Origin of the sequence: Hydrogenophaga sp. (assembly GCF_030656115.1) — a bacterium.
Taxonomy (GTDB): Bacteria; Pseudomonadota; Gammaproteobacteria; order Burkholderiales; family Burkholderiaceae_C; genus Hydrogenophaga.
Window position 1 is genome coordinate 1 of record NZ_JAUSOO010000013.1, and the last position, 56,754, is coordinate 56,754.

Genomic DNA, 56,754 nt, shown 5'->3' on the forward strand with positions numbered 1-56,754 from the left:
CCCACAATCAGGCCATCCACGTTCTTGGCCAGCGCTTGCAGAATGGTCAGTTTGGTGCTGACCTTGCTGCCGGCCACGATGGCGATGAGTGGGCGTTTGGGCGCGGCCAGGGCTTTGCCAATGGCGTCCATCTCTGCGGCCAGCAGCGGGCCCGCGCAGGCTATTGGGGCGGTTTCGGCGATGCCGTAGGTGCTGCCTTCGGCGCGGTGCGCGGTGCCAAAGGCGTCGTGCACGAAGATGTCGCAAAGCTGGCCGAGTTTGGCGGCCAGCTCGGGTTTGTTCTTTTTCTCGCCCACGTTCAGGCGGCAGTTTTCCAGCATGACGAGCTGGCCGGGTTCCACGCTCACGCCGTCCACCCAGTTGGCCACCACGGGGATGTTGCGGCCCATGAGCTCACCCATGCGCGCGGCCACGGGGGCCAGCGAGTCTTCGGGCTTGAATTCGCCCTCGGTGGGGCGGCCCAGGTGGCTGGTCACCATGACGGCGGCTCCGGCGTCCAGCGCCATTTGAATGGCGGGGATGCTGGCGCGGATGCGGGTGTCTTCGGTGATCTCGCCCGCGTCGTTTTGCGGCACGTTGAGGTCGGCGCGGATGAACACGCGTTGGCCAGTGGCTTGGCCGTTGGCGCAGAGGTCGGAGAAGCGGATGAATTGCATGGTGGGTACCAGAGCGTTGAGATGGGGGGCCTGCGGGCACGGGGCTGCACAGGGCTTTCAGGACGGAAACCACCCATTGTAGAAAACGGCTCACAGCCGCCCCATGGTTGACCCCGCGCTGGGTTCAAGGCAGCCGGCGCCCATGCCAGCGCCCATTGCGCTGCGCGGTGAGGCTGGCCCACGACAGCGCCAGAACCGCTGAAGCCACACCGATCACCGCGCCCGCCAAAATGTCGATCGGGAAATGCATGCCCAGCGCCACCCGGCTCCACGCGACCAGCAAGGCCAGGCACACCACAGGCCAGCGTGCCAGGGGGTGGGGTGCCAAATGCCACGCGACGGCGGCCAGTGCACAGGCCACGCTGGCATGGCTGCTGGGGAAACTGGGTGTGGCTTTGTGCGCCAGCCCCAGATGACCCAGCCCCAGCGCAAAGGGGCGCGGGCTCGGGAACAGGTCGGCGAGACCGCTGGTGATCAACCAGGCCAGGACCATGGCCCACAGCATGTGCAGCGCCATGCGGCGCCATGGCGTTGGCCCAACCACCAGGAGCAACAGCACGAACAGCAACAAGCCGACCGGTAGCGCGGTGGAGCATAGGCGCGCCAAACCCATGAGCCAGGTGGGCGACGCGGGGGTGAGATTGATCCAGAAAAAAACCAGGTGGTGCAGCGCTGTCATGGGGGCCTGTCATGGAAATTCAGCCCCAAGGCCTTGGCCCTGATGCGCTGCTGCGGGCGGTATGCCGCTTCCCTGCCCGTTGTACAAACCGCTGATTAAGGTGGCCTTACCGCGCTCCCGGCGCAGGTTCGCGTCGGGTCTGGTCTTGAGAGGCTGAGATAAGCATGGCTTAACGGTGGAGCGCTTCAATGCCTCTCACCGCAACCCCCACCAGGACCTCTTCATGCCACCTCGTATCCATCTTCGTGCCGCCGTGATCGGCGGCCTTGCAGGGGCGCTGTCCCTGTTCACCGTGGGCGCCCATGCCCAGGTTGGCGCGCCGGGTCGGCTGCTGGCGTCCAACTGTTTTCAGTGCCACGGCACGAACGGCAAAGGCCCGGGCTTTGACCGGCTGGCGGGCCAGTCGGCCAACAGCATTTACAGCGATCTGAAGGAGTTTCAGTCGGGCAAAGAGGGCAACGGAATCATGGCACGGCACGCCCTGGGCTACACCGACGCGCAGCTGCGCGAGCTGGCGAACTGGCTCGCCACACAACGCTGACCCTTCACATTTTTTTGAAAGACCGACATGGACCGACGTTATTTTCTGCAAGGCATGGGCGCCACCCTGGCCACCGGACTCGTGGTGGCTTGCGGTGGCGGCGAGAGCGACAGCAGCGACAGCGACAACAGCAACGACAGCAGCAGCAACAACAGCGATGCCTTCCAAGCCGACCCCAACCTGGGTACGGCGCCCGGCGTGAGCGCCAAGAGCCGCGTCATCGTGGTGGGCGCGGGCATGGGCGGGGCGGCGGTGGCCAAATACCTGCGCCTGTGGGGCGACGCCATCGATGTGACCCTGGTGGAGCGCTTGCCGACCTACACATCCAACATCATGAGCAGCCTGGTGCTCACCGGCCAACGCACGCTGGGCAGCCTGACCTACACCCACGACCGGCTGCGCAGCGGCTACGGCATTCGCGTGGTGTACGGCGAGGTGGTGGCCATCGACCCGGTGGGCGTGAGCGTGACGCTGGCCGACAAAACGGTGTTGAAGGCCGACCGCATCGTGTTGGCCCCTGGCATCGCATTTGACGATGTGCCCGGGCTGAGCGACCCCGACCGCATGCCGCACGCCTGGAAGGCCGGTGCGCAGACCACGCTGCTCGCCAACCAGTTCAATGCCATGCCAGCCAACGGCACCGCCATTTTGACCATTCCGAAAGTGCCGTACCGCTGCCCGCCCGGGCCTTACGAGCGCGCCTGCCTGCTGGCCGACTGGATGAAAGTGCACAAGCCCCAGGCCAGGCTGCTGGTGTTGGACGCCAACGCCGACTACGTGGCCGAGCGGGACAACTTCGCCAGCGCCTTCACCGGGCTGCATGCGGGCGTGATCCAGTACATCCCGAACGCCGAGGTGAGCGAAGCCGACCCGGCCACCCTGACGCTCAAGACCCTGGCGGGCAATTTCAAGGGCGACGTGATCAACCTCATTCCGCGCCAGCGCGCCGGTGCGCTGATCACCAGCCAGGGGCTGGCCAACGCGACCGGTGGCCGCTTTGCGGGGGTGAACGTGCTGAGCTACGCCAGCACCGTGGCCGGGGCCGACAAGGTGCACATCATTGGCGACAGCAGCGCGACCACGCAGCCCAAGGCGGGCCACATCGCCAACCAGGAGGCCAAGGTCTGCGCCGACGCCATCAGCCGCTTGCTCAGCGGACTGTCGCCCGACCCGGCACCGGTGACCAACTCGGCCTGTTACTCCACCATCACGCAGACCCAGGCTTCGTGGCTGACCGCCGTGTTTCAGTACGACGCGGCCACGGCCAGCATGCAAGCGGTGGCCGCGTCTTCGGGGGCTTCGGCGGGCTGGGACAGCCGCAATTTCCGCGAGATGGACACCTGGTTCGGTGCCCTGATGGCCGACACGTTTGCCTGAGGCCGTATGGAACACGCACATGGGATAACACCCCACCCCAGGCCCCATGCCGGGCGGGTGGGTCTTGCCGCCGTGTTCCTGACCCTGCTGGCCTGGTCAGCTGGGTCGGCACAGGCCAGCACCCCGGCCGAAAAAGTGGTTTGCACCGACCAACCGCGCAGCCAATGGATGACGGAACAGCAGGCGCGCCAGCGCTTCAAGGCGTCAGACTATCTGCTGGTGAAGTTCAAGGTGTCGCGGGGCAACTGCCACGAGTTCTACGCCATTGAACACGGCGGCAGCATCGTGGAGGCTTACCTGCACCCGGTCACCGGCGAAGCGGTGCGCCTGACCCGCCAGCCACCGCTGGGCACACCGGCTGCGCCAGCGCCACCGCGCTGAAAGCGCGGTGTGGGCCGAGCGTCCAAACCCGAAAAACGTTCAGCCTCGCACAGCACAAACCAGCCCGTTTGAGGCAAGTTGAGGCCGGCGCAGACCCAAGCTACGCCGTGTAGAAAACTGCCGTTGGAACGCGAAAGTTCGGCTTTTTCTGCCGTATACCGATTAAGTGAAACTTAAAAAATCGGGCTGCTGGGGGTAACCGCTGTCATCGGTTTACCGGGTATACGAAACAGGATGTAAGCCTAAGCTTGGCATCTCAGACCCACTGGAGACCACCATGAAGACAAGCTTGCAGCCCACAGGGCACACTTTCCGTTTCTTCCTGACCACCTGTCTGGCCACCGTTCTGGTGCTGGGCTGGTCGGGCAGCGCACAGGCTGACCAGAAAAAACCCCGCACCCTGGCCGAACAACTGATCCATGACGTCAAGGAAGGCAAGATTCAGCCCGACGACGAGGACGAGCAAGCCGTCCAGGAATTGATCATCAAGCGCAACATCCCGATCACCTACCAGTACGTCAATACGCTGATGCACACCCCCAACGCATTCGGCCCAGGTGCGGCCTGCGTGACGTGCCATTCATCGCAGGATGCCACCAAGAGCTACCGGGGCCTCGATCTTTCCACCTGCAAAGGCCTGCTTCAGGGCTCCACCGAAGAACCCAAACGGGCGCTGTTCACACCCGGCACCGACCCCAAGCGCGATCCCCTGATCCGGCGGCTGCGCAACAACCGCATGCCGCTGGGCTCCAAGTTTCACGTTCCGAATGACACGCCCAACTACGTGGCGGTGAAACAATGGATCGTTGACGGCGCGAAGAACGACGACAACTACCGCAAGAACGTTGGGCCCCTGTTCAAGAAGGCCAACGCGTTTGCGCCCAACAGCCCGGCGTGTACCGCTTGCCACATGTCGAACCAGGAGCCACCGAGCTTCCATGAACTGGATCTGACCTCCCACAAGGGCGTCATGCTCGGTGCCGACTCGGTGGCCAAAGGGGTGGACAAGGCCACCAAAGTGGTGATTCCAGGCATGCCCGATCTCAGCGGGCTGTGGCAACACCTGGCGGAGGACCGCATGCCCCCCGGCATCAGCCCGAGTGAAAACCGCGACCACGCAAACACACTGATCCTGATGCAATGGATCAAACAAGGCGCCAACTGCAATTGAGCACCGCCACCCACCCGCTCACCCGGCGGCACCTGCTGTGCGCACTGGCATCGGGTCTGCCCGCCCTGGCGCTGCCCGCTGCCGCGTGGGCCACCCAAGGTGTGCCCGGGCCGCAAGTGGCACGTCGCTGGGACAGCGGCAACACCCTGCTTGCACCGCTGACGGCACACGGCGCCGATGTGCTGTTCGCGGGCGACCACGGGCTGGGCCGCATCGATCCGGCACAGGCCCTCCCGGTCTGGCACACCGCCCACGGCTTGTCGCGGGAAGCGGTCTTCCGCCCGCGGGTGGCGGGCGAGCTGGTCCTGTGCGGTGGTCTCGACGCCATCGGCGCCTGGCATCTCGCGCGAGGCGACCGGCGCTGGATCTACCTGGCGCAGACCCAGTTGGGTGTTCCCTGGGCCACGCCCGAACACACTTACGTGGGTGATGGCCACCACATGCTGTGTCTGGACAACGCCAGCGGCACCGTGCGCTGGCGCTTCGCCGGCACCCCCGACACGCTCACGGCGTATGCGCCCACCCTCAGCCAGAACACCTTGTTGTTCGCGCCGGGCAACGGCCTGCTGTACGCGCTCGACGCCGGCCAGGGCCAACTCAAATGGCAGCTCGACCGCAGCCACGAATGGCAGTACCTGCGGCAGCTTCACGTCAGTGGCGAGGTGCTGGTGGCGGGCAGCTACAAGGAGCTGCTGTACGGCATTTCGGTGCACGATGGCCGGGTCCTGTGGACCTTCAACGCCGGCAACTTCATCAACTCGCACCATGTGGCGGGCGACACCGCCTACCTCTGGTCACCCACGGGTTGGGTCTATGCCATCGACATCCAGAACGGCAGCGTGCGCTGGCGCCACCGCACCACCAACTACCGCTCGGCGCTGGCCAACTGGGGCCCGCTGATGGCCGAGCTGGTGACCGACAAGGCGTACCTCTATGCGCTGGACATGAACCAGGTGCTGCACGTGCTGGATCGCCAGAGTGGCGAAGAGGTGCAGCGTCTGGTCATGCCGCAAAGCATGCGGCCCACGGTGGTGCCCTTCGCGGGCCGTCAGGCCATGCTGGCCAGCGACGCGGGCGAGGTGCTGCTGGTGCGCTGGTGAACGCTTCAGGACCGTGTCGGGCTCACCCCTCGCACAGCACGAAGTCGGCCTTGCCCACGCCGCATTCGGGGCAACGCCAGCCGTCCGGCACGTCGGCCCAGCGCGTGCCGGGCGGAAAGCCTTCTTCGGGCCAGCCCGCGGCTTCGTCGTACAGCCATCCGCAGACGACGCAGAGGTATTGGTTCATGGTGGTTGCTTTCAACATTCGGTTCATCCACTGAGGCCAGGGTTCAGAGCGTGAGCCCGGCGGCGGTCAATCGTCATCACCGTGATCGCGGTCGTTGCCCGATATGAGGCTGTTCAGCGCCTGGGCCGTCACCAGCCCGTTGGGTGACTGCTGCCATTCCCAGGCACCGTAGGCCAGCACCGCGAGCAGCAGCAGCGTTGCCAGCCAGGCGCGGTTCTTCTGCACCAGACTCGGGCCCGGGCCTTCCACGCTGCCGGTCCACATGGGCGATGCCAGGTTCTTGCGGCGCAGCAGGCTCAGCCCCAGGATCAGGGCCAGATGGGCCAGCACCACGAACAGGAAGGCTTCACCCAGAAATTCGTGTATGTCGCCCAGCCAGTCGTCGCCGGGGAACACGCCCCATTCGTTGAAGGTGGCGTAACCGCTCAAGGTGAGTGGTACCACCAGCACCAGCAAGGCCACCACAGCCAGCGCCATGAGCAGGTTCTGCCCCTGGCGCCAGTTGATGGCGGAGAGCGACGGCGCGGTGCGCAGCGACCGCAGCCACGCCGGTGCGCTGCCCAGCTTGCGCCACATCAGGCCCAGGCCTGCCTGGCGCGGGCCGACCAGGCCATACAGCACGCGAAAGCCCAGCAGGCCAGCCATGGAATACCCGAGCGTGACGTGCAGCATGCGCCAGCTCTCGCCGTCGGCCGTCAGGTAGGCGCCCAGAAAACACAGGGCAAACAGCCAGTGAAACATGCGCGTGGGCGCATCGGTGACGCGGCGGCGGGTGGGTCGCGACGGGGACGCCACGGCGGCGGTGGAGGAAGTCATCGGAGTAGCGGCTTGCATGGTGGTTTTCCTGGGGTCAGTCATTCCAGAACCAGCGCTTGCCCAGGTTCACGCCCGCTGGCATGCGGAGGCTGTCGTCATCGAAATCGCCGCGGTCGGCACCGGGGTGGCAGGCCGCGCAGTTGGCCGCACGCTTGATGCTGGCGTGTTTCCAGACCGAAGTGGGTACCTCGCGGTGTTTGCGCTCAAACCAGGCCGAGCGCGTGAGCCGGTCTTCGGGCGGTTCCTCCGCCACGCGTTTGTAGGTGCCGGCGTTGGCCTGCAACCAAGTGCTGAGCTGCCGGACCGTGGCGTCATCGAGCGAAGCATCGGTGCCGTAGTGCTTGTCCAGGCCGGTCATGATGCGCTGCCACGAACGCGCGGGCAGCAGGCCCGGTGCGTAAGCGGTGTGGCAGGCGGCGCACTCGGCCATGTAGGCCTGGGGCATGTTGCGCGGCATCATGCGCCCGCTGTCGGCCTGGGCAGCGCCCAGAGCCGCCAGGCACAGCAGACCGGCCAGGGCGGGGCGGATCAGGCGGATCAGGCGGATCGAAAGGGTGTTCATGGTGTGTCCTTGTGGCGCGGATTCACTGGAGGCTGTTCAGGTAGGCCAGCACGTCGGCTTTCTCGGCGGCGCTGCAGGCGCGGCTGAGCACGTCGTTGCAGTTGCGCTTGAACCACTTGTCCACCTTGGCGGTGTCGGTGAAGGCCTTGGGGTTGAAGGCGGGCGCCAATGGCCCGATCACCTTGCCGGTGTTGGCGTGTTTGCCTTGCGTGGTCGGCGGTGTGCCGTGGCACGAGGCGCACGACCATTCGCCGCCGTGTTTCGCGTTGAAGAAACTCTGGCCTTTGGCCGCGTTGCCGGGGGCGCCGGCCTGGGCGCTCCAGTGTTGCAGTTGGGCGGTGGGCGTGGTGTCGGCGGCGTGGGCGGTGGTGAAGCACAGCGCGGCCAAGAGCAGCACAGGGGCGGTCAACAGGGAGCGGATCGGGGTCATGTCGGTGGCCTTTCAGAAAGCGGAGAAGCGGGGGAGTGGGGTTGGATGCAGTGTGCAAACCGCCGCTTGAACGGCACCTGAAGCCCGCGTTCATCGGCCATTCAGAAAAGCCGGCCGACAATGGCGCCATGTTTTTGCCTCAACGCTTCCCCCGTGTTTCCACCGCTGCGCTGCTGCTGTGCGGTGTGCTGAGCGTCGCGTTGGGGCCCATGGCCCGCGCCGACGACGACCACGAGCAGGCGCACCGGGCGGTGCAGGCGGGCGAGGTGATGCCCCTGCGCAGCGTGCTGGAGCGGCTGGAGCGCGAGCACCCCGGCCATGTGCTGGACGTGGAGCTGGATCGCGAGCACGGTCGCTGGATCTACGAGATCAAGCTGCTGCAGCCCGGCGGCCAGCGCGTCAAGCTCAAGCTGGATGCGCGCAGCGCCGAGCTGATCCAGCGCAAAGACCGCCACCCCAAGCGCTGACAGACGGCTCCCATGCGCATCCTCCTGGTTGAAGACGAACCCCAACTGCGCGCGCCCTTGCGCACCGCGCTGGACGCCGCAGGCTACGCGGTGGACGAGGCCGACAACGGGCGCGACGCGCTGTTTCTGGGCGACACCGAAGCCTTTGACGCGGTGGTGCTCGACCTGGGCCTGCCGGTGCTGGACGGCCTGAGCGTGCTCAAGCGCTGGCGCCACAACGGGCGCAACATGCCGGTGCTGATCCTGACCGCGCGCGACAACTGGAGCGAGAAGGTGGCCGGTATCGACGCCGGTGCCGACGACTACCTGACCAAACCGTTTCACATGGAAGAGCTGCTGGCGCGCTTGCGCGCACTCATCCGCCGCGCCCACGGCCAGGCCTCGCCGGTGTTGCAGTGCGGCGCGCTGGCGCTGGACACGCGCAGCGGCCGCGTCACGCTGGACGGCCTGCCGGTGGCCCTGACCAGCCACGAGCACAAGGTACTGGCCTACCTGATGCACCGGCCCGGTGCCGTGGTGTCGCGCACCGAACTGACCGAACACATTTACGCCCAGGACTTTGACCGCGACTCCAACACCATCGAGGTGTTTGTGGGCCGCCTGCGCAAAAAACTGCCGCCCGAACTGATTGAAACCGTGCGCGGCATGGGCTACCGGCTGGCGCTGCCTGAGCGCGCATGAAGCCGCGCACCGGCACCAACGCCCACCAGGCCACAGACACCGGCGCCGAACGCTGGACCTGGCCGGGCCACCACTCGCTGCGCCTGCGCCTGCTGGTGGCCACGCTGGCGGCGCTGGCGCTGGCGCTGCTGCTGGCGGGCGTGTTGCTCAGCGGCCTGTTTCGCACCCATGTGCTGCGCCAGTTTGAGGCCACGCTGACGCAGCAGCTCGACCAGCTCACCGCGCAACTGGACATCGACCCCGCCGGGCAGCCGGTGATCGATGCGCGCGCCCTGTCCGACCCGCGCTGGCAAAAACCCTATTCGGGCCTGTATTGGCAGCTCGACCGCGTGAGCCCGGACGGCCAAACCCGCAGCGGTGTGCTGCGCTCGCGCTCGCTGTGGGACAGCAGCCTGGCGCTGGGCGCCGACACGCTGGCCGACGGCGCCGTGCACGCGCACGAGGGCACCGGCCCGCAAGGCGCGGCGCTGCTGATGCTGGAGCGCACCGTGGGCCTGGGCGAACCCGCCGAGGCGCGCTGGCGGCTGATTGTGGCCGCCGACACGCAAGACAGCTTGCGGGCGGTGGCCGAATTCCGGGGCGTGCTCACCGCCTCGCTGGCGGTGCTGGGCGCGCTGCTGGTGCTGGCGGCGCTGGCGCAGGTGGCCGTGGGGCTGTCGCCGTTGCGCGCCCTGCAAACCGCACTGGGCCGCGTGCGCGAGGGCCAGGAGGCGCGGCTCAACGGCCAGTTTCCGGCCGAGGTGCAGCCGCTCATTGACGACTTCAACGGCGTGCTCGACCGCAACGCCGAGGTGGTGGCCCGCGCCCGCACCCAGGCGGGCAACCTGGCCCACGCCATCAAAACCCCGCTGGCGGTGCTGGGGCAGGCGGCGGCGCAGTCGCTGCAGCAAGCGCACCCCGACCACACGCTGGCGCTGCTGGTGCAAGAGCAGGTGGCCACCGCGCGCCGCCAGGTGGACTGGCACCTGGCCCGCTCACGCGCTGCGGCCGCGCACCGTCTGCCGGGCCAACGCACGGCGGTGGCGCCGGTGGCCGAGGGACTGGTGCGGGTGATGCAACGGGTGTATGCGGCACGCGCCCTGGACATGGACAGCACCGAGCTGCCTGAAGCGCTGGCGTTTGCAGGCGAAACGCAAGACCTGCAGGACATGCTGGGCAACCTGCTGGACAACGCCTGCAAATGGGCGCGCAGCGCGGTGCGCGTGAGTGCTTCAGACGCAGCCGGCGTGCTGAACTTGTGTGTGGAAGACGATGGACCCGGCATCGACGACACAGCCCGCACCACCGCACTGGCCCGGGGCACACGGCTGGACGAAACCGTGCCCGGTTCGGGTCTGGGGTTGGCCATCGTGGACGAGTTGGCCCAGCTCTACGGCGGGCAGCTGCGCCTGGGCACCTCGGCACTGGGCGGGCTGCGGGCCGAACTCCGCTTGCCCGCAGCCAAGGCTTGATAACCGCTATCTGCCCAACCGCCCCAGTCCCAGCTCGACCAGGCCTTCAGCACGGCGCAGCAGGAACAGCACATCCAGCCTCATGCGTTGCGCCATGGCCAGACCTTCGTCGGGGCCCGCCACCAGCAAGGCGGTGGCCCAGGCGTCAGCGTGCATACAGCTGCGCGCCAGCACGGTGACCGAGGCCACGCTGTTGCGCACCGGTGCGCAGTCGCGCGGGTCCATGGTGTGCGCGAGGCGCGTACCGCCCACCTCCAGATAGCGTCGGTAATCGCCCGAGGTGGCCACAGCCAGATCTTCCAGTTCGATGACGCCGTGCACCGCGCGGCGTTCCACCTCGGGGTGTTCGAGCGCCACCGCCCAAGGCACACCGCTGGCCTGGGTGCCCACGGCGCGCAGTTCACCGTCCAGCGCGGCCAGCGCATGGCGCACACCGTGCTGCTGCAACACGGTGGCCATGCGGTCCACCGCGTAACCCTTGGCAATGCCGCACAGGTCTATCTGCAAAGGCACACGCTTGCGGACACGGCCTGCGCACCTGTCCAGCTCCAGGCCTGCTTCCGCCCGGCGTGGCCAGGGTTGGCGTGCGGCGCGGATCGCTTGCGCGTCGGGGGCATCGCGCACCGCGCCAAATCCCCAGGCATTCACCAGCGCCCCCACGCACGGATCGAATGCACCCGCGCTCAGGCGGTGGACATCGAGCGCACCGTCCAGTACCTCCAGGATTTCAGCGGGCAGGTCCACCCATTCGTCCACGGGCGCGCGGTTAAGGCGCATGAGGTCGCTGCCCGGTTTCCAGGGCGACATCTGCTCGTCCACCTGCTCCACCGCAGCGGCGAGGTCCTGGCGCAAGGCCACCAGGTCCATGGTGTTGTCGGCGTCGACCGTGGCAGACCAGCGTGTGCCCATGGTCGGGCCGTTAACGGTGATGCGCTTGCAGGCCGTAGCGTGCTCATGGGGCTCAGAAGACATCTTCGGCATATCGCTCCTTGGCTTTCAGCGTCGATACGCTCAACTGCAGTGGCGCCAGCACCATGTCCAGCGTCTCGGCCACGCCCTGCGCCATGGCACGGCTGCCGCAGACGCGCACGATGGCGCCCTGTGCCACCAGGCCGCGCACGCGCTCGGCGTCGCGTCGCAGGGCGTCTTGCACATAGCCGCCGCCGTCGGGCACGCGGGAGAAAACCGTCTGCAGCGTTGCCAGGCGCCCTTCGCCGAGCCAGCGCTGAAGGTCGGGGCCGAAGAAAAAGTCCCGCGCCGGGTCGCGCCCACCAAAGTACAGGTGCATCGGGTGGCGTCTGTCGTTGCTGCGGATGAAGCCGGCCAGCGGCGCCACGCCGGTGCCCGCCCCGATCAGCAGCACAGGCCGCCGCGTGCGCGGCAGTGCGAAGCCGGGGTTGGGTCGGATAAAAGCGGTGATGCTGTCGCCCCTCTGCAGGCCCAGCAGGTGCGTCGAACACAGGCCACCCGGCATCTGGCGCACGCAGATTTCCAGAAATCCGTCTTCCCAGCCCGACGCCAGCGAGTAGTAGCGCGGCACAGCCGAACCCGGCGGCACGATGCCGACCAGATCGCCGGCGGCAAACCGCGCCAGACCGTGCCCGTGCAGGCGTGCGCCCAGTGTTTGTGCAGGCCAATAAAAGCGCAGGATCGCCGTGGCCTGTCCGGTGGCACCGGGGTAGTCCTGGCGCGCGATGAGCGTGAGCGCGGCGGTGGGCGGCACGCGTGGCACATGCTCCAACACCAGCGGTTCGCCCAACGCCTGTGCCAGCGCATCGCCCCAGCGCGCGAACTGCTGGCCCGATTGCTGGTGGATACACTCCAGCGGCAGCAACATGGGCCAGCCCTGCGTGCGCAGCGTCTGATCCAGCGCTTTGGCAAAGGCGCAAAAGGCCGGGAACTGCCGGTCGCCAAAACCCAGCACCGTCACAGGCACAGCGCTCGCGCTGAGCCCGGCGATGTGCGCCTGGGCTCCGCTGGCGTGGGCCGGGGCCTGGCCTTCGCCGTAGGTGGCGGCCAGCACAAACACCTGCCGTGTGGCGTCGGTGGTTTGAAAATGCTCCAGCGCGCTGGTGTGAACGCGGTGGCCGCTTTGGCTCAGCGCGTCTTGCAGCGTCTGGGCAAAACCCCAGGTGCTGCCGCCTTCGCTGGCCACGAAGATGAGCACGTCGGCCTGTGCCAGCGGGGTGTTGCCGGTGATGTGTGGCGCCTGGCGGCGCGCTTGCCACCAGATGACCACGCCCGACAGCCAGAACAGCAACACGCTGGCGCCCACAAGCCCGAGCACCACGGCCCAGGGCCAGGCCGCTTCGCCCGTGTGCAGCACCACGGCCCAGTCGTAGACGCGCTGAGCCAGGGTGGCATCCTGCCAAGCCAGCATCTGGCCCGAGTACCGGTCGATCCAGCCCTGCCCCTGGGCGGTGGCGACGTTCCAGGTGTCTTCCGGGTCGGTGGTGCCGGGAAAATTCAGTTTGTGCAGATCCTGCACCGCGAGGCTTTGCAGCGCGGCCAGCTGCGCGCCGGGCACGTCGGGCTGGCCGGTGACCACCGAGAGCACCTCAGGCTCGGTCCGGGAGTCCAGTTCCACCAGGCCCAGGGTCGAGGCGCTCATGGTCAGCGCCGTGAGCGATGTCAGGCAAAGGACAACGAGCACCACACGGCCCGCGACCACGTGGATGCGCTGCGCCAGCGAGCCACGCACCCGCGCCGCCAGCTGCCGCCAGCCGCCCATGCGACGCAGCAAAAGCACCAGGGCAGAGACGCACAACACGCCCATGACCAGCGCAATGGCCGCGGCGCCCCAGCGCCCGGCGTCGCCCAGCAGCAGCGAGCGGTGCAGGTTCTTCACCCAGCGTGGCAGCGCCGAGGCTTGCCAGGCGCCCAGCACCCGGCCATCGGCCGGGTCCACATACGTCGCCTGCGGCTGGTCGCCAGCAAAGCTGAACACCACGATGGCACCCGATGGCAGGCGACGAATCTCTTCCGCGCCTGGAACGGTGCGCGTCACGCGCTCCACCAGCGTGGCCACGGGCAAATCGCCCGGTGCGGCGGGGGCTTGCCACGCCTGCTGCACCGGGTCGATCGCCAAGACAGCGCCGGTGATGCCCAGCACCACAGCCAGGGTGCCCACGGTCAAGCCCAGCCAGCGGTGGATGGCCTTCCAGCTCATGCGAGTCCCTTTACTGAAGTTGAAAAGTCACCGACTGGATGTACTGCTTGCCGGCCTGCGGCTTGCCGACGTTGGCGGTGGACAGCGGGATGCGAACCTCCGACGGGCTGTCCCGCATGTCCTCCACGGCGGCGTCGATGCGGATTTCATAGCCCGCGTCGATCAGTGCATCCGCCAGATCGGCGGTGACCTTGAGCGTGCGCCCCGCGCCCACACTGGCGCCGGTCACACCATCCAGGCGCTTGGCGTCACCCGCCGAGAGGCGGCTCCAGTCAGACAAGTGCTTGTGGTACTTGGCCTTGCCACCGGCCACCCACAGCGTGCGCACATAGGCGCCTTTGGCATCGGTCAGGTACGCTGCCAGGTAGGCGCCGTCGCCGCCGTAGTTCTTGAGCTGGGCGGTGAGCGTGACCGGGCGGCTGTGTGCCAGGGCGGGAAGGGCCAGCGCGCAGGCGGTGGCCAGAATGGTCATGAGAGGTTTGGACATGGTGATGTTCCTGTAGAAGGGTGTTTATTCGGTTTGACCGCGCGGCTCGATGCCAGGGGTCAACAAAGACGGTGGCACGGCGGCACCGTCCGGTTGCATGGGTCGTTCCTGCGCAGAGCCCCTGTCATCGCGATCGCGTTCGCGGGCGCGCGGGTGGTCGTCTTGCTTGAGCTTCAACACCTTCAGGGTTTCCGGGTCGATCTTGGCTTTGAAGCTGCGGCCTTGGGCATCCGTGCCCCGCACTTCGTAGCAGCCGTCGTCGATCTTCAGCCGCTGGATCTGCCAGCCCTGTGCAACTGCCATTTGCCGCACCGCATCGCGTGACTGCCAGCGGTTCAGCGGCGCATCGCAACCGTCGCCAGCCGATGCGGGCAAGGCGGTCAGGCCCACCGACAAAACGAGCAGGCCCTGGCGCAGCGTGGCGGGGTATTTCATGGAAGACTCCTTCAAAACAGACCAGCGAATGAGAAACCGTGCACCGTGCAGGATGCGTACGGCTGCATGCCTGCGCAACCCTTTAAAACGGCGATTGCAGCGTGTTGAATGGCATTGTGAAATAACCATCTTGTACGCACGCTGAATGGCGCGTTCATGCGCTGTTCATCACCTGAGGCAACGCTGCACAAGCCGTCGAACGGGGTATCCCGTCGCGCAATGGATCACAGAAGCGGGCAAGTCGCGCGATGGAGCCGCCTCACGGCATTGCGCACGCCCACGTGGCGTTCTTGAGTTCAAAGAACCGCGCGGAATCGGCGGGTGTGCGGCCCGCCTGCTGCACGCCCACGCGCAAGCTTGACCGTGCTTTGCTTACCCGCGCGGGGTCGCACAAGGTCCAAACAGGTCCAAGGCCGGCTGGTAAGCCTGGGTGCTCACGCCCATCAAGCCCAGCACCGAATGGAACAGGTGGTCGTGCGACAGGGCTTGGTCGGCGCGTGCGCGCAGGCAGTCCGCACGCACCCCGGTGCGCTGCTGCAGCCCCGGCGAGAGCCACGCCACCATGGGCACATGGGTTTGCTGCTGCGGCGCAAACGCGTAGGGCACACCGTGCAGATACAGGCCGTTTTCGCCGAGCGATTCGCCGTGGTCGGACAGGTAGATCAGGCCGGTGTCGTTGGCGCCGGCGGCCGCGCGTTGCTGCAGCCAGGTCAGCGTCTGGTCCAGAAAATGGTCGGTGTAGGCGACGGTGTTGTCGTAGGCGTTGACCAGATCGGCAGCAGCACAGTCCGACAACGTGTTGCTGGTGCATTCGGGCTGGAACGGCTTGCGGCTGGGCGGTGTGCGCTTGAAGTAGGCCGGGCCGTGGCTGCCCATCTGGTGCAACACCAGCACCACGCCGCGCGCGCGGCGCTGCGGGTCGAGCGCGGCGATGCGGTCGTCCAGCCCGTGCAACATGGCCTCGTCAAAGCACTCGCCGCCCTCGCACAAGCCGGGCAGTTGCCGTTCGCGCGTGCTGGCGTTGGGCACGCGCTCGCACACGCCTTTGCAGCCCGACTGGTTGTCCAGCCACAGCACCGCCAGGCCCGCGCGCTGCAGCACGTCCAGCAGGCTCTCGTGCTCGGCGGTTTTGTCGCCGCCTTCTGCCCGCGTGAGCGGCGAAAACAGGCAGGGCACCGACACCTGGGTGTTGGTGCCACACGACTGCACCTGGCTGAAGTTCACCAGATCGCCCTGGGCCTGCCAGCGCGCCAGCGCGGGCGTGGTGGGCCGGGCGTAGCCATCCAGCCCCCAGTTTTGCGCGCGCGCCGTTTCGCCCACCACCAGCACCAGCAGCGGGGGCCGCGCTTGCTGCGCATAGCGGGCGCCGAGATGCGCGTCTTCGCCCACGGGTTGCAGGGTGCGCACCTGTTGGGGCAGCTGGTCGGCCGCCAGGCGGGTGGCGGCGTACACGCTGTTGAGCGGGTTGATCATGTAGCGCAGGCTTTTGTGGTTGCGCATGAGCGAGGCCAGGCTTTGGTAGGTGAGCAGCGTGATCAACACCACCCCCAGCAAGCCCAGCACCGCACCGCCGGCGTTGCGCCCGGTTTGCGCCAGCCAGCGGCGCGTGCGCAGGGGCTGGCGCCAGATCCACCACAGCGGCACCCCGGCCACCAGCAGCACGGTGAACAACAGCGAGAACGACAACAGGTCGCGCACCTCGCGGGCGTCGGTGTGCACCACGTTGGCCAGCATGGTGGGGTCGATCACCGCGCCGTACTGCCACATGAAGTGGGTGTTGAACGCCGCCACCAACACCAGCAACGACGCAACAGGCCGGTACACGCGGGGCCAGGCCAGCAGCGACAGCAGGACCCCGGTGCCACCCCACACCAGCAAACCCAGGCCAGCCAGCAACACCCACAGCTGCCCCTGCGATCCACCCAACGCGGCCACCCGCTGCCACAACGGCACGTTGCCCACCACCGCCAGCCACAGCGCCAGCGGCCACACGGCGCGCCAGGGGCCGCGGCCCAACACCAAGCCCGCGCGCAGACGCCGAGCAAAAACCAACCCAGAAGACAACAACACGCCAGCACCCCGCAGGCCAGAACAGCCTGGCGGGGCCAGCGTAAAAAGCCCAGGTTAACGCGGCCTTAACACGTTCAGAGAACGTGTCTGCGATCTCTCCGGGGGGGTGTTTATGGGGCAGAAGCCTCCGGCGCCAGCGTGGCCAGCACCGTTTCAGAGGCGATCTTCCACTGCCCGTGCTCCAGAACCAGGCGAAGTTGCTTGTGCGACCGGTCCTGGAAGTGCTTGGCCGCGTAGCGCTGAACAAACCGCACATCGGCCTGCGCGTCACCGGCGAGGTCCACCGCCAGGTCGTCCAGATCGATGCGGATTTGCTGCGCCGGCGTCACGCGCTCGCGGCGCGTGCGCTCCCATTGGGGGCGGGCTTGGTTGCCGGCAGGCTTGAACGCCGGGCTGTACATGCTCAGGTACCGATCCGCTTGGCCCGCCGACCAGGCCTTGGCCCAGGCCTGAACGGCGGCCTCCACCGCCGCGCGCGCATCGGCTTGCGGTGTGGCCGTCGCCGACGCAGGAGCTGCCGGGGCCTGCGCGGGCTCGGCTGCGGCGCGTGCGATCGGGGTGGGTGGAGGCGCTGTGGCGGTGGCGGTGTTCGCCACGGCGGCCAACGTGACCGCTTCGGGCGCCGCTGTGCCGCCCGTCAGGTGCATGACCAGCGCGGACACCGCGGCCAAGGCCAGCAAGCCGAGCACCCAGCGGCCAGGGCGCTGCTTGTACCAGCGCGAGCGTCTGCTGCGCCGGGGCGCCTCGTCGGCAAACCTTTTCTGGATGCGGTTCTCGTTCAGTTGCATCAGGACGAGCAACCCAAACAGGGCCAGCAGCGGCAAGGCCACCAAGGTCAGGACCACGTCCTCGAACGGCACACCCATGCTGCTCAGCAGCAGACCCAGCAGCAGCAGCCCCCACAGAAAAAATGCATTGAAAACCACCAGCCATCCTCCAGACAACGGTCGAGCCTATCCCCAGGACGCCCACGCGGGTCCGTTGCACGATCCCCCATTGTTGGGATGCTCCATGGCGCGTGCGTGCGTTGCAGCGGTCAACCACCGTGGTCAGGGTACAGCCACCACGTGACATGGCGGCGGGGAACCGGGACGCGTCGGCCCGGCTGCGCTCAGCGCGGCCAGCGCAGCGTGAAGCGCGTGGTCATGGGCGTGTCGCCTTCATCACGCAAGAACTGGGCCCCCAGCTGTTCGGCGATGCGTTCCACCAGGCGCAACCCCAGCCCCAGACCGGCGGTGTCGGCCGGGGCCACGGTGGTGCCGGTGCCCGCGCTGGCGGGCTGGGGGCAGGCGCCGCGCTGGCCGTCGTCGCTCACCGACAGGCCCACCGCCTGCGGTGTTTGCCACACCTCCACGCACACCTGGGTGCCTGCGGGCGTGTGGCGCAAAGCGTTTTCCAGCAGGTTGCGCAGGGCCAGCTCCAGCAGCATGGGCTGGGCACGCACCCGCACCGGCGCATCGGGCTGCACCAGCGAGAGTTCGTGTCCGGACTCATAAGCCATTTGCGCGTGCCGCGAAATCAGGTCCGTGGCGAGGGCACCCAGTTCCATGGGGGCGGCCACCTCACCCGAGAGCCCGCTCACCCCCGTGCGCTGCGCCCGCGCCAGGTCCAGCAACTGGGCCAGAATGCGCCCCGCGCGCAGCGCCTCGTGCTCCAGTTGTGCCAGGTGCTCGGGCGAAGGCTCGCGCTGCGCGGCACGCGCCTGCAGCGCGATGGCCGACAGTGGCGTGCGCAGCTCGTGGGCCACGTCAGAGGCAAAGGCGCGCTCACGCTGCGCCCGCGTCTGCAGGGTGTCCACCAGCGTGTTGATGGCCTGCACGGTGCTGGAAAATTCGCGAAACCGGTGCTGGTCGCTCAGCCGTTGGCCGGCAAACGCATCGAGTTCGGCCACCTCGCGGGACAGGCGGTCCAGCGGGCGCAGGCCACGCCGCAGGGTCCACCACAAACCCAGCGCCACCAGCGGCAACACCAGCAAGGCCGGGCGCGCCACGTGCTCCGCCACATCGCGCCCCAGGTCCACCCGCTGGGCCATGTTCATGAGCACCGCCACGCGGCGGCTGGGCGCATCGGGCGTGGCGCTGGTGGGCGCGGCCTCGACCACCACCATGCGCCAGGGGCCGCTGCCCATCGGGCCCTCGTAGTGCCGCACCGACGCGCCCACAGCGGGTGGTGTGCCCAGGCCCAGCCCGGCGGCCAGGCGGTGCGTGTCGGCCACCACGCGCTCGCCTTGCCACTCGATCACGGCCACGTCCTGCACGTAGCTGCGCAGCCCCTCGCGCGCCAGCGGTTGCGCCAGCTCGCTCACAGCGCCCGGCGACACGGCCAGCCACAAACGGGCCACACCCTGCATGTGGCCATCGCTCATTTCTTCGGTTTCGTGGTGCCCGGTGTACCAGGCCACCGCCATCAGGGTCAGCCAGACCAGGGTCAGCGCGCTCAGCGTCCAGCCCCAGAGGTGGCGCCACAGCACGTTCTGGCGCGGACGCTGGGTGGTTGTGGTGTTCATGACGCGGTGGCGCTTGGCGGTGTCGGTGTGTCGGCCTCGCGCGGAACGAAGTACCCCACGCCCCGCACCGTTTTGATCAGCGATTCGCCCAGCTTGCGCCGCAGGTGGTGCACATGCACTTCAATGGCGTTGCTGTCCAGCGCCTCGCCAAAGCCGTACAGCGCCGACTCCAGGCGCGATTTGGACAGCACCTGGGGCCGCGCCTGCAGCAGCGTGAGCAGCAGCGCAAATTCTTTGGCGCCCAGCGCCACCGGCACGCCGGCGCGCTGCACCGTGTGCGCGGCCGGGTCGAGCACCAGCTCGCCGTGTTCGATCACCGGTTTGCTGCGCCCACTGGCCCGGCGCAGCATGGCGCGCAGGCGCGCCAGCAGCTCGTTGGCGTCAAACGGCTTGACGATGTAGTCGTCGGCCCCGCCGTCGAGCCCGCTGATGCGGTCGCTCACGCCGTCGCGGGCGGTCATGATCAGCACCGGCATGTCGGTGTGCGGCAGCTGTTCGCGCCCGGCGGGCCGCTCGGTCTGGCGGCGCAGCCGCGCCAGCAGGTCCAGCCCGTCGCCATCGGGCAAGCCCAGGTCGAGCAGCATCACGTCAAACGGCTCCACCAACAACGCGGTCCAGGCCGCCTGCAAGGTGGCACACACATCCACCGCGTAGCCCGCCTGGCGCAGCGACGCGCTCAGGCCACTGGCAATACCGGGATCGTCTTCCACCACTAGTGCGCGCATGTCGGGGGCGGACGCGGGGTCCGAAAAAGCAAAAACTTCATTATCCGGCGTGCACTTAAGCACCGCTTAAAGAAGCCGGCCCACAGTCCACCGGCATGTTTGACACCTTTCACACGGCGCCCACCGGTGGCAGCCCAACCCAGGCCAACCGCCCCACGCGCTGGCTGCTGGCTGCACTGGCGGTGGCGCTGTTGTGGGACGCCAGCGGCGCCGATCTGCCGGTGATGCAGTGGCTGGGCACCGCGCAGGGCTTCCCGCTGCGCAACCACTGGCTGCTGGAGCGCGTGCTGCACGAGGGCTTGCGGCAGGCGTTCACCGGCTTGTTCTGGCTGATGGTGGTGTGGGCGCTGTGGCCCACCCGCTGGGAGCGGCCGGCCCTGCGCTGGCTGCAGCTGCCGCGCCGCGAGCGCCTGGGGCTGGTGCTGCTGGTGCTGTTGTCGCTGCTGGCGGTGAACCTCATTAAAGTGCAAAGCCAGACCAGCTGCCCGTGGGAGCTGCAGGACTTCGGTGGCCGCGCGGCGTATGTGTCGCACTGGAACCTGTGGCACGCCGATGGCGGCGCCGGGCGCTGCTTTCCGGGCGGGCACGCGTCCAGCGCCCTGGCCTTTGTGGCGTTGTGCCTGCCCTGGCTGAGCCCGCCAGAAAACCAGGGGCCACGCCGGCGCACGGTGGGGCTGCGCTGGCTGGTGGCCATGGTGTTCCTGGGGCTGGTGGCCGGTGGCGTGCAAACCCTGCGCGGTGCCCACTACCCCAGCCACACACTGTGGACGCTGGTGGTGTGCGGCTCGGTCTCGGTCATGGGGTGGCGCCTGCTGCACCCCGTCCGCCGCGCACCGCGGCCCAACCCGCAGGCCCCGTGCCTGGACAAGCGCTTTTGACCCGTGGCCGGGCACCGGCCAAAAAATCTGGCACGCAGTGGCATGTTGATCATTTTGTAAAATACAATCATTCTCATTTGTATTAGCCAAGGATCATCATGAAACATCGAATCCTCGCCCTTGCCATCGCCGCCCTGGGTGCCAACACGGCACTGACAGCATGGCCGGCCCATGCCAGCACACCGGCCGCTGCCGCGGCGGCGGGTGTCGAATACAAGACGGTGAGCGCGCACTACGCCGGTCTGGTGCACGCCAACTACAGCGACACCCTGGCCGCGGCCAAAGACATGCAATCCGCCATTGCCGGGTTCGTCAAGGCACCCTCCGCCGAAGGTCTGGAGAAAGCCCGCAAGGCCTGGCTGGAAGCCCGCGAGTTCTACGGCCAGACCGAGGCCTTCCGCTTCTACGGCGGCCCGATCGACGACGCCAACGGACCCGAAGGCCAGATCAACGCCTGGCCGCTGGACGAGTCCTATGTGGACTATGTGGTGGGCAAGCCCAAGACCGGCATGGTCAACAACCCCAAGTTCAAGATCACCAAGGCCGCGCTGATCAAGGCCAACGAGCGCGGCGGTGAAGAAAACATCAGTGCCGGCTGGCACGCCATCGAGTTCCTGCTCTGGGGCCAGGACCTGAGCGAAACCGGGCCGGGCAACCGCTCCTTTGAAGACTACGTCAAAGGCAAGGGCGAAAACGTCGAGCGCCGCGCGCTGTACCTGACCACCGCCACCGAACTGCTCATCGACGACCTGTCGGCCATGGTCAAAGCCTGGGCGCCCAACGCCAGGAACTACCGCGCCAAATTTGAAAAAGGCGGCAAGGAATCGGTGCGCAAAATGATCGTGGGCATGGGCTCGCTCTCGCGCGGCGAGCTGGCCGGCGAACGCATGGAAGTGGCACTGAATTCACAGGACCAGGAAGACGAACACTCCTGCTTCTCCGACAACACGCACCGCGACGTGGTGGCCAACGCCCTGGGCATCCAGAACGTGTGGCTGGGCCAGTACCAGCGCCGCGACGGCAGTCTGCTGCAAGGACCGGGCGTGCGCGATCTGGTGGCCGCCAAGAACGCCGCGCTGGCGGAGAAGACCACCGCGCAAATCGCCGCCTCGGTGCAGGGCGCCGAGGCCATTCCCGCCCCCTTCGACCGCGCCATCGCCAAGGGTTCGGCCGGCCGGCCGGCGATCGAGAAGACCATCGACAGTCTGGTCGAACAGTCCAGGCTGCTGGTGCAGTCGGCCTCCAGCGTGGGCATCACCAAGCTGACGCTGGTCGAGCCTTGATTCCGGCGCTCGCAACGGGCGCCATTCCAACGCTGTAGCCGGTCCATCGCTGCGCCCCACCGGGCGGCAGCGGGGCTTTTTGCCGCACCCTCTTTCTTGAAAGGCATGTTTCATGTCACGGACCCTCTTCTCCATGCCGATCGCCACCGCCGTTCTGGCCGGCTTGCTTGCCGGTTGCGGCGGCGGCGACACCCTCACGCTGGACACCACCGCACCCACACTGAGCAGCGTGCAAGCGGCCCACGAAACGGTGGTGAAGCAAGCGCGCCTCACCGTGACCGGCACCGTCACTGACGACACCGGTGTGCAGTCCGTGCAGATCGCGCTCAATGGCCAAACGGGCACGGCCGCTTTAAGCGGCGGCAGCTTCACGGCCACGGTCGACCTCAAGGCCGGCCGCAACAACTACACCCTGACCGCCCGGGACGCCGCCGGCAACGAGGGCACGCTGCAGGGATCGGTCTACCTGGGCCACCGCGTGGCGGGCGGCAACGCGCACGCCGGTGCCCTCATCGACGGCAAGCTCTACACATGGGGCCGCAACAACTTCGGCCAGACCGGTCTGGGATTCACCTCGACGGTGTCGGCCAACGCCGAAACACACCCGGTGGCGCCCACCCGCGCTGGCGGCATGGCAACCTTTGTGGCCCTGGCTTTCAACCAAAACCACTCCCTCGCCATCGATGCAAACGGTCAAGTCTGGAGTTGGGGCGACGACACCGATGGCCAACTGGGCCGGGGCACCGACGGCCGCAGCCTGTGCGGCAGCGGCACGGTCGCGAACTGCCGTCTGGACATCGCCCAGGTGCCAGGCCTGGACAACACCGTGAGCCTGTCCGCCGGCTACAACCATGTGCTGGCCCTCAAGGCCGACGGCACGGTCTGGGCCATGGGTCTGAACACCTTGGGGCAATTGGGCAACGGCACCACCACCCGCAGCGCCACGCCGGTGCCAGTGGTCTGGAGCCCTGCCGACGCGCCCAACGTCGGACGCATCGTCCAGGTCTCGGCCAGCTCGGCTTCTTCCTACGCACTGGACGACCAGGGCCAGCTCTGGGCCTGGGGCCGCAACCAGTACGCCAACCTGGGACAGGGTGCGCTCAGCACCGGCACCACCGCTCAGGCCACACCGCTCAAGGTGCCCATGCCCGCGGGCGTTCGCATCGCATCGGTGGCCAACGGCCGCGACCATGTGCTGGCCCTGTCCAGCGACGGCAAGGTCTACGCCTGGGGCCTGAACGCCAGCAGCCAGGTGGGCTTCAACGGCTACATCCACAAGGGCACGGCCACCGCCTGGGCGAGTCCGGTGCTCTCGCCCACCAGCCTGCCCTGGATGGAAACCCACCCGGTGGTCGAGGTCTATGGCAACGGCAACACGAGCTACGCGCGCCGCGCCGACGGCAAGGTCTACCCATGGGGCATGTACGGCGCCAGCGAGGGCACCGGCACCGTCTACGCCAACCTGGATGAGCCCGAAGACCGCCTGACGACGCTGGCGTCGATCGTCGACATGTCCCTGGGCGCGCTGCACCAGGTGGCACTGCGCAGCGACGGGCAGGTGTTTACCTGGGGCTGGAGCTTCGAAGGGGCGCTGGGTGGTGGCAGCACCACCATCAACACCTGGATGTACAACGCACCGCTGAACCCGGTGTTCCCATGACGTTCAGCACCTGGAAAACCCCTTCGACATGGGCCCGCCGGACGCTGGCGGTCGCCGCCTCGGTCGGTCTTGTTGGCTGCGGCGGTGGTTCGAGCGGTGGCGGTACCGCCGAGACGCCTTTGAACTGGACGTCACCCGGGGGCAACGCCACGGTCGCGGTGCATGCCACGGCACCCTTCATGCAGTTCGCACCCAGCATCGACGCGGCCCAGATGGTGGGTGTCTCTCAGGGGCGGGAGCTGTTTGTCGCCGAGTGGCAAGCCGCTCCGGGGCCACGGGCGTTGCTCGATGGCCTCGGCCCGCTGTTCAATGCCAACGCCTGCTCGGCCTGTCACGCGGTCGATGGCCGTGTTGCGCCCTACACCGCAGCGGGGGGAACCACGCCCGCGGTGCTGTTCCGGATCGGCAACGCGAGCGGCAACGAGCATCCCGTCTTCGGCGCCCAACTGCAGCACCAGAGCACCGAGGGCCTGGCCGAAGGCTGGGTCACCTGGTCGCGCCAGGCGACGACCGGTGCACTGAACCATGTGGTGACCTTGTTCGACAGCACGAGCGATCTGTCCGGCTACCACTTGGGTGCGCGCATTTCGCCGCAACTGGTGGGAATGGGTCTGCTGGACTTGGTCTCGGAAGCGCAAATTCTCGAATACGCCGACGCCGATGACCGCAACGGCGATGGCGTGTCGGGGCGCCCGCATTGGGTGACCGAAGAGGGTGTAACCCGCATCGGCCGATTCGGCTGGAAAGCCATCAACGCAACCCTGCGAACCCAGAACGCAGGGGCCCTGCACCAAGACATGGGTCTGACGACCCCCGTGAACCCGGTGGAGAACTGCACCCCCGCGCAGACGGTCTGCGCCACAGCCGCCAGCGGGGGCACGCCGGAAGTGTCGGAGGCGTCGTTGATGGCGGTGGTGGACTTCATGACCGTTTTGGCGGTGCCCGACCGGCGCATCGCGGACCAGAAAGCGTTTGACCAAGGCGCCCGCCTGTTCGGCAGCATCGGCTGCGTGGCTTGCCACCGACCGACGCTGACCACCATGACCCACCCCCGATTCCCCAGCCTGAGCAACCAGACCCTCTATGCCTACACCGACTTGCTGCTGCACGACATGGGCGATGGCCTGAGCGACGGCATCCAGGAAAAGGACGCTGCCCCGCGTGAGTGGCGCACACCACCGCTGTGGGGCCTTGGCATCGTTGAGCAAAAAGCAGGCGCCCGCTTCCTGCACGACGGCCGTGCAACGACTTTGCGCGAGGCCATCGAATGGCACGGTGGTGAAGCCCAATCGGCCCGGGATCGCTTCACCGGCCTTGGTGAGGGTGACAAGGCGCTGCTGCTGCAATTCCTGAGGGGCATCTGACGCTCCCATCCCTTCCACCACTGGCCATCACCATGCGAAAGCCCTTCCGCCTCACCCGTGTTGCCTTGACCCTTTCATGCGCCGCAGTGGCTTGCGCCAGCCTTTGGTTGCATGCCGAAACCGACGCCGACCCCCTGGGCGAAAAGACCGGGGGCCAGGGCACGGTGCATGCCACCGGCCGCCAGGCTTTTTCGTTTGCCTTGGCCAATCTGGACGACCGGGAGCAGACGCGCTTCGTCATCGGCAACTCCTTCTTCAAGCGCAACTGGGTCGAGGCCCCCGCCTCGACCACCGCACGCGACGGCCTGGGTCCGCACTTCATCGCGCGCTCCTGTGCGGGCTGCCATGCGATGGACGGGCGCGGCGCCCCGCCGGACTGGAAGAAGACCCTTGGCCCCGAACCCGACAACACCGTGGCGCTGCTGATCCGCCTGTCGGTGCCGGGCACGCCCGAGCCGCATGCCGGCGTGCGGCCCGAGCCCACCTACGGCGACCAGTTCAACAACGCCGCCGTGCAAGGCGTCAAGCCCGAAGGGCATGTGGAAATCCGCAGCACCCCCATCGGTGGCCGCTTTGCCGACGGCACCCGCTACACACTGCACAAGCCCGAATACCGGCTGACGCAGCTGGGTTACGGCCCCATGGCCCCGGACGTGATGATCAGCCCGCGCATCGCGCCGCAGGTCATCGGCCTGGGCCTGATCGAGGCCATTCCCGAGAGCGAAATCCTGCGCAACGCCCGCGAACAGGCGGCCGCGCCCGGCCCGATCAAAGGCATGCCCAACCGCGTGTGGGACGCGTTTGCCCAGCAAGAAGTGATCGGCCGTTTCGGCTGGAAGGCCAACACCGGCAGCGTGGCGCACCAAAGCGCCGGCGCTTTCAACGGCGACATGGGCATCACCAGCAGCGTGTTCTGGCAAGAGGCCTGCACCCCGGCGCAGAAAGACTGCCTGGCCGCACCCCACGGCGGCGGTCAACGCACGGGTCGCGACGGCCTGATGCCGGCGAGCGAAGCCCGCGCGGACCAGCCCGAGATCGACGATGAAACGCTCGGCCACGTGATCTTCTACACCGCCACGCTGGCGCCGCCCGCGCGCCGCAAGCCCAACGACCCCCAGGTGCTGCGCGGCCAGGCGCTGTTCCACCAGGCGCAGTGCGCCACCTGCCACCGGCCCAGCTACACCACCGGCGAGCCGCCGTTCCCACGGTTCACCAGCCGCCAGGTCCGCGGCCAGCGCATCTGGCCCTACACCGACCTGCTGCTGCACGACATGGGCCCGGACCTCGCCGACGGCCGACCCGACTTTCTGGCCAACGGCCGGCAGTGGAAAACGCCGCCGCTGTGGGGTATTGGCCTGCTCAAAGACGTGAACGGTCACCAACGCCTGCTGCACGACGGCCGCGCCAACGGCGTGCTCGACGCCGTGCTGTGGCACGGGGGCGAGGCGCGAGGCGCCCAGGAGCAGGTGCTCAAATTCAGCCCACGCGACCGCGATGCGCTCGTCGCTTTCGTGAACTCGCTCTGATGGACCCCATGCAACCACTGACACGACGCCAACTGCTGACAGCCACGGTGGCTGGCGCGGCGCTGCACGCTGCCCACGCGCAAACGCAGACCCACGGGCCAACGGCCTTTCCGTTTTACAGCGGCGAGCAGGCGCTGCAAGGCCTGTACGGCCAGCACCTGCCGCCGTTGGCCCGCGCGTTCGACGCCCAAGCCCAGGCGCTGCTGGCGGCCGCGCGCCTGCACTGCAACAACCCGTCTGCCCGGCCCGTGTTGCGCGAAGCCTGGCGCCAGGCCTTGCTGGCCTGGGCTGCACTGTCCACACCCGCGCTCGGCCCGGTGGTCGAGCGCCGTTCGCAGCGGCAAATCGACTTCTGGCCGGCGCGTCCGGCCCTGCTGGAGAAGGCGCTGAACCGGGTGCCCCAGTCCCTGGCCGACATGGACCGGATCGGCACCCCCGCCAAGGGTTTCCCGGCCCTGGAGCACCTGCTGGCCGGCCCGCCAACACCGGCGCATGGCCCTTACCTGGTGCTCATTGCCGAAGGCATCGCCGCCGAAGCCGCCGCACTGCGCTCCCGGTTTGACGCACGCGCTGCGCAGGACTGGGCACAAGACGAGACGGCCGCACGCAGCGCCTTCGCCGAATGGATCAACCAATGGCTCGGCGGCCTGGAACGTCTGCGCTGGATGCAGATGGAACAGCCGGTGCAAAAGGCCCGCACCGCCAGCCAGCGCCACAAACCCGCCTTCGCCCGGCTGGCCGCCGCCGACAACCAGGCCGAATGGCGTGCCCAGTGGCACGCCTTGCGCACACAAGCGCGCCTGACACCCGAACAAGCCGCACAGCCACCTCAACCGGACCGGGAACTGATCCCCATTGAAGCCCTGCTCATGGGCAAGGGCCACATCGCCTTGGCGCAGCGCTGGGCGCAGGCACTGGACGCGGCCGACACGGCCATGAACCGCCTGCCCGCCCAGGCCCGCGACACGGACCTGATGGCCCTGTCCAAAACACTCAAGGGCGTGACCACGCTGTACCAAACCGAGGTGGCTGCGGCGCTGGATGTGCCGCTGGGTTTTTCCGATGCCGATGGCGATTGATTCCCCCCGCGCCGAGGAGCGACACCAGCGGCCCGGCACCACCGGTTCGGCGGTGTTTCTGGACAAGGGCATTTCGCGCCGGCAGCTGGTGCTCTGGGCCGGCGGCATGTCTTGCCCGCCGGTCTGGGCGGCTCCCGCCCAGGGCACCACCTTGCTGGCCGCCTGGCAGCAGCAGGACGAGCAGCGCATCGGCCTGCTTGCGGTGAGCGGGGCCCACTGGTCGGTGCAGCGCTCGCTGGCGGTGCCCACGCGGGCGCACGGTCTGTGGTCTGAGCCCGGCGGTGGCCTGCTGGCCGTGGCGCGGCGACCGGGCGACTGGCTGTTGCGCTGGCACCCGCGCACGGGCAAAACGCAGTGGCACTGGATCGACGGCGACCGGCGCTTCAACGGCCACGTGATCGCCGGCGCCGGCGGCGCCACGCTGTGGACCACCGAGACCGACCTCGACAGCGCCCAAGGCATGCTGGGCGTGCGCGAGGCCCAAAGCCTGGAGAAAACCGACGAATGGGCCACGCACGGCATGGACCCGCACCAGCTGCTGGCCCTGCCGCAGCCCGCGGGCGATCTGCCCGCGGGCACGCTCATGGTGGCCAACGGCGGCATTCCCACCCTGCCCGAAACCGGCCGCAGCAAACGCGCGCTCAACCGCATGGATTCATCGCTGGTGGCGCTCGATCCGGCGAACGGTGCGTTGCGCGGCCAGTGGCGGCTGAACGATCCCCACCTCAGCATCCGCCACCTGGCCTGGAACCCGGTCTCGGGCACGCTGGGCATCGCCTTGCAGGCCGAACACCCCGACAAGACCGTCCAGCACGCGGCGCCCGTGCTCGCGGTGTGGGATGGCCGCACCCTGCGCACCGCCGAGCCCCCGCCCGCGCTGGCCGGCTACGGCGGCGACGTCTGCGCCTTGCCCGGTGGCGGCTTCGCCGTCAGTTGCCCACGCGCCCACCGGCTGGCGCTGTTCAACGCCACGGGCCACTGCACAGGCACCATCGAACACACCGAAGCCTACGCGCTGGCCGCCAACCGCCAGCAATGGTGGCTGGCCAGCAGCCGCAGCAAGGCCGGTCTGCTGCACAGCGGGGTGTCGGCCAACACGCCGCCCCGGCGGCAGGCCCAGCGCCCCGGCGGGGGGGCTCTGCAGATCGACAACCATTGGGTCTTGCCAGCGGTCTGAGAACGTGTTCACGGCCTCGGCGCAGGCTGAGAGGCTGAGAGGCTTTCGTTCATGCCCGCTCGCCACCCCAAAACGCACCCGCTGGTCTCTGCAAACGCGCGCCATAGCCTTGCTATGGCTGTGCTTTGCGCCTTGATCGGGCACGTTTTGAGGCGTCGCTCGGACACGCCCGAAAAACGCTCAGCCTCTGAGCGCGTGCACCCAGTGGCCGCCCGTGACGCGGAAGGGGTTGCGCCCATCGGCACCGCTGCTGCGGGTGGTCGCGTCGCCGCCGCGTGCCGTGCCGGAGGTCGGGTTTTGGTTCCGCCGGGGACAGTTTTTGCCGGATTCGCAGGTCCATAGCCCCGCCATGGGTCCAGAAGACGGTCAACAGTGGACCGCTGCGGTCGATTTGCCGCCGGCGACTTCCAAGTCCGACAGGCGGCTAATGTGCAAGCCCGACTTGGGACAGCCGTTGCGGCAAGGCTTGGGTCAACAGCTGCGCACAGCCGTCGGCATCGACCACCGGTTGGGCATGCACCTGCCAGACCCGGTGCAGCAGCTCGGGCGTCAGCACCTGGGCAGGCGCCCCGCTGGCCTGCAAGCGTCCCTGGTCAAGCACCCAGACCCGGTCGGCGTAGCGCAGGGCGAGGTTCAGGTCGTGCAGCACCGCGAGCACGCCGACGCCCTGCTCGCGCGCCCAGCGGCGCACTGTGGCCAGCGTTTCGTGCTGGTGGCGCAGGTCGAGCGCGGCGGTGGGTTCGTCCAGCAGCAGCCAGCGGCTGGCGCCGTCGGGCCGGGCTTCCCACACCTGCGCCAGCGCCCGGGCCAACTGCACCCGCGCGCGCTCGCCGCCGCTGAGGCTTTGCACGCTGCGGTGGGCAAGGTGACCCACGTCGGCTGCGGCCATGGCGCGCAGGGCAATCCCGGCTTCGTCCGCCGAGGGCTGCAAACGGTGCGGGTAGCGGCCCATGCCCACCAGCTCGCACGCCAGAAAGTCGAAAGCCACGCTGCTGTCTTGCGCCAGCAGTGCCCGGCAGCGGGCCTGTGCGCCCATGTCCACGAGGGCCATGGGCTGGCCGTCCAGCCAAACCTGGCCCGCGTCGGGCATCCGCAAACCGGCCAGCACCGACAGCAGGGTGGACTTGCCAGCGCCGTTGGGGCCCAGCAGCACCCCCACCTCGCCAGCGGGCAGGTGAAGCGAAATGCCGTGCAACAGCACCGTGCGGGCAGCGCGCACGGTGATGCCCCGCGCGCTCAGGCCGCGACCCGATGCCGCCTCGGCTTGCGCCATGGGCAAGGTGTGCATCACAACCGCCTCCCGTGCGCGCTGCGCAGCAAAACCAGAAAGAAAGGCACGCCCACCAGCGCGGTGAGCACACCCAGCGGCAGCTCTGCGGGCTGCGCCACCGTGCGGGCCACCGCGTCAGCGGCCAACACCAGGCTGGCGCCCAGCAAAGCAGAGCCCGGCAGCACCCAGCGGTGGTCGGGTCCGGCGATCAGGCGCACCATGTGCGGCGCCACCAGGCCAATGAACCCGATGATGCCGGTGGTGGCGGTGACCGCGCCCACGGCCAGCGCGGTCAGCACCACCACCTGGCGCTGCACCCGCTGCACCGGCACACCCAGCAGCACCGCCTGCGCCTCGCCCAGGGCCAGTGCATTGAGCGGTCCCGCCAGGCGCAGCCCCAGCACCAGCGCCACACCGCACAGGCCACCGACCAGCAGCACCGCGCTCCAGCGCGCGCCGCCCAGGCTGCCCAACAGCCAAAACTGCAGGCTGCGCAACTGCTCGTCGTTGGCCAGAAAGCTCAACAGCCCCAGACCCGCGCCAGCCAGTGCATTGATGCCGATACCGGCCAGCAGCATCAGCCCGACGCGGGTACCGCCGTCGCCGCGCGAGAGCAGGTAGATCAGCACCGTCACAGCCAGGCCGCCGCCAAAGGCCATGAGCACCAAGGTCCAGCTGCCCAGCGCACGCGGCAGATCGGGAAACCACACGGCACCCAGCACGATGGTGACGCCTGCGGCCAGCGCTGCGCCGCTGCTCACCCCGATCAGCCCCGGGTCGGCCAGCGGGTTGCGAAACAGCCCCTGCATGAGGGCGCCGGCCATGCCCAGCCCGGCGCCGGCTGCCAAGCCCAGCAACAGGCGGGGCAGGCGGATGCTGAAGAACACCCGTTCAGCTCCGCTGCGCTCGGTGCTGCGGTCGAAGGCGCCGACGATCACGCCGGGCAATTCGCTCAGCGGCAAACCGTAGGCGCCCTGCCCGGCTGCAAACAGCACCACCGCCAGCAGCAGAACGCCCAGGGCCAGCAACACACCGCTGCCCGAGCGTGGCCCGCTGGCCTGCCACGACCGCACGCACCAGCGAGCACCCGCAGCCACGGCGTCAGCCATGGGGCGCTCCGCCCTGCGGGTCGTCCCGCCACGTCCGGGGCGGCGTGGCATCGGACCCGGGACGCTGGCGCCCATGAGCCGCCGGCGCAGGCAGCCCCACACCCCAGTCCACGCAGTGAATGGTGTGACCGTCCACATCGGTGAAGGCAAATTCCCAGGCGCCCCAAGGCTGCAAGCTGGGGGCACTGGCCGGCAGGCGGTGGGCATGCAGCGCCTGGGTACCGCTCAGAGTGGTGCGCACCGGTTTCATGATGGCGCTTTGAAGGCTGGCGTACAACGCCTGGATGTCGCACACCACCGCTCGGTGGTGGCCTGGCGCCCAAGCCCGCTGGTGCGGGTCGGGCTTTTCCCAGCGACCCGCGGGGGCGCTGCAGGCCCAGAGCTGCACGCACAGCGATCCGTGTTCCAGCAGGGCGAGCACGCCAGGAATGTGCTGCCGGCATTCGAAGCCCAGCACGCCGGTGTAGTCGGCCACCGCGCGCGGCAGGTTGGGGGTGCGCAACATGGTTGCCATCAAACCACCCACTGGTGCAGTTTTTCGACCACACCGGGCAAGCGCGGGCCAAAGCCCAGCAGCTCCAGCGCGTCCATGTGCAGCAACGACCGAGCGCCCTGGCGCTGCCGGTAAGCGGGGGTGAGCGCCAGTTCGGGCCGCTGCCAGAACTGCTGCGCGCCGCCCACGGCCTCCAGGCCTTGTGTGGTCATGAGGATCAGGTCGGGCGCCGCAGCGGCCATGGCCTCGGCGGTCATGGGGCGGTAACCCTTGAACCCGCCCATCGCGTTCCTGGCACCCATGAAACCGATCACGGCATGGGCTGCCGTGCCTTCACCAGAGACCAAAGGACTGCCGGTGTGCGACAGCACGAACAACACCTTGGGCGGGTGGGCGCACCTGCCCTGCCGCACACGGGCGGTGACGGTTTCCCAGCGCGCGTCCAGCTGCTGTTGCAAGGCGCGGGCGTCGGCCTCACGACCCGTTGCGCGGCCCACCGCAGCCACCTTGCGGCGCACCTCGTCCCAGCTGTGGTCGGACTCGATCAGCTCGACCTGGACACCCGCGCTGCGGATCTGGTCCAGCACCACCGGTGGCCCGGCGTCGGTGCCGGCCACCAGAGCGTCCGGCCGCAGTGCCAGCAGTCCTTCGGCGGAGAGCTGGCGCATGTAGCCGACCTTGGGCGTCGCCTGCGCTGCGTCAGGAAAGAGGCTGGTGGTGTCGGTGCCCACCAGCTGACGTTGTGCGCCCAGCGCGTAAACCACCTCGGTGATGCCGCCGCCCACCGTGACCAGGCGCGGCCCGCGCGCGCGCTCAGCGCCGGAGCTGAAGGGCCGGGGACGGGCAGCAGGGGCAGGCTGGCTCCACGAAGGCTTGCCAGCGGCGGCCAGCACCGAGCCAGCCAGGGCTGCGAGCCAGCGCCTTCTGGGCGCGCTGGCGGGCGAGGCGTTGGCGGGTGCTTTCGCGGGTGTGAGGGACATCTTGACGGGTTTCATGCGGGGGTTTCATGCGGGGGTTCGGGGGGAGACATGGCGTTCACGGCATCAAACCCACCGGGGCAAAGCCAGCGGTGTTCTGACCGATGTGCCAGCAAACGCCACAGGGATCCGTGACGGCAAATTCGGTGATGCCCCAGGGCTGCTCAGCCAAGAGCGTGACGCGCACGCCGTACCGGTGGGCGATGTTCTGCCTCAGCACATGCGCGTACCAGGCGTGTACGTCGGGCACCAGCAGGTGCATGCTCAGGTTCTTGGCCAGCGCCGGAGCGTCCACGTCTTGCAGCAAAAAAGCGCAGCCATCGACGTGGAAATACACCACGCCAGCGCTTTCAGAGCGCCGCTCAAAGCCCAGATCGGCGTAGAAGCGCTGGGACAGGGCAAAGTCCTTCGCGGGCACGAAAGCCTTGATCTCGGTGGCGTGCAGCGCGCTCATGCGACCACGGCCTGTTGGCCTGCCTCGCGCAGTGGCGCCAGCAAGTCGCGCCAGCCCTGCCGCTCGGGCTGGCCGGGTTTGCGGGCGCCGAAGAACATGGCCATCAGCTCCCCTCGCGCGTCAAACGCTTCCAGCGAGGTCACGTTGCCGTGGTCACCGGGTTTCTCCACCACCCAGACGCTGGCGATCAGGTCTTCGCGCAGGTGCAGGTTGAAGCCGGGGTCCAGCACGTTGAGCCACAGCCTGCCGCGCATCTCCAGGGGCTCGACGCGCTGCACCGGCCCCGTGTGGATTTGGATGCAACCCGGACTGCCAACGAAGACCATGATGGGTGTGCCGTCGATCGCCGCCCCCTGCAGCAGCTGACGCACGGCCGAGCGCGCCACCGGATGCGTGAAACGGCCCTGAGCCAGCGCAAAGGCCTGTTGGCGCTGCAGGCCATGGCGGCCCAACAGCCCAAAAAACTGGTGCGTATCGGTCATTGCCGACCACTCGCGGAGGAAGCTGGCCACGTCCACCGAGACGACGGGGTCGGGGTCGTCCTGGAGCGCTGGCGATGAACACCCAAAAACCGCTTCCCGTGCCGGCTCGATCCAGGTGTTGAGCAAGCGCTCCCACGCCATCGGCTCGGTGCGCGAGCGCGGAAAAATCTTGTGCACCGCCGTGCCGCTGCGGTCGTAGAACTGCAGGCTGGCCTGCATCGGGCCGTGCGCGCCTTCGTGGGCCTCGCTCACCACGAAACCGGCGTGCCAACGGTTGAAGAACAGGCGCAGATCAATGTCTTCGCCCAGGGCCAGTCCAACACGCCCCTGAGCCGACACGTTGGTGTAAACGCCGGTTTTTTCATGCACCGTGCCCTCGTTGCGTGTGAGGGCCATCAGCGGACCGCAGGCTTGCAGCGACTGCAGCAGCGCCAGCCAGTCGCTCTTGAGCGGCACCGCGCGCAGGGCGTGTTCGTGCAAGCCCACATGCGCTGCCATGACCGCACCTTCGCTCAAGCCGATCGCGTGCGCCGCCTCACGGGCGCGCAAACCGCGTTGGCGCGCCTGGGCAAACGCGGCGCGGACAGCCACCGCGTCGCGGACCCCGGCGCTCATTGCACCGCCTCAGAGGCTGGGCGTTCTGGCCTGCCGGGCAGGGCCCGCGTGCCGGCCATGAGCCCGTCAACCGTGGGTAGGGGGGGTGCCTCGTCGAGGCCGGGTACGGTGTGCATATCAGCTTCCTATGGGTGGGTGGTCGGATCGATGGTCGGTATGCCCATCCGTCACGGCGGCACAGACGCATTCACGCGGCGCTGCGGCACGGCGTCGGGCGCCCGATGGCCCTGTTCGTTGCGGTGGCGGATGAGGTCCAGGTCGGTGCCGTCGAGCGAGTAAGCGCGTGCAAAACCCGCCACATACGCGCCCGACAACGGCTGCAACTCGAACAAGCGGAAATCCTGCAAAGGCCGGATGACTTGCATGAACGTGCCAAAACGCCGGTCAAACACGTCCATCACGGCCTCGAACCGCGGCGTACCCCGCAGACACTCGGCGGCCTGGCAGGCCAGCGTGAGCCGCTCGCGCGCAAACAGGTGCCGGGCCTGCTCCTCGCTCTCAATGAACAGCACACTGGCCCGTGCGGTCGCCCGCAGGTTGGCGGTGTGACGCGCCAAGTCGCTGAGGTAGACGCAGTAACGCCCTTCATGCGCCACATACGGTGCATGGCTGGCCTGCGGCTGCCCATGCGCATCGACGGTACCGAGGTAGAGACTTTGAAAGCGCGACGGAAAGGCCCGGCAAGCCTCCCGCACGTTCAGCAAATCGGCGTCTTCAGACACGGTTTTCTCCTGTTGTGTGGGTCAAAAATCGGCCACCAACGCCACCGAGAGGCTGCGGCCCGGTGCGGTGTAGGCGTCCAGCACGGGCGAGCTGGCGGCAATGCCGCGCACATTGGTCCACTCCCAGTATTTGCGGTCGGTCAGGTTGCGAATGGCACCGCTGAGCCGCAGGCCGGGACGCAGCTGCCAGCTGGCGCGGAGGTCCAGCGTGGTGTGTGCCGGGGTGGCAAACTGGTTGGCTGTGGTGCTGTCGTCGATATCCTCGGCCGATTTCCTGGCCACGTGGTTGAGCGTGGCGCCCAGCGTCCAGACCCCCATCTGGTGGTCCACACCGAAAACCAACTGGGCTGGGTTGACCGAGTTGAGGGGGCGGCCCGAATCGCTGTCGGTGCCGGTGGTCTGGCCGTAAGCCGCCTTGAGCACGGTGGACCGGCCCAGCGGCAACTGGCCTTTGAACTCGAAGCCGCGGAGCGTGACCCGGCCGCGGTTGACCGCCTGGTAGCGCAGGGGGTCGGCCGGGGTTGAGGTGCTGCCGCCAACCGCCACCAGCTCTTCGATGAAGTCCTTGTAGCGCCCGTTGAAGGCGGCCACCTCCCAGTGGGTGCGGTCCTGGCCGCCACGCACACCCAGCTCCACCGTCCGGCTGGTTTCGGGCTTCAGATCCGGGTTGGGGATGGTCTTGTAGTTGCCAAAAGGATTTTCAAAATAGTTGTTGACCTGCAGCGGGCTCGGCGCCTTGAAGCCTGCGGCCAGGTTGCCAAACACGCTCCAGCTGTCCGCCGGGCGGAAGATCACACCGAGTTTGGGCGACAGGGCCGAATCGTCCAGCCTGGTGGCCGCCAGCGGGTAGAGCGCGTCTGCCTGTGGCTTGAGGGCGTAGTGGTCGTAGCGCAGCGCCGGAATGAGGCTCCAATGCTCGCTGGCAAACTCACTCTGCACAAACAGTGCGGCGGTGGTCTCCCGTGTTTTCGGGAAGCGTTTGAGTGGGTAGACCTCGTAAGACGGGGGCACGGTGCCGGTGACCAGGTTGTCCAGTGTCGCCACGGAAACGTCCATGCCATAAACCAGTTTCTGACTCCAGTCGGCGCCGACAGGCCGGGTTTTTTCCGCCTGCAACACGCCCTGCCAGAGTTGTTCGGCGTAGGTCACATCGCGCGAGCGCTGGCGGGGCTGGCCGCTGGACAGCACCTCATCCGACCGCGTCACCTCTTGCGACTTGGCGTCCTGAATGCCCAGCGAAACGCGCAGGCTGTCCGCCCAGGGCGTGCCGACAGCGAAGCGGCCGTCCCAACTCAAGCGGCTGCGCACCATGTCGGTGGTGCCGTCCAGATTCAGCGTCTGCACCCCCATTGACGTGCCACGGGCGGTGTAGGCGGCGACCTCGCTGGATTTGTCCACATGCTCCAAGGTCAGGGTGTGTTTTTGCTGCGCGCCGGGTGTGAGGACCAGCTTGGCCAGCAGCGACACATCGTTGTCGGCTTGCGGGTTGGGCGTGGTGCGCGTGCTGTTGAGCGCGCCGTTCGTGCCCTGGTTGTCCAGCGCCTTGGCGCGACCCGTCTGCACGCTGCCCAGCCATTGCACCGTGGGGCTCGGTTGGGCGGCCAGGGTCAGGCCCAGGCCGGTGCTGCCGTTTTCGGTGTCGTGGCGCACCCCCACGCGGCCACCGAACGCCTGGTCTTTTTTCAGCATATCGGCAGGTTCGGTGGTGCTCATGGACACCATGCCGGCCAGACCGTCTGAGCCGTACAGCGCGGAGTTGGCGCCGCGCAGGATTTCCACCCGCGAGATCAGACCCAAGTCGTAGTAATCGCGCCCAAACGAGGCCGACCCAAACACGCCGCTGGCGAGCTCGCGCGGCACGCGAATACCGTCCACCGTGAGCAGCACCCGGTTGCCCTCAAGGCCACGGATGTTGAAGCCGGCGTTGCCGTCGCGGCCGGTACCGCCCACCACCGCGCCAAACCGCTGCGGCGCGCGCTTGACACTCACATTGGGCAATTCGCGCACCAGGTCGCGAATGTCTTGCACCTGCGCCGCGTCCAGCGCAGCGCCCTGAATGACGTCCACAACGGCGGGCACTTCGTCCAACACCCGCTCACTGCGGGCACCGCTGACGACCACTTCCTTGAGCGAATCGACGGGCACCTGCGCCACCGCAGGCACCGCACAACCCAAGAAACCCGCACCCGACAAACACGCCACCAACATCTTTGAATCACGCACCAGCCTTCTCCATATGCCCTATGAGTACCCACCATGGCTGGCTGTGAACAGGTCACTGGCTGGCTGACATCGCTATGTTACATGATAATGATTCGCATTAGCAAATTTTGTTAAACTCTGAACCTGCGCGTTTTTCAGCCGCTCAGGAACTGCGACGTCCTGGCGTGCCATTGCTGGCGACCTGTCTGCAACCGAATCGACCACATGACCAACGAAGCCACACCGGACACCCTCTTGCGCAACCACGGCCTGAAGCCCTCGGCGTCGCGCCTGCTGGTGCTGCAAGCCTTGATGCAGTCCGCTGTTCGCCACCTGGACGCCGAAGCCGTGTACCAGTGTCTGGTTGAACAGGGAGCGCCGCTGGGACTGACCACGGTCTACAAAGTGCTGGCGCAGTTTGAACAGGTGGGCCTGGTCGAACGCCGCGAGCTGCGGCCCGGCAAGCGTTTGTACGAGTTGGCATGCGCGAACCACACCGAGCATGGGCACCTGGTCTGCCTGCAGACCCGCCAGGTGTTTGAATTTGACATGGCGCCGCTGTTGGACACGCTGGCGGTGGTCGCTGGCCACCATGGGCTGGCGCTGTCGCGCGTGGTGGTCACGGCTTACGGGGTTCCCCAAAACGGGATCCCCCGCCACCCAAACGACAATACGTCGCGTTAACTTTCAGACCCCAAGCGCATGGTTTCTGCAGAACAACGGGTTCTGACGGTCGGCAAGCCCCAAAATCGCAAGTTTCCAACCCACCAGGAGGCTGCCATGAAAGGCGACCCGCAAGCCATTGCGCATCTTCAGGCCCAACTCAAGAACGAGCTGACCGCCATCAACCAGTATTTTGTGCACTACCGCATGCTCAAGCACTGGGGTTTTGACAAGCTGGCCAAGAAGGAATACGAGGAATCCATTGGCGAAATGAAGCACGCCGACTGGCTCATGGACCGCATCTTCACACTCGACGGTCTGCCCAACCTGCAAGACCTGGGCAAGCTCAACATCGGTGAAAACGTGCCTGAAATGCTGGGCAGCGACCTGGCGCTGGAGCGCGGCGCGCAGGCCACCATCAAAGACGGCGTGGCCCACTGCGAGTCGGTGCGTGACTTTGTCTCGCGCGACCTGCTCATGAAAATCCTCGACGACACCGAGGAACACATCGACTTCCTGGAAACCCAGCTGGAGCTGATCGACAAAGTGGGCCTGCCCAACTACCTGCAAAGCCAGATGAGCGAGCCCAGCTGAGCGTTCAGCCGACCGCTCGTCGGCACAGGGCCACAGGAACACCGGAGATGCGCAAAAAAATGAATGAGATCAATTATCATTCACGAACCCAATCCACCGCGTGTTCAACCCATGATCGTCTGCGTCTGCCGCCGAGTGAACGACAAAACCATTGCCCAGGCCGCACGCTGCGGCATGAGCTTTGATGACATCCAGATCGACATGGGCGTAGCGACCCAATGCGGTCGGTGCGAATCCAGTGCACGCGCGGTCTGGATGCAGTGCCATCCCTCACAACCCACGGCACACCTGCACCTGCAACCGCATTCCACCCCCAACAAGGCCGCGTAAACCGGGTCGGGGGTTCCGTTGGGTGGCCGATTCGTTGGCCCATTCTCAAGCAATGCCTCCCGCAGAGGCCCTCACCAGCCCAAGCCAATTTTCAGTGGCAGGTACACCACCATACCGGCCACGATGGTGCCCAGCACGCCGCGCTGCCAGGCAAACCAGGCCAGCCCGGCCGCCACCGCAAACAGCCGGGCGTCTTGCCAGGTCTGGATCAGCGCGCCTTGCGTCATCACGATCTCGGGCACCACCACCGCCGCCAGCGCGGCAATGGGCGCGTACTGCAGGCCGCGCTGGGCCCAGTTCGGCAGCGTCCAGGGTTTGCTGGACATGAAGAAAAAACCGCGTGTGACCACCGTGACCACGCCCAGCGCCACGATGGTGAGCAGGGTCCAGGGATCGACATCAAACATGGCGGGCTCCCCCCGGCGGCTTGTGCCAGGGCATTTTTTCCAGCACCAGGCAAATGGCCACCGCGCTGGCAATGGCCACCAGAATGTTGAGCTTGAGCGGCAACGCAAACGCCGCCACCGCCGCCGCACCGGCCACGCCCGCAGAAACCATGCGCAGCTGGGAGCTGGCCAGCGAGCTCAGCACACCCAGCAGCGCCAGAATGCCCGCAAACCCCAGACCCCAGGCGGTGGGAATGGCGTTGGCCAGCGCAATGCCCACCAGACTCGCCACCATCCAGGCGATGTAATTCACCGCGCAATTGCCCATCAAATAGGCCTGCTGGCGCGCCAGTTCCTCGGGCGTGTGGCCAGGCTGGTGGTAGCGGCGGGCAAAAAACACGTAGCTCAAATCGCCAGTGACGTAGCCCGACACCATGCGCTGCCAGCGCGGCAGGTGCATCATGTACGGCCGCAAATGGGCCGAAAACACCACAAAACGCAGGTTGACGCAGAACGCCGCCGCCAAAATCACCCACAGCGGCGCGCCCGCCGCGATCATGGGCACGGCGGCCAGTTGCGCGCTGCCGGCGTACACAATCAGCGTCATCAACACCGCCTCCAGCACCGACAAGCCCGACTTGACCATGGCCACCCCGGTCATCAGCCCCCAGGCGCCAATGCCCATGGCCACGGTGACCTGGTCGCGCACACCCTCCCAAAATTCCGCGCGGCGGCGGTGCTCGGCCAAAAAGAACATCAGCGCCCCGCTTTCTGGGCACCCGCACCGTCCAGCACCTGGCCCGGCGCCAGCGCAAAGCCGCGCAGAAAATCGGCTGCGGGCAAGCGCTTGCCACCCGAGCGCTGCAACTCGGTCAGCACCAGCACGCCGTCACCGGTTTGCACCCGAATGCCGTCGGCCGCCACGGTCAGCACCTGGCCGGGCAACGCACCGGCTTGGGCAACGCCAGCGGGTTCAGCGGCGGCCATCCACACCTTCACCGCCTCCCCGGCGAGCGCCGTGGCCGCGCCCGGAAACGGGTTGAATGCGCGCACCCGGCGGGCAATCGCGTCGGCCGGCAACGGCCAGTCGATGGCGGCCTCGGCCTTCTCGATCTTGTGGGCGTAGGTCACACCGTCGGAGGGTTGCGGCACCGGCTTGAGGCCACCGCAGGCGGCCAGCTCCAGCGCCTCCACCATCAGCCGCCCGCCCAGCGTGGCCAGGCGGTCGTGCAGCAGGCCGGTGGTGTCGGTGGCGGCCACGGGCAGGCGCTCCACCAGCAGCATGTCGCCAGTGTCCAGCCCCGCGTCCATCTGCATGATGGTGACACCGGTTTGTGCGTCACCGGCCTCAATGGCGCGGTGAATGGGCGCCGCCCCGCGCCAGCGCGGCAGCAGCGAGGCATGGATGTTGAAGCAACCCAGGCGCGGCGCGTCCAGCACCCATTGCGGCAAGATCAGTCCGTAGGCCGCCACCACCATGGCGTCGGCCTGGGCCGCAGCGATGGCGTCGCGCGCAGCGGCGGCCTCGATGGGGTATTTGCCATCCAGCCGCAGGCTGTGCGGCTGCGCCACGGGCATCTGGTGGTCCAGCGCAAACTGCTTCACGGGCGAGGCTTGCAGCTTCATGCCCCGGCCCGCAGGGCGGTCGGGCTGGGTCAGCACCAGCGACACGTGAAAGCCCGCTGCGTGCAAACGCTCCAGGGCCACGCGGGCGAATTCCGGCGTGCCGGCAAAAATGATGTTCATGGCGTGTGTGGCGAAAAAAGACAAGCGCAACTGCGCAGGCTACCAGGCAGCGGTGCGGTGCGTGAAACAGCACCGCTTCAGCGGGCGGGCGTGCAACCGGTGTGCCGCGCCACCGTCCCGGTCATGAGCGCAGGGCCTCGCGCTGCGCCTTCACCAGCTTGGACTTGATGCGCCCCTGCTTGAGCGGCGACAGGTATTCCACAAACACCTTGCCCATCAGGTGGTCCATCTCGTGCTGAATGCACACCGCCAGCATGCCCTCGGCTTCGATCAACCGGGATTGACCGTCGCGGTCCAGCGCGCGCACCCGCACGGCCACCGAGCGCTCAACGCCGTCGTAAATGCCCGGCACCGACAGGCAACCTTCTTCGCCCTTGCGTTTTTCCGGGCTCGCCCATTCAATCTCCGGGTTGATCAGCACCATCGGCTGGTTGCGCTCTTCGCTCACGTCGATCACCACCAGCCGCTCGTGCACATTCACCTGTGTGGCCGCCAGGCCAATGCCGTTGGCGTCGTACATGGTGGCGAACATGCGGTCGATCAGGCCGCGAAGGCGCTCGTCCACCGCCGCCACCGGGCGGGCCACGGTGTGCAGGCGGGGGTCGGGGTAACAGAGAATACCGAGCAAAGAGGGCGTGTTCATGGTCAGCGGGGCCACAGAAGAAACGGATTGGCAGGTCAATGGAAGGGGGCAGCCGGACAGTCCTGAAGAGGCGTCTTGGTTACACGCCTGCCCGTTTGTCGCTATTTTCGCCACTTTTGTCCACAGCCGCTCGCGCCCTTCCCCGTATACATTGCCTAATCAATGGCTTGGGCGCAGAATCAAATGCAAATTGTCAAGAAAAAGCAGCGCTGCCATCCCGCCTCTGACCTCTGCGGTCTGGGCTCCAAAAACCAGCCACGTCAGCCCCAGGGGCCCCTACATGCCATTGAAGTCCAGCCTGTCAACCGCCACCCCTCTTTTGCGTCCACTGGCCTGTGCCAGCGCCCTGCTGGCCTTGCTGCTGGCCGGCAACGCCAGCGCACAAAACTTCCCCATCACCCCTGAGCAGCGCACCACGGCAGGCCAGGTGGCGCAAGCCGGTGTGGCGCTGTCTGAGCTGGCGCCCAACGCCCCCGACAGCTACACCGTGAAACGCGGCGACACGCTGTGGGCCATCTCCACCCTGTTCCTGAAAAGCCCGTGGCGCTGGCCCGAGCTGTGGGGCATGAATCTGCAAGAGATTCGCAACCCGCACCGCATCTTTCCTGGCCAGGTACTCTACCTGGACAAGTCCGATGGCAGCGCGCGCCTGAGCACGCGCCCTCCCGGCGCCCGGAGCGACGACACCAGCACGGTGCGGGTATCGCCACGCACCCGGTTTGAGAGCCTGGGTGACACCAGCATTCCACCCATTTCCCTGCAAGCCGTTGAAGCGTTTCTGGCCGAACCCATGATCGTGGACGAAGCCACCTTTGCGCGCGCACCGCGCATTGTGGCCACCCAGGAAACCCGCGTGCTGCTCAGCCGCGGTGACCGAGCCTACGCCCGTGGACTGTACAGTTCGGGCGTGCCCGGCGAGGCCCTGACCGAAGGCCCAGGCTTGTCGCGCGAATTGCGTGTGTTCCGCAACGCCGTGCCCCTGAAAGACCCCACCACCGGCGAAATCCTCGGGTTTGAAGCCCAGTACGTGGGCAAAGCCCTGCTGGAGCGCGGCGAAAGCAGCCGCGAAGTGACCGATGCCAGCGGCAAGGTCCAGACCGAACTGGTTCCCGCCACCATCGACATCGTGGTGGCCAAAGAGGAAATGCGCGTGGGCGACCGCCTGTTGCCCGAGCCACCGCGCGAACTGCCCAACTACATACCGAGCGCGCCCAGCAGCGCCCAATCCGGGCAAATCGTCTCGGTGTACGGCAACGCCGTCACCTTTGCGGCGCAAAACCAGGTCGTGGCCATCAACCGCGGTACCGCCCACGGCATGGAGCGCGGTCACGTGCTGGCCCTGCAGCGCGAAAGCCACTTGATCACCGACAAGACCGACGATGCCCGTCCCCAGTTGCGCCTGCCCGGCGAGCGCAACGGCCTGATGATGGTCTTCCGGACCTTCGACAAGTTGTCTTATGCGCTGGTGCTGCAAATCACCGATGGCGTGAAAGTGGGCGACCGCTTCACCAACCCCTGACGCGCGGAAAAGCTGCCACCATGGCCAGCGACGAACTTGCCAGCTGGCTGCGTTTGCTGCTCACGCCCGGTGTGGGCAACGCTTCTGCGCGCAAGCTGCTGGCCACCTTTGGTTTGCCCGAAGCCGTGTTCAGGCAAAGCCCGCCCGCCTTGAGAGCGGTGGTTGGCCCCCAAGCGACACTGGCCCTGCTCACCCCGCCCGACAACCTGGACGCTGCCGTGGCGCGCCTGCAGACCTGGCTGGCCGAGGCCCCCAACCGCCATGTGCTCACCTTGGGCGATGCCCGCTACCCGCCCGAGCTGCTGCAGATGGCCGATCCGCCCCTGGTGCTGTACGTGGTCGGGCAGCTCGATGCCCTGCAGCACCCGCGCCGACTGGCCATTGTGGGCAGCCGCAACCCTACCCCGCAAGGCGAGGCCAATGCACGGCAATTTGCCTGCGCGCTCGGTGAAGCCGGTGTGTGCGTGGTGTCGGGGCTGGCGCTGGGTGTCGACGGCGCGGCCCACGAAGGCGCGCTCGATGCCGATGCGCCCACCATCGCGGTGGTCGGCACGGGGCTGGACCGCGTGTACCCCAAGCGCCACCTGTCGCTGGCCCACCGCATCGTCGCACGCGGCGCCCTGGTGAGCGAATACGCCCTGGGCACACCGCCATTGCCCGCCAACTTTCCCCAACGCAACCGCATCATTGCCGGCTTGTCCCAGGGCACGCTGGTGGTGGAAGCCGCGGTGCAATCCGGCTCGCTGATCACCGCCCGGCTCGCCGCCGAACAAGGCCGCGAGGTGTTTGCCATTCCGGGCTCCATTCACGCGCCACAGGCCCGAGGCTGCCACGCGCTGATACGGCAAGGCGCCAAACTGGTGGAGTCGGCCCAGGACATTCTGGAAGACCTGCGCCTTACCGAGGCGCCAGCGCATACCGGCACAGCGGATGTGTTCACGGACAACGGCACCAACCCGCCCACCGCACCCGACCCGCTGCTGAGCGCCATGGGCTTCGACCCCGTGAGCCTGGACGCCCTGCAAGCGCGCACCGGGCTGTCCACCGCCCACCTGCAAGCCCGTCTGCTGGAACTGGAACTGCAAGGCGATGTGGGCCGGTTGCCCGGCGGCCTGCTGCAACGCATCGGTCGCAGCTGAGCCTGAGAGGCTGGAGCCTCTCAGCCCAGCAAGCGTTCGGGATTCGCGTCCAGCTTGGCCAGTGCGTCGCGCGTGGCGCGCACGGTCAGGGTTTCTTCCTCGCTCGGCACCAGCAACCCCGCCTGCAAATACGAGGCCACCCGGTTGGCCTGAATCAGGAAACACCGCCCGGTGTTGGCCACAAACATGTAGAGCTGGCCACGCTGGCTGCGCCAGGCAAACTGCACGCTGTCGAGTTTGCCGTTGTGGTCCAGACCGAACCAGGACCCAATCTGCAACTCGGCAGCCCAGGCGCGCATGGCCTCATTGGGCTGGCTACCGCCCTGGTTGATCACCTCGATGTTGCTGGCGTCCACGCCCGTGATCATCTCGATGCTGTCTTTGTCCAGATCCAGATCACCCATGCCGCCCTCGGGCAAATACTCCTCCAGGCTGGCCAGCCGCTGGGACAGGCGGTCCAGACTTTCCTGCGAAATCGCTTCGGTGCGCGACATAAAGGCATCGGCCAGCGTGTCGCTGACCGACTTGATGTGCTGGTCTTGCACTGCAAGCGAATACCCCAGGAGACCCATGCCCTGGCGCAACCGCTGCAACAAACCGGGCAACTGCTGAATCACGCGCGCCCGGTCGTTGCGGTTCGGTTTGGCACTGGCGGCCCACAGCAAATCCGAAGCCACCTGCCTTAACGCACGGGTTTCCTCGTGCTTCGCACCATACTTGACGCTGGCCATCGCCAGCACATCGGCCCAAACCTTGAACAGGAAATCGCGCACCTCGTCGCGCACCGACATACCGTCGAGCAACTTGCGCAACTCGATCGTGTACTGCACCGAGAGCGTTTCTTTTTGCTCAACCTGCTGCGCCACCGAGACAAAGCGGCTCGCACCACCCTGCTCGCTGAGGTAGCGCGACAAGAATTTCTGAAACTCATCGAGCACCAGCTGAAACACCCTGCGGCCGGTCTCGGGGTATTGCTCGATCACCTGCACCACACGCCGGATCTCGGCTTCCAGGACCGACGTGCCAATGTTGGACTCAAACCCCATCACACAGGAACCCATGCGGTCGATCAGCTGGCGCGCGGGATGGTGCAAGGTGTTGAAAAAATCGGGCTCGGCCAGTGCCACCCGCAACACCGGTATCTGCAGCCGCGCAAACCACACCCGCATACCCGGTGGAATGCGCTCTTCGGCCAAGATGCTCTGAAACATCAGGGCCACCACCTCGATCGTGGCCCGCTCGGTGGGCGTGGCAGCGGCCTGCTTGAATTCGGCGGTGCGCTCTCGCAGCGCGGTGGAAGCACGTTCCACATGCGAAGCATCGAAATAGGCCGCCTCAGGTTCCAAAGCGCCAGGCAGCGACGCTTCCACACGGGCCGCTGCCATGGACTGCTGCATGACCTGCTGAAGCGCGGGCGACGGCGGCGACACCTGCGTGGCCTCGAAATCACCACCCACCTTGTCCATGAGCATGCGCTTGAGCCGCCCGACCACCCCTTGGGCGCGCATGCGGGCCCGGGCCAGCGGGGTGGAGCTCGTCATGAGCCGGGTCTCGTCGTTCACACCCATGGCCGCAGACCCAGAACCCATGCGGCCCGGCTCAAAGCCGGCACCTGTGCCAGCCCCGGCCCCGGCACCAACGCCGGCTTTGTTGGCAGTCCCCGCGGCGCCGTCTGAGCCCGCTGCACCGGTCTCCAAGCCGGGCTTGGCATCGGCCGAACGTCCGGTTTGAACACCGGGTGTGCGCTTGACCAAGGCCTGCAAATCGATCTCTTGCATGACACCGCTGGACACCAAAAACGCGTTGGCGGCCTTGTAGGCGCTCAACATCGTGTCGGCCAGCACGGGCGACAAGGCATCTTGAACCATCGCCCAGGCGTCGCGCGACATGTGAACGGCCAGCCACTGCTCCACCAGAATGCGCGCGGTCACGTCGGGCAACAGCACATCGCTGCGCAGCAGTTCCTGCCGTTTTTCCAGGTGCTGCACCCGAAAGCGCAAGGCATTGAGTTCGCCAGACGCCACATCCAGCACCCGCATCGCCAACCGGGACGCCATGATTTGATCGTCAATGGCACCCTCGGCCACGAGTTCCAAGCGACTGGGTCGGCTCAATGTGCCGCCGCTTTGGGAAAACGCCGGCAGCAGGGTGCGTTGCAAAGCTTTGCGGCTCTGGTTGAGCCATTGGGTCTGCCCCTTCTGGAATGCAGTCCAGGCATCCCGGCGCGCCTGCATGTCTCGGGGCGGACCCGGTTGGTCCAGGATGCTTGTCAGCCGTGCATCACAGACCTTGACCAAATCGGGAAGCGCGCGCCCCACGTGAACCACGAAGCGTTCACGCGCCTGTTTGGCCAGAGAAGAGACGTGCGGATCGGGTAAAGACACAATGAATTCAGTATGACATGAAAGCGCCGGGGTTCAGGGCCCGCAGCGCTGGCACCTGGCACCCAGCGAGATGGCCAACACGTTCTTGCCTGTGGACATCAGCGACCGGTCCTCCGGTCTCTCAAACCACAGCGCCCGCGTTCGGATCGTCCGGGTCGGCTTCTTCCTTTTTGCCGCCGCCTTTGATCAAATCTTCGCGCTTGATGCCCAGCCACATCGCAATGGCAGCCGCCACAAACACCGACGAATAAATACCAAACAGAATGCCAATCGTGAGGGCCAGCGCAAAGTAGTACAGCGTCGGGCCGCCAAACAACAGCATCGACAACACCATGATCTGGGTGGAGCCGTGGGTGATGATGGTGCGGCTGATGGTCGACGTGATGGCGTTGTCAATGATCTCGGGCGTGGTCTTCTTGCGGTAGCGGCGAAAGCTCTCCCGGATGCGGTCAAAAATCACCACCGATTCGTTCACCGAATAACCCAGCACCGCCAGCACCGCCGCCAGCACCGCCAGCGAAAACTCCCACTGGAAGAAGGCGAAGAAGCCCAGGATGATCACCACGTCGTGCAGGTTGGCGATGATGGCCGAGACGGCGTACTTCCACTCAAACCGTATCGCCAAGTAAATCATGATGCCAACAATCACCATACCCAGCGCTTTCAGGCCGTCTTCCACCAGTTCGCGGCCCACCTGCGGGCCCACAAACTCGGTGCGGCGCAGTTCCACCGCCGGGTTCTGCGCCTTCAGCGCCGCCAGAACAACCTCACTTTGTTGCCCGGACGACTTGCCGACCTGCACCGGCAGACGCAGCAACACGTCGCGCGAAGATCCGAAGTTTTGCACCGGCACCTCGGCGTAGCCCAGCGACTCGATCACTTGGCGCACCGCAGACAGATCGGCCGGTTGTTCGTAGGCCACTTCCATAACGGTGCCCCCCGTGAACTCCACCGACAGGTTGAGCCCGCGCGTGACCAGGAAGATGACAGCGGCGATGAAGGTGATGGCCGAAATCGCGTTCAGCACGATGGCGTGCTTCATGAACGGGATGTCGCGGCGGATGCGGAACAGTTCCATGGCGTTTTTTTCCTTCAGTCGGCTTTGGCGACAGGGGTGTTGTTGTCAGGACGCCAGACCGTGCCAATCGACACCGTCTTGAGTTTTTTCTGCCTGCCGTACCAGAAGTTCACCACGCCGCGCGAGAAGAACACCGACGAAAACATGCTGGTCAGAATGCCGATGCAGTGCACCACAGCGAAGCCGCGCACCGGACCGGAGCCAAACGCCAGCAGCGCCACACCCGCAATCAGGGTGGTGATGTTGGAGTCCAGAATCGTGCCCCAAGCCTGGTCGTAGCCCGCGTTGATCGCGGTCTGGGGTGAGGCCCCCCTGCGCAGCTCTTCGCGCACACGTTCGTTGATCAGCACGTTGGAATCGATCGCCATGCCCAGTGCCAGCGCCATGGCCGCAATGCCGGGCAGCGTGAGCGTGGCCTGCAGCATCGACAGCACCGCCACCAGCAGCACCAGGTTGAAGCCCAGCGCCAGGCTGGAGAACACGCCAAACAGCATGTAATACACGCACATGAACAACACGATCACGGCAAAGCCCCAGATCACGCTGTTGAAACCCTTGGCAATGTTTTCAGCGCCCAGGCTGGGGCCAATGGTGCGCTCTTCAATGATTTCCATGGGCGCGGCCAGCGAGCCCGCGCGCAGCAGCAGCGCGGTGTCGCTGGCTTCCATGGTGGTCATGGCGCCCGAAATCTGCACCCGGCCGCCGCCAATTTCGGTGCGGATCACGGGCGCGGTCACCACCTCACCACGGCCTTTTTCAAACAGGATGATGGCCATGCGCTTGCCCACGTTCTCGCGCGTCACGTCACGGAAAATGCGCGAGCCCTTGGCGTCGAGCGTCAGGTGCACCGCGGCCTCCTGGGTCTGGCTGTCAAAACCGGCCTGTGCGTCGGTGAGGTTTTCGCCGGTCAGCAGCACGTCGCGCTTGACGATGACCGCACGGCCACTGCGCTCGGGGTAGCGCTCTGAACCGAACGGCACCGCCCCGTTGCCGCGCTCGGCCGCCAGGCCCTCGCTGCTTTCGTCCACCAGGCGCACCTCCAGTGTGGCGGTGCGGCCCAGAATGTCTTTGGCCTTGGCCGTGTCCTGCACACCGGGCAACTGCACCACGATGCGGTCCAGGCCCTGCTGCTGAATCACCGGCTCGGCCACACCCAGTTCGTTGATGCGGTTGTGCAGCGTGGTGATGTTTTGCTTGAGCGCCTGCTCCTGCACGCGGCGCGCGGCCTCGGGGCGGATGGAGGCCACCAGGCGGTATTCGGTGCCGTCGGGCCTGTCAACGGCCTCCAGGTCGGCAAACCGGTCTTGGATGACGGCGCGGGCGGCGTCCAGCGTCTGGGCGTCGCGGGCACGCACTTCAATGGTTTGCCCATTGCGGCTCACGCCGCCGTGGCGCACGCTTTTTTCGCGCAGCGCGGTGCGCAGGTCGCCGGTCAACACATCGGCGCGGCGCTGCAAGGCTGCCTGCATGTCCACCTGGAGCATGAAGTGCACACCACCGCGCAGGTCCAGGCCCAGGTACATGGGCGACGCGCCCAGGCTGGCCAGCCAGGCCGGTGTGCGGGGCAGCAGGTTGAGCGCCACCACGTAAGAGGGGTTGGCGGCGTCGGGGTTGAGCGCACGCTCCAGCGCGTCGCGTGCCTTGATCTGGTCGTCGGTGGTTTCAAACCGGGCCTTGACCGAATTGCCTTCAAACTGGATCAGCGAGGCATTGACGCCCTGCGCCGCCAGCGCCTGTTCCACCCGCGTGACCGTGGTGGTGTCGACCCGCACCGAGGCGCGGCCTGCAGACACCTGGACGGCGGGCGATTCACCGAACAGGTTGGGCAGGGCATACACAGCCCCGATCACCAGAGCAACCGCGATGATCAGGTACTTCCAGTGCGGATAACGGTTCATGGGCGAGCAACCAAGAGGCTAGAAGGGAAGTTTTCCGAGGGCGTGGCGGAACCGGCTTTGCCGGGCCGCACACGCCGCCCCCTTGAGGGGGTGACGCGCCGCAGGCGTGGCGCGGGGGTGGGCCTTATTTGATCGTGCCTTTGGGCAACACCTGAACCACCGCCGTGCGCTGCATCTGAACCTCTACACCGGTAGCAAGTTCCACACCCACGTAAATTTCACCGATTTTGGACACTTTGCCCAGGAAACCGCCGGCCGTCACCACCTCGTCGCCCTTGGCCAAGGCCTCCACCATGGCCTTGTGCTCTTTCTGCCGCTTCATCTGCGGGCGAATCATCACGAAATACAGCACCACAAACATCAACACCAACGGCAGCAAGCCCATGATGGTGGATTGGGTGTCACCACCGGCAGCGGCCTGGGCGTAAGCAGAAGAAATGAACATGGGAATACTCCAACGAGATCGGTTGATACAGCCATTGCCAGCAAAGCAACGGCCCGCGCAAGGCCGCCATCACCCACTGGACACAACCGGGCATTGTATGCGGCACCCCGGTGTGTCCGTTGCCTGCAAGGCAAAGCGCCCAGACCGTCCGCCAATCAAGTCACTGGCCCAACAGCCTGCCGGGCTGTAAGCTTCCATCCCGGCAGGCCGCCAACAACGGTGTTCGTTGCATGACCTGCTGAGCCCACCCCCACTGGCCAACCCCCATTGGCATTGGTTTACACGCCTGTGATCGCCTACCTTCACAACCACCCTCTCTTGAGTGCCTTGCTGACTGGCCTGGTCGGAGTGGCCATCGGCGCGGCACTTGTGGTCTTGCGCAACATCCGCAAGTACCGCGGCACCTCCCAGTCCCTGGAACTGAACAACCGCCTGGCAGACGCGGAACGCCGCTACAAGAAGGCGCTGGCCTCCAACGAAGCCAGCCACACCTTCTTTGCCAACATGAGCCATGAACTGCGCACGCCCTTTCAGGGCCTGCTCGGCATGTTGGACCTGGTGGGCAACTCCCCCCTGGATGCGGCACAGCGCGAGTACCTGAGCACCGCGCAACGTGCGGCGCACCACCTGCTGGGGGTTCTGAACGACATCCTGGACGTCAGCGCCATGGATTCGGGCATGTTCAGCCTCTCACGCTCACCCATGTCCCTGCGCCAGGTGCTGCACGATGTCGAAGCCCTGATGGGCCGCGAGGCGCAGCACAAAGGACTGAACCTCAGCGTCAGCTGCGACAACGACGTGCCGCCCTGGGTGGAAGGCGACGAAACCCGGGTGCGGCAGATTTTGTTCAATCTGTTGAGCAATGCGCTGAAATTCACCCGCGAAGGACGCATTGCCATTCGCATCCGGCGCTCCAAATCCCACACCAACGGCATCGTGATGTCGGTGCAAGACACCGGCTCCGGCATGGACGAAGCCACCGTGCAGCAGCTCTTCACCCGCTTCTTTCAGGCCGACAGCTCGCGCCAGCGGCGCACGGGGGGCACCGGTCTGGGTCTGGAGATTTCGCGCAACCTCGCGCGCATGATGGGCGGCGACATCCATGTGGCCAGCCAGCCCGGTGTGGGCACCACCTTCACCGTGTTGCTGCTTTTGTCCGCCTGCGAGCCCGCCGAACCGGATGACTTCAGCGAACCCGCGCCACTGCAAGAGCCTGAAGCCAACGCCGCAGACATGCCCAGCCTGCACTTTCTGGTGGCCGACGACCACCCCATCAACCTGCAATACCTGTTGCACCTGCTCCACAGCATGGGGCACCAGGCCACGCTGTGCGACAACGGCAAGAAAGCCCTGGCACTGGCCCAGCAACACAGTTACGACGCCCTGCTGCTCGACTACCACATGCCCGACATGGACGGCCTGGAGGTCACCCGGGCCATACGCGCAGGCCCCGAGCCCTTCTCGGCCACGAAAATTTTGCTGCTCACAGCCGATGTGGTCAACGACACACGCCAGCTGGCCCGCGAAGCCGGCGTGGACGCCTTCCTGAGCAAGCCGCTGAAAAATCGCGATCTGGAACGGGCCATTCTGGCCTGCGGCCTTTACACCCCCCAAACACCCGCCGGGCGGCGGGCACACACCGCGCCGCAGTTCATGATGAGCGACTACGAGCTGCCCGGCAACATCGATGTGCCGGCGTCTGACGAACCGGCCGGCGGCACCGCGTTGGTGGACTGGCCCGCCCTGCAGGAACTCACCCAGATAATGAGCCAGCCAGGCGTGGAGGAACAACTGCAAGCCCTTTACAGCCCTGGCACAGGCGCTCTGGCAGAGTGCACCACCGCGGTGCTTCAAGGCGGTACCGCGCAACAACGGGCCGCCATTCACAAGCTCAAAGGCAGCCTGCTGCTGCTCGGGCTGCAAGCCATGGCCGTCTACTGTGCCAAGGGCGAAGACAAACTCAAGGCCAGCCCGCCCCAGACCCTGGGTCGGCCCTGGACCACTGGCCTGAACACGCTGGCCCAAAAAACCCAGGAAGAACTGGCGGCCCACTTCGCCATGCGTTCCTCTTGATCTTGATCTTGATCTTGATCTTGATCGGGTAGGGTGGGTCGAACCGGATCAGATCTGGTTTTGTTTTGATGGGCGCGGCGTGCACCAACAGCCGGCGCCCCATGGCCACTTCAGTGGGCGGTTTTTGCCCCAGCGCGGGGCGCCTGCGCACCCGTCTCGCCCGCAGCCCACCGCGTCTGCAGCCCGTTCCAGCGCTGGCGCGCCGCCGCCAGGTTGCGCTCTTTCACGTGACCAAAGCCTTTGATCTGCTCGGGCACGCGGGCGATCTCCAGCGCCAGGGCGTGGCTGTCTGCGTCCAGCGCGTCCAGCAGGTTCTCGATGGTGCGGCGGTATTCGCCGATCAGGGCGCGCTCGGTGCGGCGCTCTTCGGTGCGGCCAAACACATCCAGCGCGGTGCCGCGCAGGCCTTTGAAGCGGGCCAGCAGCCGAAAGGCGGTGAACATGAAGGGGCCAAACGGCTGCTTCACCAGCTCACCGCGCGCATTTTTCTGGGCAATCAGCGGCGGCGCCAGGTGCACATGGAGCTTGAAGTCGCCTTCAAACTGTTGGGCAATGCGGGCATGGAAGGCCGTGTCGCTGTGCAACCGCGCCACCTCGTACTCGTCCTTGTAGGCCATCAGCTTGAACAGGCAACGCACCACCGCCTCGGTCAGCGTGGTTTTGCCCAGCGGCTGCTCGGCCGCGCGCACGCGCTCCACAAAGCGCTGGTAGTCGGCGGCGTAGGCGGCGTTTTGGTAGCCGGAGAGAAACTCGACCCGGCGCTGAATCAATGCGTCCAGCGACTCGCGCTTCTTGAACTGGATCACCTGCTCACCGCTGGTTGGCGGCTGCCACAGCGCTTGCACCGCCTGCGGGTTGTGCGCGGCGCGGCGGCCCCATTCAAAGGCGGCCTTGTTCTTGTCCACCTGCACGGCATTGAGTTCCATGGCGCGCATCAGCGCCGTGTGGCCCAGCGGCACCCAGCCTTTTTGCCAGGCGAAACCCAGCATCAGCGGGTTGGCGTACAGGCTGTCGCCCATGAGCTGGGTGGCGGCGGTCTCCGCGTCAAACACGCCCACCGCCTCGGCACCCAGGCTGTGCAGCAAGGTGTCCACACAGGCCTGCGCCGGGTTTTGCCAGTCGGGGTTTTTCACAAAGGCTGCCGTGGGCGTGGCGCTGGCGTTCAGCGCCACATGGCTGCGCCCGGCGCGCAGGCGCTGCCAGGTTTCCTTGTGCGCCGCCACAATCGGGTCGCAGCCCAACACCAGGTCGGCTGACGCAGCGGCAACCCGGGTGGTGCGAATGCCGTCTTGCTGCGTCGCAATCAACACATGGCTCCAGGTGGCGCCGCCCTTTTGCGCCAAGCCAGCGGCGTCTTGCGTGACGATGCCCTTGCCCTCAATGTGCGCGGCCATGCCCAGCAGCTGCCCGATGGTGATGACGCCCGTGCCGCCCACGCCAGCCACGATGATGCCCCAGGCCTCGGCGCCCAGCACCGGCAAGGTGGGTTCGGGCAGCGCGCCCCCGGTCCAGGTCTGGCTGGCGGCTTTTTTGTCTTTCTTGCGCAGCTGGCCGCCCTCCACCGTGACGAAGCTCGGGCAAAAGCCCTTGACGCACGAATAATCTTTGTTGCAGCTGCTCTGGTTGATGGTGCGCTTGCGGCCAAACTCGGTTTCCAGCGGCTCCACGCTCAGGCAGTTGCTCTGCACGCCACAGTCGCCGCAGCCCTCGCACACCAGCTCGTTGATCACCACGCGCTTGGCCGGGTCCACCAGCGTGCCGCGCTTGCGGCGGCGGCGCTTTTCGGTGGCGCAGGTCTGGTCGTAAATGATGACGGTGCTGCCCTTGATTTCACGGAACGCGCGCTGCACCGCGTCCAGCGTGTCGCGGTGCTCAATGGCAATGCCTTCGGGCAGGCCCTTCACGCCCGCGTATTTCTCCGGTTCGTCGGTCACGATGGTGATTTGGACCGCGCCCTCGGCCCGCATGCTCTGCGCAATCTGCACCACGCTGTGGCCCTCGGGCCGCTCGCCCACCTGCTGGCCGCCGGTCATGGCCACCGCGTCGTTGTACAAAATCTTGTAGGTGATGTTCACGCCCGCCGCAATGCTCTGGCGGATGGCCAGGATGCCGCTGTGGAAATAGGTACCGTCACCCAGGTTGGCGAACATGTGCTGGTCGTTGCTGAACGGCTGCTGGCCCACCCACGGCACGCCTTCACCGCCCATCTGCGTGAAACCGACCGTGGCGCGGTCCATCCAGATCGTCATGAAATGGCAACCAATACCGGCCATGGCGCGCGAACCCTCGGGCACCCGGGTGCTGGTGTTATGCGGGCAGCCCGAGCAAAACCAGGGCTGGCGCTCGGCGCCTTGCACACCCTGGGTCAGCAGCGTCTGCATCGACTGCTCCTGCGCCGTGAGGATGGCGAGCTGCGCGTCGATACGCGCCTGCACGTCTTCGGGCAGGCCCATCTTGCGCAGGCGCTTGGCCACCGCACGGGCGATGATGCTGGGCGTCAGGTCGGCATTGGCGCGCAGCAGCGTGTGCGCGCTCGGGTTGGGCATGCTCCATTCGCCACCGGTGAAGTCGCCTTCGACCTCGTCGAACTTGCCCAGCACGTTGGGCCGCACGTCGCCGCGCCAGTTGTACAGCTCTTCCTTCAGCTGGTATTCAATGACCTGGCGCTTCTCTTCCACCACCAGAATCTCGCGCAGCCCGGTGGCGAATTCGCGCGTGGTCTGCGCTTCCAGCGGCCATACCACGTTCACCTTGTGCAGGCGCAGGCCGATGCGGCGGCAGGTGTCGTCGTCCAGCCCCAGGTCGAGCAGCGCCTGGCGGGTGTCGTTGAAGGCCTTGCCGCTGGCGATGATGCCAAAGCGGTCGTTCGGGCCGGCCACCACGTTGTGGTTGAGCTTGTTGGCGCGGATGTAGGCCAGCGCGGCGTACCACTTGAAATCAAAGAGACGCGCTTCCTGCTCCAGTGCCGCGTCGGGCCAGCGGATGTGCACGCCACCGGGCGGCATGTCAAATTCGGGAATCACGATGTTGACCCGCTCCGGGTCGATCATGGCCGTGGCGCTGCTTTCCACGATCTCCTGAATCGTCTTCATGCCCGCCCACACGCCGCTGAAACGGCTCATGGCGATGGCGTGCACGCCCAGGTCCAGAATGTCCTGCACCGTGGACGGAAAGAACACCGGCAGGCCGCAGGCCTTGAAGTTGTGGTCGCTCTGGTGCGCGGCGGTGCTGCTCTTGGCCACGTGGTCGTCGCCAGCCACCGCAATCACCCCGCCCCAGGGCGTGGTGCCCGCCATGTTGGCGTGTTTGAACACATCGCTGCAGCGGTCCACGCCCGGGCCCTTGCCGTACCAGATGCCGAACACGCCATCAAACTTGTTGCTGCCGTGCGGGGCAAAGCCCAGCTGCTGCGTGCCCCAGAGCGCGGTGGCCGCCAGCTCTTCGTTCACGCCCGGCTGAAACACGATGTTCTGCGCCTTCAGGTAGGGCGCGGCCTTCTGCAAGGCCTGGTCGTAACCCCCCAGTGGCGAACCCCGGTAACCGCTGATGAAACCCGCCGTGTTTTTGCCCTGTAGCGCGTCGCGCTGGCGCTGCAGCATGGGCAGCTTCACCAGCGCCTGCACGCCGCTCATGAAGGCGCGGCCGTGGTCGAGGGAATATTTGTCGTCCAGCGTCACGGTTTCAAGTGCGCGGCGGATGTGTTCGGGCAGTGGGGCATTCATCTTGTTGTCTCCTGCAAGGGTGGGGCCCGCCTTGTGGGCGGTGGTAGGCACCGCAAACCAGCCGATGGGCCAGTTTCAGTGTGTCGCACAGTGTATGACCCGGGCACCGACATGTGTTTGCGTTTCATGCCCCAAAACAGGGTCCAGAAGAAACATTCTTGCTGAATCAGCCGCGCAATCGCGGGTGGTGTGTCAAAACCGCCTGGTGCACACGTTCAATAGCAACCCGTGGCAAGGGCAGCAAGCGTGCCTGTTGCACAACCTCATCGGGTGTGACCCGCGCCAGCACATCATCCAACGCCCGCTCGGCCACACTGGCAGGCAAACCTGCCGCCTGAGCCACGGCAAGCACATGCTTGCGTCCTGGCGCCCGGCCTTCTCCCTTCCAGTCCATGAAATGCTCGCCCTGATAACCCGGACACCACGTCAAGTCGTAAGGCGGCGCCAACCGCCAGCGTCCATCCACCTCCTGCAAAAACGACAGGTTTTTGGCATGGTCATCCCGGTTGTTCATCAACACATTGAACACCCCGATCTGTAACGCCTTGACTACCTCGCGGTGGTCGCGGGTGAGGATGCGTGTGGCACGCAAAAAGTCTTCATAGCTCACCGACGGCACCTGAAAATTGGCATGAAGCAAACCTGCCAACGTGTGCACATGCACCCGCTGCGTACCCCTGCGGTCAAATCGGCGCGTGCCAAAAGCCCAACGACCGCCAGGCAATTCAAACAACTTCGTTTCGCACATGTTCAGTCCGGCCATACGCGCCAGCCGGGCATACCACTCCTCTACAACGCAACTTTCAGGTGCATCGTCAGCACCTGCAAACTTCACCAGCCAGGCCTCTTCTTCAGGCAAGTGTTTTGCGCGCGTGTACATCGAAGGTGCACCAACACCCTGCTGAGACGGCATCAGATACATCAGCGCTTTCGGTCGCGCACCGCCAGGCGA

General features: G+C 66.7%; 53 protein-coding genes (1 of these 53 only partly in view). 21 read left to right on the plus strand and 32 right to left on the minus strand.

The genetic code is table 11. The features are described 5' to 3' along the window. Together pgk and Q7J58_RS01250 are read right to left on the minus strand one after the other, a co-directional pair. Positions 1-656, minus strand: a 656-nt coding sequence (pgk, locus tag Q7J58_RS01245) for a phosphoglycerate kinase (protein WP_304822271.1), incomplete at its 3' end; no start/stop codon positions are given. Between the two features lie 124 nt (positions 657-780). Continuing rightward, on the minus strand, positions 781-1,335 hold the full coding sequence (locus Q7J58_RS01250) for a phosphatase PAP2 family protein (RefSeq protein ID WP_304822273.1): 555 nt from the start codon (positions 1,333-1,335) through the stop codon (positions 781-783). A gap of 223 nt (positions 1,336-1,558) precedes the next feature. On the opposite strand from Q7J58_RS01250, the gene Q7J58_RS01255 reads away from it, so the two are divergent. From Q7J58_RS01255 to Q7J58_RS01275, 5 genes are all read left to right on the plus strand, one after another. After that, positions 1,559-1,876, plus strand: a complete 318-nt coding sequence (locus Q7J58_RS01255) for a c-type cytochrome (protein ID WP_304822276.1) — start codon at positions 1,559-1,561, stop codon at positions 1,874-1,876. Positions 1,877-1,903: 27 nt separating this feature from the next. Further along, positions 1,904-3,253 carry an FAD-dependent oxidoreductase gene (locus tag Q7J58_RS01260; RefSeq protein ID WP_304822279.1) on the plus strand — a complete coding sequence of 450 codons (1,350 nt, stop codon included), beginning with the start codon at positions 1,904-1,906 and terminating at the stop codon, positions 3,251-3,253. Positions 3,254-3,259: 6 nt separating this feature from the next. Then, positions 3,260-3,634, plus strand: a complete 375-nt coding sequence (locus Q7J58_RS01265; protein ID WP_304822282.1) for a PepSY domain-containing protein — start codon at positions 3,260-3,262, stop codon at positions 3,632-3,634. Between the two features lie 277 nt (positions 3,635-3,911). Beyond that, positions 3,912-4,805 (plus strand): hypothetical protein, encoded by an 894-nt coding sequence (locus tag Q7J58_RS01270; RefSeq protein ID WP_304822285.1) that lies wholly within the window; start codon positions 3,912-3,914, stop codon positions 4,803-4,805. Continuing rightward, positions 4,775-5,905 (plus strand): PQQ-binding-like beta-propeller repeat protein, encoded by a 1,131-nt coding sequence (locus Q7J58_RS01275; protein ID WP_304822288.1) that lies wholly within the window; start codon positions 4,775-4,777, stop codon positions 5,903-5,905. Before Q7J58_RS01270 ends, Q7J58_RS01275 begins: the two co-directional genes overlap by 31 nt. A 22-nt stretch (positions 5,906-5,927) precedes the next feature. On the opposite strand, the gene Q7J58_RS01280 is transcribed toward Q7J58_RS01275, so the two are convergent. From Q7J58_RS01280 to Q7J58_RS01295, 4 genes are all read right to left on the minus strand, one after another. Then, positions 5,928-6,092 (minus strand): rubredoxin, encoded by a 165-nt coding sequence (locus Q7J58_RS01280; RefSeq protein WP_304822290.1) that lies wholly within the window; start codon positions 6,090-6,092, stop codon positions 5,928-5,930. Positions 6,093-6,158: 66 nt separating this feature from the next. After that, on the minus strand, positions 6,159-6,926 hold the full coding sequence (locus tag Q7J58_RS01285) for a cytochrome b/b6 domain-containing protein (protein ID WP_304822293.1): 768 nt from the start codon (positions 6,924-6,926) through the stop codon (positions 6,159-6,161). A 16-nt stretch (positions 6,927-6,942) separates the two neighbouring features. Then, entirely contained in the window at positions 6,943-7,470 is a 528-nt protein-coding gene (locus tag Q7J58_RS01290) for a diheme cytochrome c (protein ID WP_304822296.1), read from the minus strand. A gap of 22 nt (positions 7,471-7,492) precedes the next feature. Continuing rightward, on the minus strand, positions 7,493-7,900 hold the full coding sequence (locus Q7J58_RS01295) for a DUF1924 domain-containing protein (protein WP_304822298.1): 408 nt from the start codon (positions 7,898-7,900) through the stop codon (positions 7,493-7,495). Between the two features lie 128 nt (positions 7,901-8,028). Between Q7J58_RS01295 and Q7J58_RS01300 the strand changes: the two genes are divergently transcribed. The 3 genes from Q7J58_RS01300 to Q7J58_RS01310 are packed head-to-tail and all read left to right on the plus strand — an operon-like array spanning position 8,029 to position 10,499. Then, positions 8,029-8,367, plus strand: coding sequence for a PepSY domain-containing protein (locus Q7J58_RS01300; RefSeq protein ID WP_304822301.1), 339 nt, complete (start codon positions 8,029-8,031; stop codon positions 8,365-8,367). Between the two features lie 12 nt (positions 8,368-8,379). Continuing rightward, entirely contained in the window at positions 8,380-9,048 is a 669-nt protein-coding gene (locus Q7J58_RS01305) for a response regulator transcription factor (RefSeq protein WP_304822304.1), read from the plus strand. Further along, complete coding sequence (locus Q7J58_RS01310) at positions 9,045-10,499, plus strand: sensor histidine kinase (protein ID WP_304822307.1); 1,455 nt, start codon at positions 9,045-9,047, stop codon at positions 10,497-10,499. The genes Q7J58_RS01305 and Q7J58_RS01310 overlap by 4 nt, the downstream gene beginning before the upstream one ends. 6 nt (positions 10,500-10,505) lie before the next feature. Here Q7J58_RS01310 and Q7J58_RS01315 read toward each other — a convergent pair whose 3' ends face one another. The 8 genes from Q7J58_RS01315 to Q7J58_RS01350 form a co-directional block, all read right to left on the minus strand. Beyond that, positions 10,506-11,480, minus strand: a complete 975-nt coding sequence (locus tag Q7J58_RS01315) for an FAD:protein FMN transferase (RefSeq protein ID WP_304822310.1) — start codon at positions 11,478-11,480, stop codon at positions 10,506-10,508. Next, a complete protein-coding gene (locus Q7J58_RS01320; RefSeq protein ID WP_304822313.1) occupies positions 11,461-13,668 on the minus strand; it encodes a PepSY domain-containing protein in 2,208 nt (735 codons plus the stop codon). Before Q7J58_RS01320 ends, Q7J58_RS01315 begins: the two co-directional genes overlap by 20 nt. A 10-nt stretch (positions 13,669-13,678) precedes the next feature. Continuing rightward, the gene (locus Q7J58_RS01325) at positions 13,679-14,155 is read right to left on the minus strand and encodes a DUF2271 domain-containing protein (protein WP_304822316.1); all 477 of its coding nucleotides are present in this window, start codon (positions 14,153-14,155) and stop codon (positions 13,679-13,681) included. 24 nt (positions 14,156-14,179) lie between these two features. Further along, entirely contained in the window at positions 14,180-14,590 is a 411-nt protein-coding gene (locus tag Q7J58_RS01330) for a PepSY domain-containing protein (RefSeq protein ID WP_304822319.1), read from the minus strand. A gap of 372 nt (positions 14,591-14,962) precedes the next feature. Next, positions 14,963-16,660: a phosphoethanolamine--lipid A transferase gene (locus Q7J58_RS01335; protein WP_304822322.1), complete on the minus strand. Its 1,698-nt coding sequence runs from the start codon at positions 16,658-16,660 to the stop codon at positions 14,963-14,965. Positions 16,661-16,770: 110 nt separating this feature from the next. After that, positions 16,771-17,586 carry a hypothetical protein gene (locus tag Q7J58_RS01340; protein WP_304822324.1) on the minus strand — a complete coding sequence of 272 codons (816 nt, stop codon included), beginning with the start codon at positions 17,584-17,586 and terminating at the stop codon, positions 16,771-16,773. 185 nt (positions 17,587-17,771) lie between these two features. Further along, a complete protein-coding gene (locus tag Q7J58_RS01345) occupies positions 17,772-19,166 on the minus strand; it encodes a HAMP domain-containing sensor histidine kinase (RefSeq protein ID WP_304822327.1) in 1,395 nt (464 codons plus the stop codon). Next, positions 19,163-19,891 (minus strand): response regulator transcription factor, encoded by a 729-nt coding sequence (locus Q7J58_RS01350; RefSeq protein WP_304822330.1) that lies wholly within the window; start codon positions 19,889-19,891, stop codon positions 19,163-19,165. Before Q7J58_RS01350 ends, Q7J58_RS01345 begins: the two co-directional genes overlap by 4 nt. Before the next feature lie 95 nt (positions 19,892-19,986). Between Q7J58_RS01350 and Q7J58_RS01355 the strand changes: the two genes are divergently transcribed. The 7 genes from Q7J58_RS01355 (at position 19,987) to Q7J58_RS01385 (ending at position 28,858) form a co-directional block, all read left to right on the plus strand. Then, a complete protein-coding gene (locus tag Q7J58_RS01355) occupies positions 19,987-20,769 on the plus strand; it encodes a phosphatase PAP2 family protein (protein ID WP_304822333.1) in 783 nt (260 codons plus the stop codon). Between the two features lie 98 nt (positions 20,770-20,867). Continuing rightward, positions 20,868-22,052, plus strand: coding sequence for an imelysin family protein (locus Q7J58_RS01360; RefSeq protein ID WP_304822336.1), 1,185 nt, complete (start codon positions 20,868-20,870; stop codon positions 22,050-22,052). Between the two features lie 112 nt (positions 22,053-22,164). Further along, positions 22,165-23,712, plus strand: a complete 1,548-nt coding sequence (locus Q7J58_RS01365; RefSeq protein WP_304822338.1) for an Ig-like domain-containing protein — start codon at positions 22,165-22,167, stop codon at positions 23,710-23,712. After that, positions 23,709-25,076, plus strand: a complete 1,368-nt coding sequence (locus tag Q7J58_RS01370; RefSeq protein ID WP_304822340.1) for a di-heme oxidoredictase family protein — start codon at positions 23,709-23,711, stop codon at positions 25,074-25,076. Before Q7J58_RS01365 ends, Q7J58_RS01370 begins: the two co-directional genes overlap by 4 nt. Positions 25,077-25,108: 32 nt before the next feature. After that, positions 25,109-26,602, plus strand: a complete 1,494-nt coding sequence (locus Q7J58_RS01375; RefSeq protein ID WP_304822343.1) for a di-heme oxidoredictase family protein — start codon at positions 25,109-25,111, stop codon at positions 26,600-26,602. An 8-nt stretch (positions 26,603-26,610) separates the two neighbouring features. Beyond that, positions 26,611-27,681 carry an imelysin family protein gene (locus Q7J58_RS01380; protein ID WP_304822346.1) on the plus strand — a complete coding sequence of 357 codons (1,071 nt, stop codon included), beginning with the start codon at positions 26,611-26,613 and terminating at the stop codon, positions 27,679-27,681. Further along, a complete protein-coding gene (locus tag Q7J58_RS01385) occupies positions 27,671-28,858 on the plus strand; it encodes a DUF1513 domain-containing protein (RefSeq protein WP_304822349.1) in 1,188 nt (395 codons plus the stop codon). The genes Q7J58_RS01380 and Q7J58_RS01385 overlap by 11 nt, the downstream gene beginning before the upstream one ends. Positions 28,859-29,282: 424 nt before the next feature. Here the strand turns inward: Q7J58_RS01385 and Q7J58_RS01390 are convergent, their stop codons facing one another. From Q7J58_RS01390 to Q7J58_RS01425, 8 genes are all read right to left on the minus strand, one after another. Continuing rightward, positions 29,283-30,146 carry a heme ABC transporter ATP-binding protein gene (locus tag Q7J58_RS01390; RefSeq protein ID WP_304822350.1) on the minus strand — a complete coding sequence of 288 codons (864 nt, stop codon included), beginning with the start codon at positions 30,144-30,146 and terminating at the stop codon, positions 29,283-29,285. Continuing rightward, positions 30,146-31,237, minus strand: a complete 1,092-nt coding sequence (locus Q7J58_RS01395; protein ID WP_304822352.1) for an iron ABC transporter permease — start codon at positions 31,235-31,237, stop codon at positions 30,146-30,148. The genes Q7J58_RS01390 and Q7J58_RS01395 overlap by 1 nt, the downstream gene beginning before the upstream one ends. Continuing rightward, positions 31,230-31,742, minus strand: coding sequence for a VOC family protein (locus Q7J58_RS01400; protein WP_304822355.1), 513 nt, complete (start codon positions 31,740-31,742; stop codon positions 31,230-31,232). Before Q7J58_RS01400 ends, Q7J58_RS01395 begins: the two co-directional genes overlap by 8 nt. A gap of 8 nt (positions 31,743-31,750) precedes the next feature. After that, a complete protein-coding gene (locus Q7J58_RS01405; RefSeq protein ID WP_304822358.1) occupies positions 31,751-32,725 on the minus strand; it encodes an ABC transporter substrate-binding protein in 975 nt (324 codons plus the stop codon). Between the two features lie 40 nt (positions 32,726-32,765). Further along, a complete protein-coding gene (locus Q7J58_RS01410; protein WP_304822364.1) occupies positions 32,766-33,161 on the minus strand; it encodes a VOC family protein in 396 nt (131 codons plus the stop codon). After that, positions 33,158-34,258 (minus strand): ChuX/HutX family heme-like substrate-binding protein, encoded by a 1,101-nt coding sequence (locus Q7J58_RS01415; RefSeq protein WP_304822366.1) that lies wholly within the window; start codon positions 34,256-34,258, stop codon positions 33,158-33,160. The genes Q7J58_RS01410 and Q7J58_RS01415 overlap by 4 nt, the downstream gene beginning before the upstream one ends. A gap of 167 nt (positions 34,259-34,425) precedes the next feature. Further along, the gene (locus Q7J58_RS01420) at positions 34,426-34,980 is read right to left on the minus strand and encodes a pyridoxamine 5'-phosphate oxidase family protein (RefSeq protein WP_304822369.1); all 555 of its coding nucleotides are present in this window, start codon (positions 34,978-34,980) and stop codon (positions 34,426-34,428) included. A gap of 21 nt (positions 34,981-35,001) precedes the next feature. Beyond that, positions 35,002-37,203 carry a TonB-dependent hemoglobin/transferrin/lactoferrin family receptor gene (locus Q7J58_RS01425; RefSeq protein WP_304822371.1) on the minus strand — a complete coding sequence of 734 codons (2,202 nt, stop codon included), beginning with the start codon at positions 37,201-37,203 and terminating at the stop codon, positions 35,002-35,004. Positions 37,204-37,407: 204 nt separating this feature from the next. On the opposite strand from Q7J58_RS01425, the gene Q7J58_RS01430 reads away from it, so the two are divergent. The 3 genes from Q7J58_RS01430 (at position 37,408) to Q7J58_RS01440 (ending at position 38,769) form a co-directional block, all read left to right on the plus strand. Next, on the plus strand, positions 37,408-37,866 hold the full coding sequence (locus Q7J58_RS01430) for a Fur family transcriptional regulator (protein ID WP_304822374.1): 459 nt from the start codon (positions 37,408-37,410) through the stop codon (positions 37,864-37,866). A gap of 96 nt (positions 37,867-37,962) precedes the next feature. Beyond that, positions 37,963-38,439: a bacterioferritin gene (bfr, locus tag Q7J58_RS01435; RefSeq protein WP_304822377.1), complete on the plus strand. Its 477-nt coding sequence runs from the start codon at positions 37,963-37,965 to the stop codon at positions 38,437-38,439. Between the two features lie 111 nt (positions 38,440-38,550). Then, complete coding sequence (locus Q7J58_RS01440; RefSeq protein WP_304822450.1) at positions 38,551-38,769, plus strand: (2Fe-2S)-binding protein; 219 nt, start codon at positions 38,551-38,553, stop codon at positions 38,767-38,769. A 71-nt stretch (positions 38,770-38,840) separates the two neighbouring features. On the opposite strand, the gene Q7J58_RS01445 is transcribed toward Q7J58_RS01440, so the two are convergent. The 4 genes from Q7J58_RS01445 to def all read right to left on the minus strand — a co-directional run bounded on the left by Q7J58_RS01445 (position 38,841) and on the right by def (position 41,544). Next, entirely contained in the window at positions 38,841-39,176 is a 336-nt protein-coding gene (locus Q7J58_RS01445; RefSeq protein ID WP_304822380.1) for an AzlD domain-containing protein, read from the minus strand. Continuing rightward, positions 39,169-39,912 carry an AzlC family ABC transporter permease gene (locus Q7J58_RS01450; protein WP_304822382.1) on the minus strand — a complete coding sequence of 248 codons (744 nt, stop codon included), beginning with the start codon at positions 39,910-39,912 and terminating at the stop codon, positions 39,169-39,171. The genes Q7J58_RS01445 and Q7J58_RS01450 overlap by 8 nt, the downstream gene beginning before the upstream one ends. Continuing rightward, complete coding sequence (fmt, locus tag Q7J58_RS01455) at positions 39,912-40,901, minus strand: methionyl-tRNA formyltransferase (protein WP_304822385.1); 990 nt, start codon at positions 40,899-40,901, stop codon at positions 39,912-39,914. The genes Q7J58_RS01450 and fmt overlap by 1 nt, the downstream gene beginning before the upstream one ends. Positions 40,902-41,022: 121 nt before the next feature. After that, a complete protein-coding gene (gene def / locus Q7J58_RS01460) occupies positions 41,023-41,544 on the minus strand; it encodes a peptide deformylase (RefSeq protein WP_304822388.1) in 522 nt (173 codons plus the stop codon). A 280-nt stretch (positions 41,545-41,824) separates the two neighbouring features. Between def and Q7J58_RS01465 the strand changes: the two genes are divergently transcribed. Both Q7J58_RS01465 and dprA read left to right on the plus strand, forming a co-directional pair. Further along, a complete protein-coding gene (locus Q7J58_RS01465; protein ID WP_304822391.1) occupies positions 41,825-43,063 on the plus strand; it encodes a LysM domain-containing protein in 1,239 nt (412 codons plus the stop codon). A gap of 20 nt (positions 43,064-43,083) precedes the next feature. Further along, positions 43,084-44,202, plus strand: a complete 1,119-nt coding sequence (gene dprA / locus Q7J58_RS01470; protein ID WP_304822392.1) for a DNA-processing protein DprA — start codon at positions 43,084-43,086, stop codon at positions 44,200-44,202. Positions 44,203-44,222: 20 nt separating this feature from the next. Here the strand turns inward: dprA and Q7J58_RS01475 are convergent, their stop codons facing one another. The 4 genes from Q7J58_RS01475 to yajC all read right to left on the minus strand — a co-directional run bounded on the left by Q7J58_RS01475 (position 44,223) and on the right by yajC (position 50,007). After that, on the minus strand, positions 44,223-46,586 hold the full coding sequence (locus Q7J58_RS01475) for a DUF1631 family protein (RefSeq protein WP_304822394.1): 2,364 nt from the start codon (positions 46,584-46,586) through the stop codon (positions 44,223-44,225). A gap of 121 nt (positions 46,587-46,707) precedes the next feature. Next, the gene (gene secF, locus Q7J58_RS01480; protein ID WP_304822397.1) at positions 46,708-47,664 is read right to left on the minus strand and encodes a protein translocase subunit SecF; all 957 of its coding nucleotides are present in this window, start codon (positions 47,662-47,664) and stop codon (positions 46,708-46,710) included. A gap of 14 nt (positions 47,665-47,678) precedes the next feature. After that, on the minus strand, positions 47,679-49,562 hold the full coding sequence (gene secD, locus Q7J58_RS01485; RefSeq protein ID WP_304822398.1) for a protein translocase subunit SecD: 1,884 nt from the start codon (positions 49,560-49,562) through the stop codon (positions 47,679-47,681). A 124-nt stretch (positions 49,563-49,686) separates the two neighbouring features. Beyond that, positions 49,687-50,007, minus strand: a complete 321-nt coding sequence (gene yajC / locus Q7J58_RS01490; RefSeq protein ID WP_304822400.1) for a preprotein translocase subunit YajC — start codon at positions 50,005-50,007, stop codon at positions 49,687-49,689. Positions 50,008-50,325: 318 nt separating this feature from the next. Here yajC and Q7J58_RS01495 point away from each other — a divergent pair, with 318 nt between their 5' ends. Next, the gene (locus Q7J58_RS01495; protein ID WP_304822403.1) at positions 50,326-52,080 is read left to right on the plus strand and encodes an ATP-binding protein; all 1,755 of its coding nucleotides are present in this window, start codon (positions 50,326-50,328) and stop codon (positions 52,078-52,080) included. A gap of 110 nt (positions 52,081-52,190) precedes the next feature. Here the strand turns inward: Q7J58_RS01495 and Q7J58_RS01500 are convergent, their stop codons facing one another. Continuing rightward, positions 52,191-55,802 carry an indolepyruvate ferredoxin oxidoreductase family protein gene (locus tag Q7J58_RS01500; protein WP_304822405.1) on the minus strand — a complete coding sequence of 1,204 codons (3,612 nt, stop codon included), beginning with the start codon at positions 55,800-55,802 and terminating at the stop codon, positions 52,191-52,193. A 166-nt stretch (positions 55,803-55,968) separates the two neighbouring features. Then, positions 55,969-56,754, minus strand: partial view of a type II toxin-antitoxin system HipA family toxin gene (locus Q7J58_RS01505; RefSeq protein WP_304822408.1) — the 3' portion only. 477 nt of this gene lie beyond the right edge of the window; only the last 786 of its 1,263 coding nucleotides appear in the window; its start codon lies beyond the right edge, outside the window; it ends in the stop codon at positions 55,969-55,971.

Coding starts and splice junctions, on each gene's coding strand:
- Q7J58_RS01415 (WP_304822366.1), bottom strand. CDS start 34,258: ATGAGCGCCGGGGTCCGCGACGCGGTGGCTGTCCGCGCCGCGTTTGCC.
- Q7J58_RS01310 (WP_304822307.1), top strand. CDS start 9,045: ATGAAGCCGCGCACCGGCACCAACGCCCACCAGGCCACAGACACCGGC.
- Q7J58_RS01405 (WP_304822358.1), bottom strand. CDS start 32,725: ATGAAACCCGTCAAGATGTCCCTCACACCCGCGAAAGCACCCGCCAAC.
- Q7J58_RS01380 (WP_304822346.1), top strand. CDS start 26,611: ATGCAACCACTGACACGACGCCAACTGCTGACAGCCACGGTGGCTGGC.
- Q7J58_RS01430 (WP_304822374.1), top strand. CDS start 37,408: ATGACCAACGAAGCCACACCGGACACCCTCTTGCGCAACCACGGCCTG.
- Q7J58_RS01295 (WP_304822298.1), bottom strand. CDS start 7,900: ATGACCCCGATCCGCTCCCTGTTGACCGCCCCTGTGCTGCTCTTGGCC.
- Q7J58_RS01385 (WP_304822349.1), top strand. CDS start 27,671: ATGGCGATTGATTCCCCCCGCGCCGAGGAGCGACACCAGCGGCCCGGC.
- Q7J58_RS01500 (WP_304822405.1), bottom strand. CDS start 55,802: ATGAATGCCCCACTGCCCGAACACATCCGCCGCGCACTTGAAACCGTG.
- Q7J58_RS01395 (WP_304822352.1), bottom strand. CDS start 31,237: ATGGCTGACGCCGTGGCTGCGGGTGCTCGCTGGTGCGTGCGGTCGTGG.
- Q7J58_RS01325 (WP_304822316.1), bottom strand. CDS start 14,155: ATGTCCAAACCTCTCATGACCATTCTGGCCACCGCCTGCGCGCTGGCC.
- Q7J58_RS01290 (WP_304822296.1), bottom strand. CDS start 7,470: ATGAACACCCTTTCGATCCGCCTGATCCGCCTGATCCGCCCCGCCCTG.
- Q7J58_RS01410 (WP_304822364.1), bottom strand. CDS start 33,161: ATGAGCGCGCTGCACGCCACCGAGATCAAGGCTTTCGTGCCCGCGAAG.
- Q7J58_RS01255 (WP_304822276.1), top strand. CDS start 1,559: ATGCCACCTCGTATCCATCTTCGTGCCGCCGTGATCGGCGGCCTTGCA.
- Q7J58_RS01305 (WP_304822304.1), top strand. CDS start 8,380: ATGCGCATCCTCCTGGTTGAAGACGAACCCCAACTGCGCGCGCCCTTG.
- secD (WP_304822398.1), bottom strand. CDS start 49,562: ATGAACCGTTATCCGCACTGGAAGTACCTGATCATCGCGGTTGCTCTG.
- Q7J58_RS01260 (WP_304822279.1), top strand. CDS start 1,904: ATGGACCGACGTTATTTTCTGCAAGGCATGGGCGCCACCCTGGCCACC.
- Q7J58_RS01345 (WP_304822327.1), bottom strand. CDS start 19,166: ATGAACACCACAACCACCCAGCGTCCGCGCCAGAACGTGCTGTGGCGC.
- Q7J58_RS01285 (WP_304822293.1), bottom strand. CDS start 6,926: ATGCAAGCCGCTACTCCGATGACTTCCTCCACCGCCGCCGTGGCGTCC.
- Q7J58_RS01270 (WP_304822285.1), top strand. CDS start 3,912: ATGAAGACAAGCTTGCAGCCCACAGGGCACACTTTCCGTTTCTTCCTG.
- Q7J58_RS01375 (WP_304822343.1), top strand. CDS start 25,109: ATGCGAAAGCCCTTCCGCCTCACCCGTGTTGCCTTGACCCTTTCATGC.
- Q7J58_RS01360 (WP_304822336.1), top strand. CDS start 20,868: ATGAAACATCGAATCCTCGCCCTTGCCATCGCCGCCCTGGGTGCCAAC.
- Q7J58_RS01440 (WP_304822450.1), top strand. CDS start 38,551: ATGATCGTCTGCGTCTGCCGCCGAGTGAACGACAAAACCATTGCCCAG.
- Q7J58_RS01465 (WP_304822391.1), top strand. CDS start 41,825: ATGCCATTGAAGTCCAGCCTGTCAACCGCCACCCCTCTTTTGCGTCCA.
- Q7J58_RS01370 (WP_304822340.1), top strand. CDS start 23,709: ATGACGTTCAGCACCTGGAAAACCCCTTCGACATGGGCCCGCCGGACG.
- Q7J58_RS01275 (WP_304822288.1), top strand. CDS start 4,775: ATGGATCAAACAAGGCGCCAACTGCAATTGAGCACCGCCACCCACCCG.
- Q7J58_RS01400 (WP_304822355.1), bottom strand. CDS start 31,742: ATGTTGCGCACCCCCAACCTGCCGCGCGCGGTGGCCGACTACACCGGC.
- dprA (WP_304822392.1), top strand. CDS start 43,084: ATGGCCAGCGACGAACTTGCCAGCTGGCTGCGTTTGCTGCTCACGCCC.
- Q7J58_RS01315 (WP_304822310.1), bottom strand. CDS start 11,480: ATGCCGAAGATGTCTTCTGAGCCCCATGAGCACGCTACGGCCTGCAAG.
- Q7J58_RS01450 (WP_304822382.1), bottom strand. CDS start 39,912: ATGTTCTTTTTGGCCGAGCACCGCCGCCGCGCGGAATTTTGGGAGGGT.
- Q7J58_RS01320 (WP_304822313.1), bottom strand. CDS start 13,668: ATGAGCTGGAAGGCCATCCACCGCTGGCTGGGCTTGACCGTGGGCACC.
- Q7J58_RS01365 (WP_304822338.1), top strand. CDS start 22,165: ATGTCACGGACCCTCTTCTCCATGCCGATCGCCACCGCCGTTCTGGCC.
- Q7J58_RS01300 (WP_304822301.1), top strand. CDS start 8,029: ATGTTTTTGCCTCAACGCTTCCCCCGTGTTTCCACCGCTGCGCTGCTG.
- fmt (WP_304822385.1), bottom strand. CDS start 40,901: ATGAACATCATTTTTGCCGGCACGCCGGAATTCGCCCGCGTGGCCCTG.
- Q7J58_RS01250 (WP_304822273.1), bottom strand. CDS start 1,335: ATGACAGCGCTGCACCACCTGGTTTTTTTCTGGATCAATCTCACCCCC.
- Q7J58_RS01265 (WP_304822282.1), top strand. CDS start 3,260: ATGGAACACGCACATGGGATAACACCCCACCCCAGGCCCCATGCCGGG.
- secF (WP_304822397.1), bottom strand. CDS start 47,664: ATGGAACTGTTCCGCATCCGCCGCGACATCCCGTTCATGAAGCACGCC.
- yajC (WP_304822400.1), bottom strand. CDS start 50,007: ATGTTCATTTCTTCTGCTTACGCCCAGGCCGCTGCCGGTGGTGACACC.
- Q7J58_RS01330 (WP_304822319.1), bottom strand. CDS start 14,590: ATGAAATACCCCGCCACGCTGCGCCAGGGCCTGCTCGTTTTGTCGGTG.
- Q7J58_RS01350 (WP_304822330.1), bottom strand. CDS start 19,891: ATGCGCGCACTAGTGGTGGAAGACGATCCCGGTATTGCCAGTGGCCTG.
- Q7J58_RS01280 (WP_304822290.1), bottom strand. CDS start 6,092: ATGAACCAATACCTCTGCGTCGTCTGCGGATGGCTGTACGACGAAGCC.
- bfr (WP_304822377.1), top strand. CDS start 37,963: ATGAAAGGCGACCCGCAAGCCATTGCGCATCTTCAGGCCCAACTCAAG.
- Q7J58_RS01390 (WP_304822350.1), bottom strand. CDS start 30,146: ATGCACACCTTGCCCATGGCGCAAGCCGAGGCGGCATCGGGTCGCGGC.
- Q7J58_RS01445 (WP_304822380.1), bottom strand. CDS start 39,176: ATGTTTGATGTCGATCCCTGGACCCTGCTCACCATCGTGGCGCTGGGC.
- Q7J58_RS01355 (WP_304822333.1), top strand. CDS start 19,987: ATGTTTGACACCTTTCACACGGCGCCCACCGGTGGCAGCCCAACCCAG.
- def (WP_304822388.1), bottom strand. CDS start 41,544: ATGAACACGCCCTCTTTGCTCGGTATTCTCTGTTACCCCGACCCCCGC.